The sequence below is a fragment of the Shewanella algae genome, assembly GCF_009183365.2.
Taxonomy (GTDB): Bacteria; Pseudomonadota; Gammaproteobacteria; order Enterobacterales; family Shewanellaceae; genus Shewanella; species Shewanella algae.
This window is the reverse complement of sequence record NZ_CP068230.1, coordinates 290,001-347,671: the sequence shown is the minus strand read 5'-3', so window position 1 is coordinate 347,671 and position 57,671 is coordinate 290,001. Positions and strand designations below refer to the sequence as shown.

48 protein-coding genes, 2 tRNA genes, 2 rRNA genes and 1 other RNA gene (2 of these 53 cut by a window edge) are annotated in these 57,671 nt (G+C 53.5%); 24 read left to right on the top strand and 29 right to left on the bottom strand.

Going from position 1 to position 57,671, the window contains the following annotated elements; genetic code table 11:
• The 4 genes from E1N14_RS01675 to E1N14_RS01660 all read left to right on the top strand — a co-directional run.
• A protein-coding gene (locus E1N14_RS01675) for a 4Fe-4S dicluster domain-containing protein (protein WP_062793521.1) crosses the window boundary here: on the top strand, positions 1–233 show its end. Its footprint begins 316 nt before the window's first position; the window shows 233 of its 549 coding nt (coding positions 317–549); the start codon falls outside the window, past its left edge; its stop codon occupies positions 231–233.
• Positions 230–853 carry a TorD/DmsD family molecular chaperone gene (locus E1N14_RS01670; RefSeq protein WP_025011930.1) on the top strand — a complete coding sequence of 208 codons (624 nt, stop codon included), beginning with the start codon at positions 230–232 and terminating at the stop codon, positions 851–853. The genes E1N14_RS01675 and E1N14_RS01670 overlap by 4 nt, the downstream gene beginning before the upstream one ends.
• An 18-nt stretch (positions 854–871) precedes the next feature.
• On the top strand, positions 872–1,837 hold the full coding sequence (locus E1N14_RS01665) for a formate dehydrogenase subunit gamma (RefSeq protein ID WP_044733495.1): 966 nt from the start codon (positions 872–874) through the stop codon (positions 1,835–1,837).
• 103 nt (positions 1,838–1,940) lie between these two features.
• Positions 1,941–2,999 carry a porin gene (locus E1N14_RS01660; protein WP_025011931.1) on the top strand — a complete coding sequence of 353 codons (1,059 nt, stop codon included), beginning with the start codon at positions 1,941–1,943 and terminating at the stop codon, positions 2,997–2,999.
• A 36-nt stretch (positions 3,000–3,035) separates the two neighbouring features.
• Here the strand turns inward: E1N14_RS01660 and E1N14_RS01655 are convergent, their stop codons facing one another.
• Positions 3,036–3,371, bottom strand: coding sequence for a YkvA family protein (locus tag E1N14_RS01655; RefSeq protein ID WP_025011932.1), 336 nt, complete (start codon positions 3,369–3,371; stop codon positions 3,036–3,038).
• Positions 3,372–3,778: 407 nt separating this feature from the next.
• Here E1N14_RS01655 and speFL point away from each other — a divergent pair, with 407 nt between their 5' ends.
• The 5 genes from speFL (at position 3,779) to E1N14_RS01630 (ending at position 11,917) form a co-directional block, all read left to right on the top strand.
• A complete protein-coding gene (gene speFL / locus E1N14_RS22205; protein ID WP_412495063.1) occupies positions 3,779–3,910 on the top strand; it encodes a leader peptide SpeFL in 132 nt (43 codons plus the stop codon).
• Positions 3,911–4,178: 268 nt separating this feature from the next.
• On the top strand, positions 4,179–6,344 hold the full coding sequence (gene speF / locus E1N14_RS01645; RefSeq protein WP_025011933.1) for an ornithine decarboxylase SpeF: 2,166 nt from the start codon (positions 4,179–4,181) through the stop codon (positions 6,342–6,344).
• Positions 6,345–6,402: 58 nt separating this feature from the next.
• The gene (gene potE / locus E1N14_RS01640; protein WP_028780970.1) at positions 6,403–7,722 is read left to right on the top strand and encodes a putrescine-ornithine antiporter; all 1,320 of its coding nucleotides are present in this window, start codon (positions 6,403–6,405) and stop codon (positions 7,720–7,722) included.
• Between the two features lie 77 nt (positions 7,723–7,799).
• The gene (locus E1N14_RS01635; RefSeq protein ID WP_025011934.1) at positions 7,800–8,954 is read left to right on the top strand and encodes a porin; all 1,155 of its coding nucleotides are present in this window, start codon (positions 7,800–7,802) and stop codon (positions 8,952–8,954) included.
• Between the two features lie 269 nt (positions 8,955–9,223).
• Positions 9,224–11,917: a DEAD/DEAH box helicase gene (locus tag E1N14_RS01630; RefSeq protein WP_025011935.1), complete on the top strand. Its 2,694-nt coding sequence runs from the start codon at positions 9,224–9,226 to the stop codon at positions 11,915–11,917.
• Here E1N14_RS01630 and E1N14_RS01625 read toward each other — a convergent pair.
• Positions 11,914–13,371, bottom strand: coding sequence for an MFS transporter (locus E1N14_RS01625; RefSeq protein WP_062793760.1), 1,458 nt, complete (start codon positions 13,369–13,371; stop codon positions 11,914–11,916). The two genes, E1N14_RS01630 and E1N14_RS01625, sit on opposite strands and share 4 nt — an antisense overlap.
• Before the next feature lie 559 nt (positions 13,372–13,930).
• On the opposite strand from E1N14_RS01625, the gene E1N14_RS01620 reads away from it, so the two are divergent.
• Positions 13,931–14,542, top strand: coding sequence for a TetR/AcrR family transcriptional regulator (locus E1N14_RS01620; protein ID WP_025011612.1), 612 nt, complete (start codon positions 13,931–13,933; stop codon positions 14,540–14,542).
• A gap of 58 nt (positions 14,543–14,600) precedes the next feature.
• Here E1N14_RS01620 and E1N14_RS01615 read toward each other — a convergent pair whose 3' ends face one another.
• Both E1N14_RS01615 and E1N14_RS01610 read right to left on the bottom strand, forming a co-directional pair.
• The gene (locus E1N14_RS01615) at positions 14,601–16,955 is read right to left on the bottom strand and encodes a YgiQ family radical SAM protein (RefSeq protein WP_037437444.1); all 2,355 of its coding nucleotides are present in this window, start codon (positions 16,953–16,955) and stop codon (positions 14,601–14,603) included.
• 175 nt (positions 16,956–17,130) lie between these two features.
• Complete coding sequence (locus tag E1N14_RS01610; RefSeq protein ID WP_025011611.1) at positions 17,131–17,535, bottom strand: MAPEG family protein; 405 nt, start codon at positions 17,533–17,535, stop codon at positions 17,131–17,133.
• Between the two features lie 216 nt (positions 17,536–17,751).
• On the opposite strand from E1N14_RS01610, the gene E1N14_RS01605 reads away from it, so the two are divergent.
• The 3 genes from E1N14_RS01605 to E1N14_RS01595 all read left to right on the top strand — a co-directional run bounded on the left by E1N14_RS01605 (position 17,752) and on the right by E1N14_RS01595 (position 21,641).
• On the top strand, positions 17,752–18,972 hold the full coding sequence (locus tag E1N14_RS01605) for a threonine/serine exporter family protein (protein ID WP_025889321.1): 1,221 nt from the start codon (positions 17,752–17,754) through the stop codon (positions 18,970–18,972).
• A gap of 156 nt (positions 18,973–19,128) precedes the next feature.
• Positions 19,129–20,778 carry a BamA/TamA family outer membrane protein gene (locus E1N14_RS01600; RefSeq protein WP_025011610.1) on the top strand — a complete coding sequence of 550 codons (1,650 nt, stop codon included), beginning with the start codon at positions 19,129–19,131 and terminating at the stop codon, positions 20,776–20,778.
• A 68-nt stretch (positions 20,779–20,846) separates the two neighbouring features.
• Positions 20,847–21,641 (top strand): substrate-binding periplasmic protein, encoded by a 795-nt coding sequence (locus E1N14_RS01595; protein ID WP_062793762.1) that lies wholly within the window; start codon positions 20,847–20,849, stop codon positions 21,639–21,641.
• 45 nt (positions 21,642–21,686) lie between these two features.
• Here E1N14_RS01595 and rnpB read toward each other — a convergent pair.
• An RNA gene (rnpB, locus tag E1N14_RS01590) (RNase P RNA component class A) lies at positions 21,687–22,056 on the bottom strand.
• Between the two features lie 44 nt (positions 22,057–22,100).
• Entirely contained in the window at positions 22,101–22,943 is an 843-nt protein-coding gene (rsmI, locus tag E1N14_RS01585) for a 16S rRNA (cytidine(1402)-2'-O)-methyltransferase (RefSeq protein WP_062793767.1), read from the bottom strand.
• Positions 22,944–23,031: 88 nt separating this feature from the next.
• On the opposite strand from rsmI, the gene E1N14_RS01580 reads away from it, so the two are divergent.
• From E1N14_RS01580 to E1N14_RS01565, 4 genes are all read left to right on the top strand, one after another.
• A complete protein-coding gene (locus E1N14_RS01580) occupies positions 23,032–24,861 on the top strand; it encodes a penicillin-binding protein activator (RefSeq protein WP_025011607.1) in 1,830 nt (609 codons plus the stop codon).
• 8 nt (positions 24,862–24,869) lie between these two features.
• Entirely contained in the window at positions 24,870–25,196 is a 327-nt protein-coding gene (locus E1N14_RS01575) for a YraN family protein (RefSeq protein WP_025011606.1), read from the top strand.
• A gap of 96 nt (positions 25,197–25,292) precedes the next feature.
• Positions 25,293–25,886, top strand: a complete 594-nt coding sequence (locus E1N14_RS01570) for a phosphoheptose isomerase (protein WP_028780981.1) — start codon at positions 25,293–25,295, stop codon at positions 25,884–25,886.
• Complete coding sequence (locus tag E1N14_RS01565; protein WP_025011605.1) at positions 25,883–26,452, top strand: BON domain-containing protein; 570 nt, start codon at positions 25,883–25,885, stop codon at positions 26,450–26,452. Before E1N14_RS01570 ends, E1N14_RS01565 begins: the two co-directional genes overlap by 4 nt.
• 31 nt (positions 26,453–26,483) lie before the next feature.
• Here the strand turns inward: E1N14_RS01565 and E1N14_RS01560 are convergent, their stop codons facing one another.
• Positions 26,484–27,359 carry a DMT family transporter gene (locus tag E1N14_RS01560; protein ID WP_025011604.1) on the bottom strand — a complete coding sequence of 292 codons (876 nt, stop codon included), beginning with the start codon at positions 27,357–27,359 and terminating at the stop codon, positions 26,484–26,486.
• A 122-nt stretch (positions 27,360–27,481) separates the two neighbouring features.
• On the opposite strand from E1N14_RS01560, the gene E1N14_RS01555 reads away from it, so the two are divergent.
• Positions 27,482–28,372, top strand: a complete 891-nt coding sequence (locus tag E1N14_RS01555; protein ID WP_025011603.1) for a LysR substrate-binding domain-containing protein — start codon at positions 27,482–27,484, stop codon at positions 28,370–28,372.
• 57 nt (positions 28,373–28,429) lie between these two features.
• Here the strand turns inward: E1N14_RS01555 and trpS are convergent, their stop codons facing one another.
• From trpS to rpe, 3 genes are read right to left on the bottom strand one after another with little or no spacing between them, the layout of a single operon-like run.
• Positions 28,430–29,434 carry a tryptophan--tRNA ligase gene (gene trpS / locus E1N14_RS01550; protein ID WP_025011602.1) on the bottom strand — a complete coding sequence of 335 codons (1,005 nt, stop codon included), beginning with the start codon at positions 29,432–29,434 and terminating at the stop codon, positions 28,430–28,432.
• Positions 29,435–29,442: 8 nt separating this feature from the next.
• Complete coding sequence (locus E1N14_RS01545; protein WP_025011601.1) at positions 29,443–30,126, bottom strand: phosphoglycolate phosphatase; 684 nt, start codon at positions 30,124–30,126, stop codon at positions 29,443–29,445.
• 6 nt (positions 30,127–30,132) lie between these two features.
• Complete coding sequence (gene rpe, locus E1N14_RS01540; protein ID WP_025011600.1) at positions 30,133–30,801, bottom strand: ribulose-phosphate 3-epimerase; 669 nt, start codon at positions 30,799–30,801, stop codon at positions 30,133–30,135.
• Positions 30,802–30,993: 192 nt separating this feature from the next.
• On the opposite strand from rpe, the gene E1N14_RS01535 reads away from it, so the two are divergent.
• Together E1N14_RS01535 and E1N14_RS01530 are read left to right on the top strand one after the other, a co-directional pair.
• Positions 30,994–31,344, top strand: a complete 351-nt coding sequence (locus tag E1N14_RS01535; RefSeq protein WP_025011599.1) for a hypothetical protein — start codon at positions 30,994–30,996, stop codon at positions 31,342–31,344.
• On the top strand, positions 31,345–31,533 hold the full coding sequence (locus tag E1N14_RS01530; RefSeq protein WP_025011598.1) for a DUF2970 domain-containing protein: 189 nt from the start codon (positions 31,345–31,347) through the stop codon (positions 31,531–31,533).
• 21 nt (positions 31,534–31,554) lie between these two features.
• Here E1N14_RS01530 and E1N14_RS01525 read toward each other — a convergent pair whose 3' ends face one another.
• The 9 genes from E1N14_RS01525 to E1N14_RS01485 form a co-directional block, all read right to left on the bottom strand.
• Complete coding sequence (locus E1N14_RS01525; protein WP_062793763.1) at positions 31,555–32,394, bottom strand: Dam family site-specific DNA-(adenine-N6)-methyltransferase; 840 nt, start codon at positions 32,392–32,394, stop codon at positions 31,555–31,557.
• Between the two features lie 48 nt (positions 32,395–32,442).
• Positions 32,443–33,909 (bottom strand): AAA family ATPase, encoded by a 1,467-nt coding sequence (locus E1N14_RS01520; protein ID WP_062793764.1) that lies wholly within the window; start codon positions 33,907–33,909, stop codon positions 32,443–32,445.
• Between the two features lie 16 nt (positions 33,910–33,925).
• On the bottom strand, positions 33,926–35,002 hold the full coding sequence (gene aroB, locus E1N14_RS01515) for a 3-dehydroquinate synthase (protein ID WP_025011597.1): 1,077 nt from the start codon (positions 35,000–35,002) through the stop codon (positions 33,926–33,928).
• 8 nt (positions 35,003–35,010) lie between these two features.
• Positions 35,011–35,526, bottom strand: coding sequence for a shikimate kinase AroK (gene aroK, locus E1N14_RS01510; RefSeq protein ID WP_025011596.1), 516 nt, complete (start codon positions 35,524–35,526; stop codon positions 35,011–35,013).
• Positions 35,527–35,843: 317 nt separating this feature from the next.
• Complete coding sequence (locus E1N14_RS01505; RefSeq protein ID WP_025011595.1) at positions 35,844–37,898, bottom strand: type IV pilus secretin PilQ; 2,055 nt, start codon at positions 37,896–37,898, stop codon at positions 35,844–35,846.
• 21 nt (positions 37,899–37,919) lie between these two features.
• Positions 37,920–38,438 (bottom strand): pilus assembly protein PilP, encoded by a 519-nt coding sequence (locus E1N14_RS01500; protein WP_025011594.1) that lies wholly within the window; start codon positions 38,436–38,438, stop codon positions 37,920–37,922.
• Positions 38,435–39,055 carry a type IV pilus inner membrane component PilO gene (locus tag E1N14_RS01495; protein WP_025889304.1) on the bottom strand — a complete coding sequence of 207 codons (621 nt, stop codon included), beginning with the start codon at positions 39,053–39,055 and terminating at the stop codon, positions 38,435–38,437. The genes E1N14_RS01500 and E1N14_RS01495 overlap by 4 nt, the downstream gene beginning before the upstream one ends.
• Entirely contained in the window at positions 39,052–39,639 is a 588-nt protein-coding gene (locus E1N14_RS01490) for a PilN domain-containing protein (RefSeq protein ID WP_025011593.1), read from the bottom strand. Before E1N14_RS01490 ends, E1N14_RS01495 begins: the two co-directional genes overlap by 4 nt.
• A complete protein-coding gene (locus E1N14_RS01485) occupies positions 39,627–40,706 on the bottom strand; it encodes a pilus assembly protein PilM (protein ID WP_025011592.1) in 1,080 nt (359 codons plus the stop codon). The genes E1N14_RS01490 and E1N14_RS01485 overlap by 13 nt, the downstream gene beginning before the upstream one ends.
• A gap of 182 nt (positions 40,707–40,888) precedes the next feature.
• Here E1N14_RS01485 and E1N14_RS01480 point away from each other — a divergent pair, with 182 nt between their 5' ends.
• Positions 40,889–43,423 carry a penicillin-binding protein 1A gene (locus tag E1N14_RS01480; protein ID WP_025011591.1) on the top strand — a complete coding sequence of 845 codons (2,535 nt, stop codon included), beginning with the start codon at positions 40,889–40,891 and terminating at the stop codon, positions 43,421–43,423.
• Positions 43,424–43,507: 84 nt separating this feature from the next.
• On the opposite strand, the gene argH is transcribed toward E1N14_RS01480, so the two are convergent.
• From argH to argC, 5 genes are all read right to left on the bottom strand, one after another.
• Positions 43,508–44,875 (bottom strand): argininosuccinate lyase, encoded by a 1,368-nt coding sequence (gene argH, locus E1N14_RS01475; protein ID WP_025011590.1) that lies wholly within the window; start codon positions 44,873–44,875, stop codon positions 43,508–43,510.
• A gap of 65 nt (positions 44,876–44,940) precedes the next feature.
• Positions 44,941–46,164 (bottom strand): argininosuccinate synthase, encoded by a 1,224-nt coding sequence (locus tag E1N14_RS01470; RefSeq protein ID WP_025011589.1) that lies wholly within the window; start codon positions 46,162–46,164, stop codon positions 44,941–44,943.
• 34 nt (positions 46,165–46,198) lie between these two features.
• Positions 46,199–47,104: an ornithine carbamoyltransferase gene (locus tag E1N14_RS01465; protein WP_025011588.1), complete on the bottom strand. Its 906-nt coding sequence runs from the start codon at positions 47,102–47,104 to the stop codon at positions 46,199–46,201.
• 11 nt (positions 47,105–47,115) lie between these two features.
• Positions 47,116–47,898 (bottom strand): acetylglutamate kinase, encoded by a 783-nt coding sequence (gene argB / locus E1N14_RS01460; protein ID WP_025011587.1) that lies wholly within the window; start codon positions 47,896–47,898, stop codon positions 47,116–47,118.
• 33 nt (positions 47,899–47,931) lie between these two features.
• Entirely contained in the window at positions 47,932–48,912 is a 981-nt protein-coding gene (gene argC / locus E1N14_RS01455; protein WP_062793765.1) for an N-acetyl-gamma-glutamyl-phosphate reductase, read from the bottom strand.
• Between the two features lie 264 nt (positions 48,913–49,176).
• Here argC and argE point away from each other — a divergent pair, with 264 nt between their 5' ends.
• The 3 genes from argE (at position 49,177) to E1N14_RS01440 (ending at position 53,645) form a co-directional block, all read left to right on the top strand.
• On the top strand, positions 49,177–50,328 hold the full coding sequence (gene argE, locus E1N14_RS01450; protein WP_025011586.1) for an acetylornithine deacetylase: 1,152 nt from the start codon (positions 49,177–49,179) through the stop codon (positions 50,326–50,328).
• 144 nt (positions 50,329–50,472) lie between these two features.
• Complete coding sequence (ppc, locus tag E1N14_RS01445) at positions 50,473–53,109, top strand: phosphoenolpyruvate carboxylase (RefSeq protein WP_062793766.1); 2,637 nt, start codon at positions 50,473–50,475, stop codon at positions 53,107–53,109.
• Positions 53,106–53,645, top strand: a complete 540-nt coding sequence (locus E1N14_RS01440) for a YceB family lipoprotein (protein WP_025011585.1) — start codon at positions 53,106–53,108, stop codon at positions 53,643–53,645. Before ppc ends, E1N14_RS01440 begins: the two co-directional genes overlap by 4 nt.
• 86 nt (positions 53,646–53,731) lie before the next feature.
• Here the strand turns inward: E1N14_RS01440 and E1N14_RS01435 are convergent, their stop codons facing one another.
• From E1N14_RS01435 to E1N14_RS01415, 5 genes are all read right to left on the bottom strand, one after another.
• Positions 53,732–55,006 carry a CinA family nicotinamide mononucleotide deamidase-related protein gene (locus E1N14_RS01435; RefSeq protein ID WP_025011584.1) on the bottom strand — a complete coding sequence of 425 codons (1,275 nt, stop codon included), beginning with the start codon at positions 55,004–55,006 and terminating at the stop codon, positions 53,732–53,734.
• 263 nt (positions 55,007–55,269) lie between these two features.
• Positions 55,270–55,346: transfer RNA gene (locus E1N14_RS01430), tRNA-Asp, on the bottom strand.
• A 37-nt stretch (positions 55,347–55,383) separates the two neighbouring features.
• A 5S ribosomal RNA gene (gene rrf, locus E1N14_RS01425) occupies positions 55,384–55,499 on the bottom strand.
• A gap of 37 nt (positions 55,500–55,536) precedes the next feature.
• A tRNA-Val gene (locus tag E1N14_RS01420) sits at positions 55,537–55,612 on the bottom strand.
• Between the two features lie 90 nt (positions 55,613–55,702).
• Positions 55,703–57,671, bottom strand: a 23S ribosomal RNA gene (locus E1N14_RS01415); it runs 924 nt beyond the window's last position.

Below are 57,671 nucleotides of genomic sequence, written 5' to 3'. Positions count from 1 at the left end.
ATGCGGTAGTCATGCTGAAAACCGATGGCAAAGCCGCCAAGTGCAACATGTGTATTGAGCTTATCGATCAGGGTCTCAAGCCCGCCTGTGTCGACGGTTGTCCGGTCAAGTGTCTGGATACCGACAGAGTACAGCAGGTGTTGGCCCAGAAACCTTCAGCCAGTAAACAAGGCGTAGGTTACGGCGACTGCATCACCAAGCCCAATATGGTCATCATCAAGGAGCGGCCATGACACATCTCGACCTCGGTCCGGTCGCCAGCGGCTATCAGGCCTTGAAGGGAATGCTGTTTGCCCCCTCAAGCCTTGAATCGCTCAAGCGGCTTATCGATTGGCTGGAACAGGAGCAGCGCTATCCAGAGTTGCTCCAACAAGCCAAACATTGGCAATCAGAGCCTCTGGAACTTGAGTGTGACTTCAACCGTATGTGTATCGGCCCCACCAAGTTGCTGGTGCCTCCCTATGAGTCTGTCTACCGCGATGTCGGCCGGCAGATCCATACGGATCGCACTCTGGAGGTCGCCGACTTCTACCAGCAGCTGGGACTGGTGACAGATACAGGTTTCAACGAACCGGCTGACTATATAGGCAATGAGCTGGAGTTTCTGTTTTGTGCCGAGGCCCTGCGCCATCAGCAGCAAAACGAAGACCCGGCCGCAGCCGATGAGCTGGAGCAGTTGGCGCAAGTCTTCCTCGAGCAACACCTGGGCACCTGGTATCAGGCGTTTGCCCAGGGGATCAGCCAACATGCACGGCTGGATTTCTGGCTCTGTTATGCCCAGGCACTGGAAGACTTCCTCACTTCCAGACTGAAGAATTCCGGGGTCGAGACTCCGACTGCAAAGCATCATTAAGATGTTTAAGGATTTGACATGAAAAGTTTAAATGCCTTTATCTCAGGTGCTGTGGCCTTAGTATTCAGCTTACCGCTGCTGGCTGCCGACACTCTGACACCCGAGCCACAACAGTGGCAACCGATACAGGAAGTGGCAATTCAGGGCGATATCCCCGAACTCAGGGGCATGCCGCAACAGGCACAGTTCCCGGACGCGTTGCCCCCTGTCAATCAAGGGTATCTCGATACTCTGGCGCCGGCCTCCTGGTGGGCCGACCTCCTGAGCTACAGCTTCTTTGGCATGATAGTACTGCTGGCATTGTTCGTGGCCATCAATGGTAAAGCCAAGCTGAGCCAGGGCTTTTCCGGCAAAAAGGTCGACCGCTGGAGTGGCATGGATGTGCTGGTGCACTGGGTGGGCGCCATCGCCTGCCTACTGCTGATCATCACAGGCCTTATTATGGTTGCCGGCCGCTTCTGGCTGGAACCCAACATGGGCGCCTCCCACTGGACCGGCTTTATCGGTACTTCGGTAGCCCTGCATGACCTGATGGCCTTCCCCTTCATCCTGGGATGGGCGGTCATGGTGGTCAAATGGGCCGGTAAGCAGCTGCCGGAAGCCTGTGATATCGGCTGGCTCAAAGTGGTTGGCGGCTATCTGAACTTCGGCCCCTTCAAAGGCAAGCATCCGGATGCCGGTTTTGCCAATGCCGGTGAAAAACTCTGGTTCTGGTGCTTCGCCTTGTTCGGTGCCCTGATGGTCGGCTCGGGTCTGGTGCTTATGTTCCCAAGCCTGGTGGCCACCAAAGACGGTGCCAATCTGGCATTGATCCTCCACCTTGTCAGTGCCTTCGTACTCGGCGCCTTTACAATAGTGCACATCTATATGGCCACAGTGATCTCTGAAGGCGGTATGGAATGTATGCTCAGTGGCAAGTGCGACGAAAACTGGGCGAAACAGCACCACAACCTCTGGTACGACAGCCTCTCCAAAGGCAAATAACCCCTGCGCCCTCCTCCTGCTCCCGGGGGAGGGTTTTCCAAACCTATGGCAACCACGGCCCTGATGGGTCGGGGATCCCTATACCCAAATGAGGGACAAACAGATGCGAACATCTTCCCTGTATTTACTCAGTTGTGCCCTGCCGCTGACAGCAATGGCGGCCGATAATAACAGCAACGGTGACTGGCAGCAGATTGACCAGCGCCTGCAACGCCTGGAACAGCAACAAGTCAGCTCCAGCGCCGAGAACACCAGCTTCAGCCTCTATGGTTCACTGCGCCCGACCCTGGTTTACAGCGACAGTGACATCACAGATGAGTGGGATGTGGGCGATGCCCTGTCCCGTATCGGCGTCAAGGGCCGCACCGAATTTGCCCCCGGCTGGGCCTTGCTGGCTCAGGGTGAATGGAAAATCAACCTCAATGGTGATGGCAGCTTCGGCGATGCCAGGCTGGCATTTGCCGGGGTGGATTCACCCTATGGTCAACTCAGCTTTGGCCGCCAGCGGCCGGTGCAGTACACCCTGGTGGCCGAATACACAGACATATTCAACAACGCCAACAGCCCGTTTGCCTACAACCAGGAAAGCCCCTTCTTCGCCGACAACCTGGCGTTGTACCAGTTTAAGTTACAGCACTTTACCCTGATGGCCTCGGCGCGTTTCGATGGTGAAGGCGATAACAGCGGCGCCGATGCCATCAATGCGGGTCTGGGCTTTGACTGGCAGGGTTTGCATCTGGGGGTGAGCTATCTGGAACAGGACAATTTCGAGGGTGAGCTGAAAACCGGCAAGGATAAGACCAGCGCCGCCGCTGTGGCCTACAGCTTCGACAACGGTATCTACCTGGCGCTCGCCTACCAGTACAAAGACTATCAATTGACAGGCAGCGAAGACCGGGATGGCAGCACCCTGGATGCGGCAGTGGCGATCCCGCTGTGGCAGGATTACAAACTCAAGCTGGGTTACTTCCGCTTCGATGATGGACTGGAGTCAGATATCAGCTTGGATTATCAGGGATTCAACACCACACTGGAGTGGAACCCCGCCGGCAATGTACGCCTGCACCTGGAGTACCTGCAGCAAGACAACGAACAAGGTACCACCGACAAGAGCATTGCCATAGGCATTCGCTACGACTTCGATCTGAACTGGCGCTTCTGAACCTTCTCCATTGGGCCAGGGACGGCCAACCTTGAGTTACTGCTCATCCCCAAACCAGCGCTTCAGCGTCTGATCGGCTTCCTGCTTCACCTCGGCATTCACGTAGAGGCTCACCATGGTCAGTGCCGCTGCCAGCGCACCGAGATCATCACTGAAACCCACCAAGGGCGTCAGATCCGGAATGGCATCCAAGGGAGTAATGAAATACGCCAGGGCGCCAAAGATCACCGTCTTGGCCCATTTGGGGGTATCGGGTCTTTGGGCGGCATAGTATAGCCAGAGTGCCTTTTGCACTACCTCCCTGCCGGCCTGCCTGGCATAACCCTTGAGTTTGGCCCAGAAACCACTGTCGCTGTACTGCTCTTGTTCCATCTCACTCTCCACTGCCGATATAGAGGACAGTATTCAACCCAGGCCCCGACAACGTCAAGCACCATACAAATGTCTGATACTGGAATAATCCGCCGACTCATTTACCTTTATGCAACAGTCTTAATAAAGTGAATATTTAATCAAATAATCGCAATATAATCTCAAATATATCGATATATCATACATATCCATTTATTTTAAATGTTCCTTATTTTATGTATAACCAAAACAATATATAAATATAAAGTGTAAATTTTTGGTACAACTCATTAAAAACAATAAAAATTTAAAATAAGCAGATACACTTTTTCACAAGTGATTGGAACTATGACTTAGCTCATACTTTTATTTTTTGGCCAGATATAAACTCGCAATTAAGTTATCACCAGTGCTTTTCTCTAAACGTAATGGAGTTGTATATGAAGAGAAATTCCAAAATCATGGCGCATATAAGGCGCACCCGACATATCATGATGCCAACCCATCGTGACTATTTTGACTACTCCTACTTTTTCCCCGCCTCAATCATCGCTGACTGAGGAGATAGGCTGCTCCGCGCATCCATCTCCTTAGCATCCCCAATACATACAATTAGTTGCTTTTACTCGGCCGGTAATATCCTGCACGCGTAACGGTAAGGCTTTCTTATACCTTTTCTCTGACGAAGCATTCGTCATGGTATCTCTACGCCTTACATAAATATCGCTGCTTGAATATATCAGCCCAGGGCTGACTTTATCTAAATTTTAATATTGGAATTTATTTTCCGATACGAGCCCTGCTGACTTTTTTAAATAAGGTTATTTTATGAAATCACTAAAAATTGCAGCAAGTTTATCTGTTCGTTCTTGTTTTGATACTGAAAGAGAAGTGGTCAACGTATTAACTACCGACTTTTGCGATATTGGTGCCGTGGTTGTTTCAGTCACAGACGTTAATAACGGTATAGTCGACAAAATCAATAACACAGGCCTGAAACTGCCGATCTTCGTTGCCGTATGTTGTGAAGAAGCCTTTCCCGATGATATCTGCTCTTCCATTACTGGCGTATTTGAGCTGTGCGCCAGCAGCAGTACTGAGTTTTACGGCAAACAGGTAGAAACCGCGCTCAATAAATATGAGCAGGCCCTGCTGCCACCTTTCTTCGGTACACTGAAGAAATATGTGGAAATGGGTAACTCCACCTTTGCCTGCCCAGGACACCAAGGCGGCCAGTTCTTCCGTAAGCACCCTGTTGGCCGTCAGTTTTTTGATTTCTTTGGCGAAACAGTATTCCGCTCCGACATGTGTAACGCCGACGTCAGACTGGGCGACCTGTTGATCCACGAAGGCGCCCCCTGTGATGCCCAGAAGCATGCCGCCAAAGTATTCAATGCCGACAAGACTTACTTTGTCCTCAACGGCACTTCAGCCTCCAACAAGGTGGTGTGTAATGCGCTGCTGACCAAGGGCGATCTGGTACTGTTTGACCGCAATAACCATAAGTCAAACCACCACGGCGCGCTGATCCAGGCCGGTGCTACCCCGGTTTATCTGGAAACTGCCCGTAACCCCTTCGGCTTTATCGGCGGTATCGATGCCCATTGTTTCAGCGAAAACTATCTGCGCGAAGAAGTACGCAAGGTTGACCCCAGCCGTGCCGATGCCAAGCGCCCCTTCCGTCTGGCGGTGATCCAGCTGGGTACCTACGACGGCACCATATATAACGCCCGTCAGGTCGTGGACAAGATAGGTCACCTGTGTGACTACATATTGTTTGACTCCGCCTGGGTGGGCTATGAGCAGTTTATCCCCATGATGAACGACTGCTCACCGCTGTTGCTGGAGCTGACCGCAGAAGATCCGGGGATCCTGGTGACCCAGTCGGTACACAAACAACAGGCCGGTTTCTCACAAACCTCGCAAATCCACAAGAAAGACAGCCATATCAAGGGCCAGGACAGATACTGCAACCATAAACGTTTCAACAACGCCTTTATGTTGCACGCCTCCACCAGCCCCTTCTATCCGCTGTTTGCCGCACTGGATGTCAACGCCAAGATGCACGAAGGCGCCAGTGGCCGCTTCCTGTGGCGTGAGGCGGTGAAAGCCGGTATCGAAGCCCGTAAACTACTGCTGAAAAAGTGCAAATATATCAAGCCATTCATTCCGCCAATGATAGAAGGTACCCCATGGCAGGATCATGAAACCGAACAGATGGCCGATGACCTGCGCTTCTTCGAATTCGAACCCGGTCAGAAATGGCATGCCTTCGAGGGATATGAGAAAGGCCAATACTTCGTCGACCCTTGTAAGTTCCTGCTGACGACTCCGGGTATCGATGCCGAAACCGGCAAGTACACCAACTTCGGTATTCCGGCGACGATTCTGGCCAACTTCCTGCGTGAAAATAACATCATTCCGGAGAAGTGCGACCTCAACTCGATTCTGTTCCTGATCACCCCGGCCGAAAACATGGCCAAGATGCAGCATCTGGTATCTCAGATTGCCCGCTTCGAGAAGCTGGTCGATGAAGATGCGCCGCTGTCTGAAGTGCTGCCCAATGTCTACAACGCCAACAAGGAACGCTATCAGGGTTACACCATACGCCAGCTGTGTCAGGAGATGCACGACCTCTATGTCAGCCATGATGTAAAACAGCTGCAAAAAGAGATGTTCCGCCAGGCCCACTTCCCCAAAGCCGTGATGAACCCACAGGAAGCCAACATAGAGTTTATCCGCGGCAATGTGGAGCTGGTGCCCCTGTCACAGGTGGAAGGACGCATCGCGGCCGAAGGCGCCCTGCCTTACCCACCGGGAGTGCTCTGTGTGGTTCCCGGCGAGATCTGGGGTGGCGCAGTTCAACGTTACTTCCTCGCCCTGGAAGAAGGGATCAATCTGCTGCCGGGTTTCTCACCTGAGCTGCAAGGCGTGTATCTGGAACAAACCCCTGAAGGCCGGCAACAGGCCATGGGCTATGTCCTGAAAGCTTAACCATAAGCGGCGGGGCATGGCGCCCCGCCACCTGGCAACATGACTTAGGTAAATAATTATGAGCAAAGCAAATAATAAAATTGGCGTGGTTCAGCTAACCATACTCACCATAGTGAACATGATGGGCTCAGGTATCATTATGCTGCCAACCCAGCTGGCTCAGGTGGGAACGATTTCAATTCTGTCCTGGTTGGTAACGGCAGCGGGTTCAACGGCATTGGCCTACGCCTTTGCCAAGTGCGGTATGTTCAGCAAAAAATCCGGTGGTATGGGCGGTTATGCCGAGTATGCCTTCGGTCGCAGTGGCAACTTTATGGCCAACTATACCTATGCGGTATCTCTGTTGATCGCCAACGTGGCCATCGCGATTTCCGCCGTGGGCTATGGTGCCGTGCTGTTCGGTGTCGAACTCAGCCCCATCGCTATCTGTCTGGCCACAATAGGTGTGCTCTGGCTGGCCACTGTGGCCAACTTCGGTGGTGCCCGCATCACAGGTCAGGTATCCAGTGTTACCGTGTGGGGGATTATCATTCCGGTTATCGGGGTGTCCCTCATAGGTTGGTTCTGGTTCGACTTTGACCTGTACAAAGCGGCCTGGAACCCCCACGACATGCCATTCTTCAAGGCTCTGGGTGGCTCAATCGCCATGACACTGTGGGCCTTCCTGGGATTGGAATCTGCCTGTGCCAACTCTGAAGCAGTAGAGAACCCAGAGAAAAACGTGCCTATCGCGGTAATGGGCGGCACCATAGGTGCAGCGGTTATCTATATCATCTCTACCAACGTGATCGCCGGTATTGTGCCCAACGGTGAGCTGGCGCTGTCCAACGCACCTTTCGGTCTGGCCTTTGCGCAAATGTTCAACCCCACTATCGGTTCTATCGTCATGGCCTGTGCCATCATCTCTTGTACCGGTTCCCTGCTGGGTTGGCAGTTCACCATCGCCCAGGTGTTCAAGTCATCTGCCGATGAAGGTTTCTTCCCTAAAGCCTTCTCCAAGGTAACCAAGAAAGACGCCCCGGTTGTCGGCATGCTGATCATCGTTTCGGTACAAACCGTACTGTCACTGATGACCATCAGCCCATCGCTGAGCAAACAGTTTGAGGCGCTGGTTAACCTGGCCGTGGTCACCAACATCATCCCATACATCCTTTCCATGGCTGCTCTGGGTGTGATGCAAAAGCAATTGAATATCCCTGTAAAACAGGCCCGAATTGCCAACTTTATGGCCGTAATTGGTGCCCTGTACAGCTTCTATGCCCTCTATAGCTCAGGTGAAACCGCCGTGATGCTGGGTTCTATCGCAACTTTCTTCGGTTGGACCCTGTTCGGCATTATTTCCAACAAAAACGACAAGCAAAAATTGAAACACGCTTAAGGCTTACGGGTGTGCACTCCCCTGCGTGCGCGCCCACCTAAAAGTTAAATCAATAACAATATTGGATGAGGTGGACTATGAACAAGACAATACTGGCGCTGGCAATCCCTGCGCTGCTGCTCTGCGGCTCAGCCCAGGCAATCGATCTGTACAACGATGATACCAATAGCTTTGGCATCAGCGGCTGGCTGGGTTTCGCCGCCTACAATGATGGCCACGAGACCTCAGTAATTGACGACACGTCAAGGATACGTTTGAGCTTCGAGCGTAAAGAGCGCAACGGCTGGACCGCCTATGCTGTCACCGAATGGGGCATCAACATGGTCACCAGTGATGACAATCTGGTGCTACAGGGCGGCAGACTCGCCGCAGAGAAAACCGATGACTTCCTTAACAACCGCCTGGGTTATGTCGGTCTGTCCCACGATACCTGGGGTAGCCTGACTTTCGGGAAGCAGTGGGGTGCCTATTATGACGTGGCCGGTACCACAGACTTACCCAATGTCGTGGCCGGTTATGCCGTCGGCGCTTACACCTTCGGCGATGGTGGCCTAACGGGTACCGGACGCGCCGATGCCGCATTCCAATACCGCAATGACTTTGGCCCACTGCATCTGGCACTGCAATACGCCGCCAAGCAAGATGGTGAGGTCTCGGTACAAGACAGCAACGGCGAACCACTGGCCAACTCTGAACTGGACTTTGATTCCAGCTACGGTGCCAGCCTGACCTACAGCGTCACCGACAAGTTCAAACTACTGGCCGGCTTCAACCGTGGTGATATCGATGGCCACCTGGAAGGCAGCGAACTCAAGGTGACCAACCAGATAGTAGGCATAGGTGCCATGTATGGCGACTATTATCACTATGCACCCAACCGTGAAGCCAGCGGTTTGTATGTGGGTTTCAACGCCCACAAGAGTGACAACAACGAACTGGTTGGCGGTGAACTGTACGACGCCACCGGCGCCGAACTGATGGTGGCCTACCAATACGACAACGGCTTTGTGCCCATTGCCATGCTCAGCTACCTAGATCTGGATACAGATCAGCACAGCGCCATTCAAGGGGACTGGCGTCGCCAGTTTGCCATGGTGGGTCTGCACTATAGATACAGCAGAGACACTGTGATGTTCTTTGAGGCCAAACTGGACTTCAGCGACATGGATGACCCGGCCGAAGATGCCGCCCAGGACAATAACTTCGCAGTGGGGATCAACTACTTCTTTTAACTGAACTTCTATAGCGGCACACTCCCGCTCCATTGCTGGCAGTACCCTTTTTGCCAGGCACGCTCGGCCACCCTGACCCCACTTCCTTCCAGGGTGGTTTTTTTACTTGAATCCGAAAAGTTTGGCGGGAGATATGCCCCCAGGCTCCACTCAAAACAACCGGCATCAAGGCGCATTTCTGGAAAGCTTACGCCTAAACCGTTAGGATACTTGCCATCCCGCGGCTTCAGTGGATGCAGTCGCGCCAACGCAAAAAAGTAGCCAAGGTCATGCCCGCCAAACCATTACTCGCTTACTACCAGGATTGCTATAAGGAAGATTGTGTCGACCTTAATCTGTGGCACCTTGGCAAACTAAACCAGGAAGACAGGTTGTTTATTGAGGGCGAGGATTCGCTGCTTTCAGGCTTCCTGCCAAGACAGCCAATCGCCCATGAAGCAGGGGCGCAGCTCCTACCCAGAATCGCCATGTACCAGCGCGAGCGCCAACTGCTCTATGTTTCCCATTTCGTGGTCGGCCAGCTAAAGGAAGAGGGGCAGACCCGCACTGTACTCAGCCCTCTGGTTTTTAAAGAAGCCCAGTTGGAAGAGGATGACGGCAGCTTCTATGTTTCCCTCAAAGAGGGGGCCCTGCAGATTAACGAGCCCTTGCTGCGGCTGTTATTGCCGGAAGACACTATGGAAGCCGGCTTTGATGCCATCTTCGCTCCCGAGCGCCCCGACAGCTGGACCTCGCTGTTGAGCCAGAGCCACCAGAACATAGATACCCTGGGGCTGCTGGGATTCCCCAAACTGACAGGCTATGACAGCCTCGCCCGCCTGACCCGCAAGCGTAAGTTAACTCTGGTGCCGGCATCGGCACTGGTGTTTCTGAAACGCCCCAGCGCCAGTCGCGGCATACTGCATGAGATCTCTGCCATGATGAATGCGGCCGAACTCTCGGCGCCGCTGCAGAATCTGATGGGAACACAACTGCCACCCAAGACCGAAGCCAAGCGCCGCCTCAAAAGCCAGTACCTGCCCTGCCTCTTGTCCCGGGCACAGCAGCAAGTGCTGGAGATAGGCGCCGGCCACAGTCTTGGCTGCGTTGTCGGGCCGCCGGGAACCGGCAAGAGTTATACCATAGCCGCCGTCGCGACCGAACATATGGCCCGGGGCGAGTCTGTGCTGATCGTTGCCAACAACGAGCATGCGCTCGATGTCATTAACGACAAGCTTGAGAGTCAGTTCGGGCTCAAGGACATCAGCCTGCGGGCGGGACAAAAGGCCTTCCTGAAACAGCTCAAGGATTATCTCAGCAATCTGCTGGACGGCTATCATTCACTTGAGCACACACCCCCGCGACAGTTGGAAAGCCAGCTCAATTTATTGAACCGGCAACTGGACAACTCAGAACGCCGGCTGCTGCGATTTTTACGCCGCGCCATTCGCCGCGGTCAAAGGCTGCACAAACTGGAACGCTCACAGCGGCGCTGGTTATTGCAGCTCTATCTTGCTCTGTTTGGCCACAGCATGGAAAACCTGAGCCAACATTGGGACACCCTGGATGAGTTGAACGATAGTCTGACAACCAAAGAGGCGTTGGCGGCCAAGTTGCTGCAAAATGTCAAAGCCAGCCGGGTCGCCGGCTTGCTGAACAACCACAGGCAACAGCTGCAAACTTTCAATCAAGCGATTCGTTCCCGCACCTCACAGCGACAGTTTGCACTGTTCGATACCTTGGATTACCAGGTGTTGCAGCAGGCGTTTCCCATCTGGCTGGTGAGCCTCAACACCCTTCACAAGGTATTGCCGCTGCAGCGGGAGCTATTCGATCTGGTTATCTTCGATGAAGCCAGCCAGAGCAATATCACCAGCGCCTTACCGGCGCTGTTTCGGGCCAAACGGGCACTGGTCGTCGGCGATGGCAAGCAGCTCAGGCATATCTCTTTCCTGTCCCGCAGCAAAGAGCAGGCGTTGCAACAACTGCATGGCGTATCCACTGCGCAATCCGGCATCTGCAGCTATCGCGATAAATCGATTTTGGATCTGGTGGCCGAGCAGATAGCCTCCCAGCAGCAGGTCGCCTTTCTCGATGAGCACTTTCGCAGCGCTCCCGAGCTTATCAGCTTCAGCAACTCGCAGTTTTATCAGCAGCGGTTGCGGATAATGCAGCACAGACCCTGTACCAGCAGCGGCCATCTGCATCTGCACTCAGTGATGGGCGAGCGCAGTGAACAGGGAGTCAACCAGGCTGAAATCAGTGCACTGTGCAACCTGATAAGGCAGCAGATAGACAGCTGCGAACAAGCGGGAATGACCAAGTCGCTGGGAGTGTTATCGCCTTTTAGAGCTCAGGCCGATGCGCTGGCCGATGCTTTGTTCAAACAGTTTTCCGCCACCGAGCTGGAAAAGTATCGCTTGCGGGCCGACACCCCCTTTGGTTTTCAGGGAGAGGAGCGCGACATTATGTATCTCTCCTTCGCCGTTGACCCACATAGCAAGAGAGCCGCGGTATATCTCAACCGCGAAGATGTGTTCAATGTAGCCATTACCCGCGCCAGGGAACAACAGCACCTGTTTGTTTCGGTGGCGGCCCAAGAGCTGCCGAGCAACTCACTGCTGCGCCTCTATCTGGAATCCAGCCGTCAATTCAATGCTCGGCACAGGCAAAATGACCAGTTGGATCAATTTCAGCGCCAGCTTTGTGACGCCTTGGCCGGGCACAATATCGAAACCTGGCCGGGCTATGAGATAGCCGGCACAGAGGTGGATATCCTCTGCCGCTGGCAGGGCGAGTATCTGGCGCTGGATCTCATAGGCTTTCCCGGCCCCTGGATGGACTTTTTTGAACTGGACACATACAAGATACTGCAGCGGGCCAAGGTGCCCATGTTGCCCATCAGCTATGGACTCTGGTTGAAAAATCCCGGTGCCTGTATCGAACGCATTCGCAGTAAGCTGACTCGGGAACCCCAGAGTTAACAATCATCAGAAGCGGTTTTGGCTGCCGCAAGCGAGCCCAAACGGGGATGACGCAGCAGCAGTAACCATAAGGTCATCCCCAAACAAAGCACGCCGGCCCAAAACATGGCGACCCCAAAGCCGGCGGCAACCGCTTGATGATTTATCGCTGCTATCCCACTCGGATCAAACTGTCCCCCACTTTCAGTCTCTTTGGCCGTGTAGATGACCCGATTCATTAGAGTACCCAAGAGGGCGATCCCCAAGGTCATACCCGTCTGCCTCACGGCATTCATGGTGGCCGAAGCCATGCCCGAGCGCTGAGCCCCGACACTGGCCATCACCAGCTCACTGGTTGCCGGTACCGCTAGCCCCATTCCCAAACCAAGCAGGGCAAGATAGCCCGCCGTCAGAAAATAAGCCGTTTCCGCTTGCAGGTTTGACAGCAACATGAGCGCCAAAGCCATCAATCCATACCCCAGACTCATCAGTCGCCTGACTCCAAAGTTCGCCGCCAGGCGGCCAAACCCCATGGCCGCCACAGCCATGGCGATAAACTCGGGCGCCATCCGCCAACCGGCCTCGGCGGCATCCCAACGCTGCGCTTCCTGAAAAAACAGCGACATAAAAAACACGCTGCTGTAGGCAGAAAAGCCCAACACAAAGGAAGCCGAGTTATAGCAACCAAAGTCCCGCTGCCGAAACAACTTCAGCGGCAGCAGTGGCCGCGGCACCTTAAGTTCAACCCGGATAAAGACCGCAAACAAAATGGCGGCCAACAGCAGCGGCACCAAGGTGTGATAACTCAACCAATCATGCTCACCCAAGCCGATAAGGCCATAGGTCAGTCCCCCAAGGAAAAGTATGCTGAGCAACTGCCCGGCAAAATCCAGTGCCGCCTGTTCCGGGTCGGCACTCTCGTCCAGCCCCCAAGCCCCCAGCAGTAATGCGATTATGCCTATGGGGACATTGATCCAGAAAATGCTCTGCCAACCCACATGCTGCACCAGCAAACCGCCGACTATCGGCCCCAGTATCAGTGACAGGGCACTGACCGATGACCAGATGCCTATCGCGCGGGTGCGGGCGCCAACATCAGAAAAGGCGTGGGTCAACAGGGACAGGGCTCCCGGGATAACGGCGGCACCGGCAATCCCTTGAATCACCCTTCCCAGAAGTAACAGCCACAGAGAGTCTGCCATGGCGCAGGCGATTGAACCCAGAGTGAACAGCACGACCCCGCAGAGCCACAACAACTTGCGGCCAAAACGGTCCCCCAGCGGCCCGGAAGAAAGAATTAAAGCCGATAAACACAGGGCATAGGCGTTCACCACCCATTGGGAATCCGCCATGCTGATTGCCAACTCCTGTTTCATTGTCGGCAAGGCGACATTGACTATGCTGATATCCAGAGTCGCCATAAAAGTGCCCAGACAGATGGCCGCAAGCAGAGCGGCCTGACGCAGAGAAGACATGCTGTTCCTCCTTGAAGCTCAGTTATTTTTGAGAATAATTCTCAATATAGATTTCGACCGACCGTCGGTCAATGGCATTTACAATCACTGGATGGTCGGCATCTGGCCTTGGATCAGCACTTTAGGTAGGATGAATGCCGATTCCGACCTAAGGAAGGTGCGAACAAATCCCATGTGTGCTCTGCGTCGGCTTACTGGCTTGGATGCAAGGCGTGGTTCGCCGCAAATGGCCCTAGTCCTTTGCAAGAAGCACAACACAGCAGGCAGGCCTGTAAGCCACGCCCTTCGGGGCTTTCACAGCAACCGGCTCTCTGCGTTATCCGACTTCGACAGGCCCCGGCATGCCTTCAGTCAGATGCCTTGAACGCCAATTGCTGTGTAAGCCACTCTCTACAAAAGAGAAGGCCACGAGGACTTATTCGCACCTTCCTTATGCACAGGGGCTTGATTCACTCGGCGAGTATGAAAGAATTTGGCGGCCAATCGGCCAAGAAAAACATTATCCTGGCCGACGCAGTTTCCTGGCAGATCAAACTTCTTATATTGAGTGGTATGGCTAATGACAAATAACAGCACCCCGGGGGCTCCACGCACTAAACCGGCAGAGGTTCGTCTCGATGAACTCATGGATGCGGCACAGAAGTTATTTATTGAGAAGGGGTTTGAAGCCACTACAGTCAGCGACATAGTGCGCGAGGCCAAGGTCGCCAAGGGGACTTTTTACCACTACTTCAATGCCAAGCCGGAGATACTCTCGGCTCTGCGGCAACGCTTTAGCCGGCATTTTGTCGAGCAGGTGCAACTGGCAATGGATGCCTGCGATAGCGATGACTGGCCGACACGACTGGATGTTTGGTGCCGGGCCAGTGTCAACGCCTATCTGGCCGGTATAGAGCTGCACGACCTGCTCTTCCATGACAACTATTACCACGGTCACGGCAACAGCGAGCGGGATCGGGTGTTGGCGCAGATTATTGAGCTTTTGCTAAGCGGCAAGCGCCATGGCGCCTGGCAGTTGGAAAGGCCAGAGCTGAGCGCCATCATCCTCTATCACGGCATGCATGGCGCGGTAGACAACGCCATGCATAACGGCATCACGGACCGCCAAGCGACGGCGCAACAACTCGGCGAAGATCTGTCACTGGAATTCCGGCGTCTGCTGGGCTGTTAGCCTACGCAGCCCTTGTTTAGAACAAAGGCTTGCTAGCGCCCTCTATCGTCTTGGGTTTTTACTTTGATTTCTTACTCTGGCCCTGGCTTTTACCCTGACTGTGACTCTGGGTATGGCCAAAGACGGGCCTGGCTCCGGGTCTGGCTTTGCCACTGCCGGGCTTGGAGCCTTTAGCTGTTGCCACTTTGCCTGTTGTTGTGTGGTCGCCACCCTTGCCTTTTCCGGCCTTGTTACCGCCTTTGGCCCCTTCGGTTGGCTTACCCTTGGCGGCTTTGCCGCTGCGCTCTGCAAACTGATTGTCGCTGAAACGGGTGAGTCCCTGGCGACCCTTGTCGGCCCCCTTGCGGTTATGCTTACCGGCCCAGGCTTCGGCGCGGCCTTCCGGGGGCACCAGATGCTGTGGCCCAGTGCCGATAAGATGCTGTTTCCCCATGGCGATAAGCGCCTCGCGGATCAGCGGCCAACCTGCGCTGTCGTGATAGCGCAGCAAGGCCTTATGCAGTCGCCGCTGGCGCCCCTTCTTGGCCACCGGCACCTCTTCGCTGCTGTGTTTGACGTTTTTCAACGAGTTCAGCTCTGTGTGGTAGATGGTTGTGGCATTGGCCATAGGCGATGGGTAGAAGTTCTGCACCTGATCCAGCTTGAACTTACGCTCCTTGAGCCACAGCGCCAGGTTGAGCATGTCCTCGTCCGTGGTGCCCGGGTGAGCCGAAATAAAATAGGGGATCAGATACTGCTGCTTACCCGCTTCGGCCGAGTATTGGTCGAACAGCTCCTTGAACTTGTCGTAGGTGCCCATACCTGGCTTCATCATCTTGGATAAAGGCCCCTCTTCGGTATGTTCCGGCGCTATCTTGAGATAGCCGCCCACATGGTGCTTGGCCAGCTCTTTAACGTAACGCGGATCTTCAATCGCCAGGTCATAACGCACGCCGGAGGCGATCAGCACCTTCTTGATCCCGGGAACATCCCGGGCGGCGCGGTAAAGATCTATGGTGTGCTGATGATCTGTGTCCAAATGGCCACAGATGCCGGGAAAGACACAGGATAAGCGCCGACAGGTTTTTTCGGCCTTTTCGCTCTTGCAGCCGAGACGATACATGTTGGCCGTTGGGCCGCCGAGATCGGAAATCACCCCGGTAAATCCAGGCACTTTCTGCTGTATATCTTTAATTTCTTTGATAATTGATTCTTTCGAGCGGCTCTGGATAATCCGCCCTTCATGCTCGGTTATCGAACAAAATGAGCAGCCACCGAAACAGCCTCGCATGATATTGATCGAGGTCTTGATCATGTCGTAGGCCGGGATCTTGGCCTTGCCGTAAACCGGGTGTGGCACCCTGGCGTAAGGCAAGTCGAATACCGCATCCATCTCATCTGTGTTGAGCGGCCAGGCCGGTGGGTTGACCCAAACACCACGATCGCCGTGGGGCTGGAACAGGGCTCTGGCACAACCTGGGTTTTGCTCCTGATGCAAAATCCTCGATGCATGGGCGTACAGGTATCTGTCTTCACTCACCCGCTCGAAGGCCGGCAGCAACACATAGGTCTGCTCCCAGGGCCTTGGCTTGGGTGGCTGCACACTGATGGGCTTGGGAGCGTCGTTGTCGAAGATCTTCTTGTCGGATGGCCCGGACAAGTTCTGGCAGCCGACATCATCGGCGCCATAGGGATTGGGGATAGGGTCAATTTTGTGCAACTGATCTATCTTGCGCGAGTCCATGCCGCGCCATTCTGGCAGTGGCTCTTTTCGGATAACCGCTGTGCCGCGGATATTCTGCATCTGCGCCATGGTTTCACCCTTGGCGAGACGGTGCGCCACTTCCACCAGCGGCCGCTCGGCATTACCGTAGATCAGGATGTCGGCCTTGGCATCAAAAATCACACTGCGGCGCACTTTGTCGGACCAATAGTCATAGTGGGCAATCCGCCGCAGGCTGGCCTCGATACCGCCTATGACCACGGGCACCTCTTTAAAGGCTTCCTTACAGCGCTGGGTATAAACCGTCACGGCGCGATCCGGGCGCTTGCCGCCTTCATTGCCCGGGGTATAGGCATCGTCGTGGCGCAGTTTACGATCGGCCGTATAACGGTTGATCATCGAATCCATATTGCCTGCAGTGACCCCGAAAAACAGATTCGGTTTACCCAGGCTCATAAAGGCCTCTTTGCTGGACCAATCCGGCTGCGAGATGATCCCCACTCTGAATCCCTGCGCTTCCAGCAAACGGCCTATCACCGCCATGCCGAAACTGGGGTGATCCACATAGGCATCACCTGTCACCAGGATCACATCACAGCTGTCCCATCCCAGTTGTTCCATCTCCTTGCGGGACATGGGCAGAAAGGGAGCCGTGCCGTAACACTCGGCCCAATACTTGGGATACTGAAATAAGCTGGATTCGACTTGCATTTGAGACTGACCATCAGAGGATTCGACACACGGCAGCCACGCTGCCTCAGGGCCGCGGAGTATAACAGGCTAACCTGGTTAAGTGTGACTAATTTTTCACCAATTGCCGACTATTTGTACCCCTTGTGTGTGCCTGCAAGCCAAGGCCCTACTAGGATTGTGGCTTATTTCGGGCTCAGAGCAATAAGCGCCCCACATACTGCCAGAGGTTAAACAGCGCCAGCACGAGTATGCTTATCCAGGTGAACAAGGTGCCTAGGAAACGGCCCGGGTGGTAACCGCCCTTGCCTTGGGTCAGACCTATGGCATGCAGCAATCTGGCCACCAGCCAAATCGTCCCCAGTAGATGTAACCAAACGCCGGCCATGCCGTTGGCCTCGGCCAGCACCAAAAGCAGCAAGGCTATCGGGGCATTTTCCAGCAGGTTGCCGTGTACCCGGTTGGCCAAATGCAGTGCATCGTTACCGCCATCGCCCAGGCCTATCTTGTAAGCACGGCGCAAACGCACCACCCGGTAGGCCAAAGCCAAGACCAAAAGCCCCGTCAATGCGGCATAAAAACCCGATATAAACAATGACATAAGTTCTTCTATCTCCTTTTGAAATTCTCTGTTCAGCCTTGGCTGATGCGACGCTGTCCAAGCGCAGCCAATCAACCTTAACGCAACAAGCTTGCACTTAAGCTCACATAAAGGAAATAATTTTTAAAATGTCATTAACCGGATTCAGCCCCCTTGCTGTAGAATCCGCGCGGGCAAAAAACCGTCCATCCAACCAAGGGCACAGTGGGAAACCGAGTGGATAATCAAGAATTCATTGAAAAGCGCCGTTTTATCATTAAGTTGGGTAAGGCTCTGCATAAGTTCGGCACCCCGGCTTATCGGCTCGAAACCCACTTGCAGACAGTGGCCAAGACGCTCGGCATCGAAGGCTATTTTCTGATCTCGCCCACTTCGATGACCTTTGTGCTGCAGCACGACACAGATCAGGAATACAACCATGTTGCCAGAGTCAAACCCGGCGAGCTGGATCTGGGGTCACTTGCCCGTACCGACGCCTTAGTGCAGGAGCTGAGCCTGGGGCAACGCAGCCTGAGTGAAGCGCTGGAACGGCTGGATGAGATAGCCAACAAGCCCAATCCCTATGGCCCTATGTTAACCCTGGGCGCCTTTGGTACCTCGGCCGCCGCCTTTGCCATGCTGATGGGCAGCAGCTGGAATGATGTGTTCTGGTCGGCCTTGATAGGCATGCTGGTCTATGGCTTGGTATTCAGCGCCGAACGCTCGCGGCGGATGGCCGAACTGCTGGAGCCTCTGGCCGCCATGCTGGCCGGTTTCGCCGCCTGTGGCCTGGCGCAACTGGATGCCGGGCTGAATATCCCCGTGGTGGTACTGTCGGGGATCATCGTCTTTATTCCCGGCCTGGCGCTGACCCTGGGCCTGGCCGAACTGGCGGCAAGGGATCTCATGTCAGGCACCATGAGGATCATGGATGCGGTAATGCTGCTGTTCAAACTCTATTTCGGCGCCGTACTCGGCGTGGCAATAGGCAATGCCCTGTTCGGCGAATCCCTCTATATCGAACCAATGCCGCTGCCTCGCTGGGCCATCTGGTCGGCGGTGCCCATACTCTCCATGGCGCTGGTGTTTATCTTCAAGGCCAGGCTCAAAGATGCTCCCTGGGGCGTACTGGCCGGTATTGTGGCCTTCTTCTCCGCCATGTTCGGCGGCCTCTATCTGGGGGATTCTCTGGGGATCTTCTTCGGCGCCCTGGCCGTGGGTATTTACGCCAACCTGTTTGCCCGCTGGATGAAGGCACCGGCCTCCATCGCTCTGCTGCAGGGGATAGTCATCCTGGTACCTGGCTCCAAGACCTATATCGGCCTCAATGTGCTGATCTCGGGTGAAACTATGTTGAACCAGTCGCATCTGGGGTCGCAGATCTTTCTGATATTTATGTCACTGATCGCCGGGCTTATCTTCTCCAACGTGGTGGTACCGCCGAGAAACACCCTCTAAACGCTGCTGCCGTGGGCATTAGCGCCGGGAAAAGATAGTTTATTACAAGCTAAATCATTACTTTATTTCGACTGTCGCCTTGACTAACCGCCTATTCGGTTGTGTTATTGAAGTGTGAATATCAGCCCGATATTCACTACCGAGAGGAGGCAGTCTATGGCAACAAGCCGCAGTGTCTTGCTTCTGGCAACCCTGTTTGCCAGTCTCTCCGTTTTGGCCGACACCGGCATCGCAGGCGATAGCACAACCTCGTCTTCCCAAGGCCAAAACCCACTCCCTGAGCGGTTCAAGGTTGGCAAAATTGTGGTGGTCAGCAACCCAATTTTCGACGAGTCTGCCGACAACGCCATCTTCCTGCACAATTGGGCCAACGCCTTGCATATCAATACCCGGGAGTCGGTGATCCTCAATCGCCTCAGTATCCAGGAGGGGCAGGAAGTGACCCCAAGGCAGTTGGAAGAAGCGCAGCGGATCCTTAGGCGTGAGCCCTATCTCAGAGACGCCAGGATCTCTGTGGTCAAGGCCGACCCGAGTGCCGATCAACAGCCTGATGGTGAAACCTTGCTGGTGGAAACCTGGGATCAATGGTCGCTGCTGCCCACCATCAGCCTGGGACGCAGCGGCGGCAACAACAGCTTCTCCGTAGGGCTGAAAGACGACAATATTCTTGGCCTGGGGATTCGCACCCGTTTGAAGTACCAATCCGACGAGGACAGAACCGGCTACAAGGTGGCATTCGAAATGCCGCTGAACATCATCAAAAATGCCACTGTGGCGGCCAACTTCTATGACAACAGCGATGGTCAGGCCAAACAACTGTATTTCGACAAGCCTTTCTATACCCTGGACGACCCCCGGGCCTACGGCGCCGAGTATCTGGATGAAGACAGAATCGACACCATTCGCCAAAACGGCCTGGACATCAACGAGTTCGATGAAGAAATCCGCTATCGCAACCTCTACTGGGGCTTTATGTTCGCCAAAGAGAACCAGAGCCGGCAAAGATTACGCCTTGGAGTTACTCAGGATAAGCACAGCTTTCATGCCCTGCCTCAATACCCGCAGCAGCCCTTGCCTCAGGACAGAGACTTTCTCTACCCTTGGGTAGAATGGGAGTACTTGCAGGATGATTTTCGGGTACTGACCAATATTCACCTGGTCAACTATAACGAAGACTTCAACCTCGGCTGGCATCACAGCGTTAAATTGGGGCTGGAAACCAAAGACAGTGACAATCTTGGCTATCACCTCAACTGGCGCAGCAGTCGCGGTTACTTTGAGGGCAAGGAGCTGCTATTGCTGGCATTTGGCGGCGAAGCCACCCTGGCCACCCGGCAACGGGACTTTTATCAAGTGAATGTTGCCGCCGAGTATTTCTATAAGTTCACCCCCAAGTGGACCGCCTATTCCAAGGTGCGGCTGTCCAACTCCAACAACAACTATATCGACCGTCCCTTTGCGCTGGGGGATGAAACCGGCATTCGCGGTTATCCCAACGACTACCAGCACGGTGACAATCAATGGCTGCTGACCGGCGAAATCCGCTATTACCCCAATATCAACCTCTACCAACTGGCAGAATTGGGCTGGGCCGCCTTTATCGATGTCGGTCAGGCCTTTGGTGGTGCCATGGCCAATGACAACGAAGTCTCAGGCCCCATAGGCTCTATCGGCATAGGTGCCAGAATCTACTCTTCCCGCTCCAGTTATGGTCATGTCGCCCATATCGATTTCAGCGTGCCCTTTACCCGGGGCGAGGAAGTGGACGGCTGGGAATGGCGCTTTCAAGTGAAGCAGAGTTTCTAGGCTGACTTTGCCACCCCAGCGGCAAACTCTGCACTAAACTTGAAGGGTCACAGCAACCTGGACCTGACATGAAAAAACTCCTTTCCTCTGTGCTGCTCGGCCTGTCGTGCCTGATATCGGCACAGGCAAACACGTTGAAAATAGCCTTTTTTGATTTTGCGCCATACAGCTTTCAGGAAGAAGGAGAACTCAAGGGCATCATGGTAGAGATGACTCGTCTGGCCTGCCAGCGCTGGGAGGAAGGCTGCCAACTCAAGCTGTGGCCTAATCGCCGCGCCAGGCAGCAGATGAACTCGGGAGAAACCGGTGCCATGGGGCTGGCCTGGGCAGATTATCGCACCTCACAATACTATTTCTCGGTCCCCTTGTTGCAGTCTGAATATGGTTTCTTCAGCCTCAAGGCACTGAGTTTGAAGCAGATGCAGCAGCTATCGGATCAGCGTGTGGCAGTGTTCTCACCATCCAATACCCACAATGCCCTGCAAAAATTGAATCAGGAACTGCTCCGGCAACAAGTTCCCCCCATGCAGGTGGTTACCTTTCCACAAAGCGATGAATTGCCACTGAAAATGCTCGCCAGAAAGCGTTTTGATGCCTATTTTGTCAACCGGGATGTCGGTCGCTGGTACGCAGGGAAACAGGGGATTGAAGGCTTGGACTATCTACCCAGCCAACCCAAGACTTACTACTGTCTGGCATTCGATATCCGTCATAATGACCGACAAACCATAGCCCGCTTCAATCGGCTGTTGTTGGAATTGCAGCAGGGAGAAGCCTGGCACCAGCTACTGCAGCGCTGGCAGGTTGAACCGGCCCAATGGCAGCCTGAGCAAGCCCAAGCCATGAACATTCCACTCGAGTAGAAAAGCAAAAGGCCGCCCGTGATAACACGGGCGGCCTAGTTCTATTTGGTGAGTTGGCCTATAAGCCGGGTCCTGTTCTCCCGAAGGAGCGGCAGTCATTCCTCTAGGCCTGCAATCGCTCACAGGCTCAAGCAATCTACCCGGTTCCAACGCGAGCCACGCATTAATTCCGAAGAATAGTGGAACCCTATTTGATCTTGCTCCGGGTGGAGTTTACCGTGCCGCGAACTGTTACCAGCCGCGCGGTGCGCTCTTACCGCACCCTTTCACCCTTACCGGCCCGAAGGCAGGCGGTCTACTCTCTGTTGCACTGGTCGTCGGCTCACGCCGCCCAGACGTTATCTGGCACCCTGCTCTATGGAGCCCGGACTTTCCTCCCCGTTCTTGCGAACGCAGCGACTGCCCGGCCAACTCGGCGCGGATTATAGCCCATAGCGGGCTTCACACCAAGGCATTTCCTTACCAGCCCAGCTCCAGCCCTTTTTTATAAAGAGCATTTTTCTTCAACCCATGGATCTGTGCCGCAATGGCGGCCGCCTTCTTCAGCGGTAATTCATCACAGAGTAGTTTGAGGGTATCCAACGCCGCGGCGGGCGTTTCGTCTGCTTCTTCACTGACAAAACCGTGCAGCATAAGCACGATTTCACCGCGCTGCTGGTTGGCATCGGCTTCTACCTGCGCCAGCACTTCGGCCGTGGTGCCGCAGAGGAAGGTTTCAAAGGTCTTGGTCAGTTCCCGCGCCATCACCATCTGCCTATCCGGCCCTAGGACCTCCACCAGCGACTTGAGGCTGGGCAGAATTCTGTGGGGAGACTCATAGAAAATCAGGGTGCGCGGGTCTTCCCTAAGCGCCAGCAGTTTATCCTGGCGCCCTTTGTCTTTGGCCGGCAAAAAGCCTTCAAACGAGAAACGATCCGAGGGCAAGCCAGATGCCGACAGCGCGGCAATGGCGGCGCAGGGGCCGGGCAGCGGGATCACCGGATAACCGGCGGCGCGCACATGGGATACCAGGTGATAGCCGGGATCGGAAATCAGCGGCGTACCGGCATCGCTGATCAGCGCTATGGCTTCACCTTCGCCAAGGCGTTCGACAATCCACTGCGCACGGGCACGTTCATTGTGGTCATGCAGCGCTGTGGTGCGGGTGTCTATGCCGAAGTGACTCAGCAATTTACTGCTGTGGCGTGTGTCCTCACAGGCGATCAAAGCCACCCGATTCAGTACTTCCAGAGCCCTGGGGCTCAAGTCCCCCAGGTTGCCTATGGGAGTGGGAACTATATACAGCGCGACCGACAGGTCCATAACTACCTCGGAGATGAAAGTGCCCAGACTTTCGTCAGGCACAATAGAAGGTTAAACTAGAGCCAGCATCTTACCAGAGTGAAGCCCTGTGTTAAAAAGCCTGAATAGAGTTAAATACATTTCTGCTGCGATTTTGCTTGCCAGCCTGTGGGGCTGTGGCAGCACGCCATCGACAGACAAAGATCAGCTGGCCGTCGTTTCTCTGGTCAGTGCCCCGCAAGCCCCGGCCGAGTATTTGGCATTTGCCGCCAAGGCGCCCAGCAAGGAAAACCGCGAGCGTTACCTGCTGTTGGCCGCCAATGCTTACCTCAAGCAAGGTGATACAGATGCCGCTGCAGATATTCTGCGTTCAATGCAGGCCGGGCTGAGCCCGGTGGATGAAATCCAGGCCGAGCACCGTTTTCTCAGCGCCCGCCTGCAAGAACTGACCGGCAAAAACGCCGAGGCCCTGAGCACCCTGAATTACCCCGGTAATTGGCAACTGGCTGATTGGCAATGGGCCAGTTATCACCAGGCCCGTGCCCGACTATTTGCTGCCAACCAGCAACCCGTGGAGCAAGTGCGTGAGTTGAGTAAGCTCAGTCAATATCTGCCGGTGAAGGCGACCGGCGAGGTTAACGATGAAATTTGGCAATTGCTCAAGCCACTGCAGGAAGAAACCCTGCAGAGCTTTGCGGCTCAAGAGAGCGATGCCGTATTTACCGGCTGGCTGCAGCTGGCTTACCTGGCCAAACACTACGCGGTGGATCCCTCCAGTCTGATCCGCCAGTTGAGTGATTGGCAGAAACGTAATCCTTATCATCCTGCGGCGGTACAGTTGCCTTCGGATCTGCAGCTGGCGCTCAGTGCCAAGCCATACAGACCCAGCAATATCGCCGTGCTGCTGCCACTTTCGGGCCCAAGGGCCGGAGTCGCCAACACTGTGCGTCAGGGCATACTGGCCAGTTATCTGAGCGACCCGGACAGCAATGTCAGCCTCAACTTCTTCGACACGGCCCAAGGTGCTGACAAGGCCTATCAGCAAGCGCTGCAGAGCGGCGCCGAATTTGTGATCGGCCCGCTGCTGCAAAACGAAGTGGAACAGGTGATGGCGGCCCAGCAAGCGGCAAAGACTGATACCCCGCCGCAACTGTTTCTCAATCAAATAGATAAGCTGCAACCGCAACAGAATAAGTACTACTTCGCCCTGTCTCCCACTCAGGAAGCCAGCGATGCCGCCAGACGCATGTATCAGGATGGCATACAGGTGCCACTGCTGCTGGCCAGCAATGATGCCGTAGGCCAACGTATGGCCCAGAGCTTTAAGCAGACCTGGATGGAGCTGACCGACAGTGATGCCGAGGTTCACTTCTATGATAACGGTGACAAGATGCGCGAAACCGTGGAAGAAGCCCTTGGCGTGACTGACAGCAAGGCGAGGATCCAAGCCATTAAGGCACTGCTGGGCAGTAAGGTGAAGGCCGACTTCCGCTCCCGTACCGATATCGATGCCATCTATATGATCTCGGGGATTCAGGACTTACCGCTGCTGAAACCCTTTATCGATGTCAACTTTAGTGTCTTTGCCGAGCAAGTGCCGCTGTATACCAGTAGCCGCGCCCGTCAGGAAGACAACGCCAAGCAAACCGCGATTGAACTGAACAATATCACCATCAGTGATATCCCCTGGTTGCTGCAGGCCAGTGAAGAAACCGAAGCGGTCAACAAGTTGTGGCCCACCTGGGGCAATGCCCAAAAACGCCTGTATGTAATGGGCTATGATGCCCTGCAGCTGGTCAATCGTCTGGCTCAGATGCATGCCTTCCCCGGATACCAGTACAGTGGCCGCAGCGGCCAGCTGACGGTGAGCCCGGATGGCGTGATCGATCGTCAGCTCAGCTGGGCCAAATACCAGCGCGGCGTTTTGCGGCCACTGTAAGCCGGCTTATGGATCTGGGACAGGAAGGCGAGCGTCTGGCTCGCCGCTATCTGGAACAACAGGGCCTGACCTTTGTCGAACAGAATGTGCGCTACAGTTTCGGCGAACTGGACTTGGTAATGAAACAGGGCAGCCAATGGGTGTTTATTGAGGTAAAATACCGCTCACCAAGCCGATTCGGAGGCGCTTTGCAGTCATTGAGCCAGGCCCAGATAACCCGGCTTCGCAAGGCCGCCAGCCAGTATCTGCAGCAACACAGGATCAATGCCCCCTGTCGCTTCGATCTACTGGCCATTGATGCCGGCAAGGTGCAATGGCTACAGGATGCTTTTTAGTAAGCGCTTAACCCGAAACAAATTTACACTTTAATGCCTGAAAAAAGCCCCCGGCCTATGGCATGATAGCAACACTTGATAGTGAAGGACTTACCCATGTTAGAACGTATCAAAGACAGCTTCACCGAGTCGATTCAGACCAAGATTGACGCCGCAGAGGCGCTGCCAGAGTCTATCGCCAAGGCCGCAGAAATGATGGTGCAATGTCTGTTGGGTGGCAATAAGATCCTTGCCTGTGGTAACGGCGGCAGCGCCGGTGATGCCCAGCACTTTTCAGCCGAGCTGTTGAACCGCTATGAAGTGGAACGCCCACCTCTGCCGGCCATAGCTCTGACCACAGACACTTCTACCCTGACGGCCATCGCCAACGACTACAGCTACGACGAAGTGTTTTCCAAGCAGATACTGGCACTGGGTCAACCCGGTGACATACTGCTGGCCATTTCCACCAGCGGTAATTCAGGCAACGTCATTAAAGCGATGGAAGCCGCGCTGAGCCGGGATATGACCATAGTAGCGCTCACGGGTAAAGACGGCGGCGCCATGGCCGGATTGCTGAGCACCAATGATGTGGAGATCCGCGTCCCCTCCAATGTCACGGCCCGCATTCAGGAAGTGCACCTGCTGGTTATCCATTGCCTGTGCGACAACATTGACCGCACCCTGTTCCCGCAGGACGAACATCAATGAGACGTCTGCTGCCCCTGTGTCTACTGCTTACCAGTTTGACCGGCTGTGCCGGAGCCGTAATGGTGGGTGCAGTTGGCGGCGCCATGGTGGTTAACGATGAGCGTTCGCTCAAGACCCAGTTGGATGACACCAATGCCGATTTTCGTATCTCCAGTGTACTGGGAGCGGAAGATGATCTGAAGAATCAGACCAATATCACCGGGGTCAGCATGAACGGCAATGTGTTGATGATAGGTCAGGCGCCCAACTCCATGCTCAGGGACAAGGCGATTCGGCTGGTCAAAGAGCTGCAACTGGGTGGCAAGATCCACAATCAGATCCGTATCGGCAACCCAACGTCCTTCACTACCCGCAGCAACGACACCTGGATCACCACCAAGGTCAAGGGTCGGATGCTCAACGACAAGAATCTGGATGTCACCAAGATCAAGGTGATCACAGAGAATGGTGAAGTCTTTCTGCTGGGCCTGGTCGAGCGTGAACAAGCCGACCTGGCAGTAGAAATTGCCCGGAATACCGCTGGAGTACGTAAGGTTATTAAGGTGTTCGACTACGTCACCCCTTAACGCCCTTTATATCGAGTCGAACGAGAGCCGGTCACACCGGCTCTTGTGCTTTCAGCTCGCGGGCTTTCATCAACTTGGCGATGGCGGGCAGGCACAAAGTCGGCAGCACCACCAGGGCAGCCCCTACCCAGCTCAAAGTATCCAGCCACTCGTCGAACAGCAGCCAACCGAGGAAGACAATAAAGATAAGCCCGCTGTATTCGGCTACGGCAATTTCACTGGCCTTGGCCCTGCGATAGGCCAGGACACAGAACCAGTTATATGCCAGCAGGAAGGCATTGGATAACAGCGCCACTCCGAGCAGTTGCCAGCTCAGCCCGGCCAGTTGTTGCGACAGCGCCACCAGCAGGATCAGCGGCAAACTCAGCAGGTTGTAACAGAGCAAAGTCAGACTGGCGGCCTCGGTACTGGGCAGCTTGCGCAGGCTCATCTGGTTCAAGGAGAAGGTAAAGGCCGAAACCAGCACGGCAATGCCGGCCAACTCCAACTCGCTGGGCCTGAGGATCAACAAGATACCGGCAAATCCCAGCGCCGCAATCCCCCACTGCAACGGCGTGATCTGTTCTTTCAGGAATACGGCACCCAGCACCATGATCATCAAGGGCGCCGAATAGAACAGTGAACTGACAGTCGCCAAGGGCAGCGCCATCAAACCAATAATCAAAAAGAGCGCACCAACAGCTCCTGTGTTGGCACGCCAAAGGTGGATCTTAAAGTGAGAAGTCCCCGGGCGACCGGCCTTGAGCCACAGGGGAAGCAACATAAGTACCGCTGTCACCTGGCGCACTAGCAGGAAAGTCGCCGCATTGGCATCATCCGGTAACCACTTGACCGATACGTCATAAAAAGCGCTGAAGAGATTTCCTACGGTCAATAAAATCAAACCGATAGCAACGGTTCTCTGCATCTTGGTTATCCTGAACGACTCTCAATCGGCGGCATCATATCCGGGTTAAAAACCAAACTGAAATGATGTTTTTTGCGTATAAATGAATTAAATTCATACTAAATTTCCGGAAAGAATAGCCGATGCGAAAACTTCCCCCCTTGAGAGCGCTGCAGGTATTCGAGGCAGCTGCGCGCCAGAGCCACTTTTCCCGCGCCGCCGAAGAGCTGTGCATCACCCAGAGTGCCGTGTCCCACCAGGTCAGATTACTGGAGGAACACTTTGGTGAGCCCCTGTTCCAACGTCAGGGGCGCAGTCTCAAACTGTCACCCAAGGGAGAGATCCTCTACGGGGAACTGGAGCGAATATTCAACGAGCTGGCTGACCTTGGCCGTTTGTTCGGTGAACCCAATCGCGAGCTGAAACTGGCGGTTTACAGCTCTTTTGCAGTTAAATGGTTGATCCCCAGACTCAGCGACTTTCGCCGCCGTCACCCCGAGGTGCAGATCAGGTTGGAGATGGTGACTCAAGATCCCGAGCTCAGCGACAGCGTGGCCGATCTCTTTATCAGTGGTGGCCTCAAACGACGGGGATACTGGCAGGCGGTGCTGCATAAGGAGCGGCTTATTCCGGTTTGCAGCCCGCAATTGCCCCCCAGAGCCGGACAGATAACGATTCAGAGTCTGCAGCAGTATCCGCTGTTGACTGTGGATGAAGGCCCTTTGGGGCTGGACTGGAACCGTTGGGCCGAGGCCAACGGTGTGACTCTGACAGCCAATCACAGGCAGCATATTTTCAGCCATGTGTTGATGGCCATAGAGGCCGCTATTGCCGGTCAAGGCATAGCACTGGCATCAGACTTTATGGTAGAGGATGATATTGCCAGTGGCCGTTTGATTGAGGCCGAACTGCCGGATGTGCATACAGGGTTTGAGTTCACTTTTTGCTGTAAGGAGCGGCGCCTCAAAGAACCGGCGATAGCGGCCTTTGCCGATTGGCTGATGTTGATGGCAAGCCAGCCACAACCGCAGTAACTCGAACGCAGCCACAAAAAAGCCGACCTTGTAGGTCGGCTCTCAAGATTGGCTGATTTACACCAGCAAGCCTATCTTCTCATAAACTTTCTTCACTGTGACTTCGGCGCGGGCCTGGGCCTTTTCCGCGCCCTGCTTCATCACAGACTCCAGGAAGGCTCTGTCTTCGCGGAACTCACGGAAGCGTTGTTGCAACGGCTCCAGCATTCCGACCACGGCTTCACCGGCGGCCACTTTCAAATGGCCATACATCTTGCCTTCAAACTCGGCTTCCAGTTCGGCTATGCTCTGGCCTGTCACCCCGGACATCAGGCTCAGCAGATTGGACACCCCAGGCTTGTTGTCTATGTCGAAACGCACCACAGGCGGCTCATCGCTGTCAGTCATCGCCTTTTTCAGCTTCTTCATCACCGCCTTGGGATCTTCCAGCAGGCCGATGACATTGTTGCGGTTGTCATCGGACTTGGACATCTTCTTGGTGGGATCCTGCAGCGACATCACCTTGGCACCCAGCTCAGGGATAAAAGGCTCGGGCACTGTGAAGGTGTCACCATAGGCGTTGTTGAAGCGGGTGGCGATATCCCGGGTCAATTCCAGATGCTGCTTCTGATCCTGACCGACAGGGATCTCATTGGCCTGGTACAGCAGGATATCGGCCGCCATCAGTACAGGATAACCGAACAGACCCACGTTGATATTGTTGGCGTGTTTTTGCGACTTGTCCTTGAACTGAGTCATGCGGCTCAGCTCGCCCATCTGGGTATAACAGTTCAAAACCCACCCCAGTTGAGTGTGCTGCGGCACCTGGGACTGAATGAACACCGTGCTCTTCTTGGGATCGACACCACAGGCAAGGTATAGCGCCAGAGTATCCAGGCAAGCTTCACGCAAGGCATTGGGATCCTGGCGCACTGTGATGGCATGCAGATCCACCACGCAATAGAGGCAATCATGGCTGTCCTGCATGGCTACCCACTGACGCAGGGCACCCATGTAGTTACCTATGGTCAACTCGCCTGAGGGCTGGGCACCGCTCAATACTATGGGTTTGGGACTGCTCATGAATTTCATTACTCCGATTGCTGTGGCGACAAATGCGCCAAAATTTGCTCAAAATGATCGCATACGGCATCTGGGCCGCAAAGCCCAATATCTTCACCGTAGTTGTAGCCATAGGTCAAGCCGATTGAGGCAATACCTGCGGCTTTCGCCGCCAGAACGTCGTTGCGGGAATCGCCCACCATCAACATCTGCTGAGGCTGCAACTGCCATTTATCCAGCAGGTGGGTCAGCGGCAAGGGATCCGGCTTCATCTTGGTGAGTGAATCGCCGCCGAGAATTTCACTGAAAAACGACTCAATACCAAAGGCCTGCAATAGAGGCACAGTAAAGCGATAAGGCTTATTGGTGACCACTGCCAGCTTGAAACCTCGTCGCTGCAGGGTGCCAAGCACGGACTCAACCCCGGGATAGAGCTTGCTGTAACGCTCGAGGCAGGCCTCATAATGCCTCATAAATACCGGCATAGCATCGGCCATGACAGAGGCATCCGGCTCATCGCCCAGGCTCGAGGTCAGCGCCCGGCGCATCAACATCTCTGTGCCGTTGCCTACCCAGCTGCGAACCTGGTCTTCGCTGCAACCACGCAGTCCCATATCGGCCAAGGTTGCCTGGGTCGCAGCGGCCAAGTCCGGCACACTGTCCACCAGAGTGCCATCCAAATCAAAGGCGATCGCACTGATACTGCTTGCGATCATAACTTACACTCCTGCCAGTTCACTGCGCATCTGGTCGATAACCGCTTTATAGTCCGGTTGGCTAAAGATGGCAGAACCGGCTACAAACATATCGGCACCGGCGGCGGCTATTTCGGCAATATTGTCCACCTTAACCCCACCGTCGACTTCCAAGCGGATATCGCGGCCACTCTCATCGATGCGGCGACGCACTTCGGCCAGTTTGTCCAGTGTCGATGGAATAAATGACTGACCACCAAACCCTGGGTTGACCGACATCAGCAAAATCACATCCAGCTTATCCATCACATAGTCCAGGTAGTGCAGTGGCGTGGCAGGGTTGAAAACCAAACCCGCCTTACAGCCATTGTCGCGGATGAGTTGCACTGTACGATCCACATGCTCGCTGGCCTCTGGATGGAAAGTGATGATAGAAGCCCCCGCCTTGGCAAAGTCAGGCACTATGCGATCGACCGGCTTCACCATCAGGTGCACATCGATATCGGCGGTAATACCATAGTCACGCAACGCCTTGCAGACCATGGGGCCTATGGTCAGGTTAGGTACATAATGGTTGTCCATCACATCGAAGTGAACCACGTCGGCCCCCGCATCCAATACGGCTTTAACATCATCACCCAGGCGGGCAAAATCGGCAGACAGAATGGAAGGAGCAATAAGATATGGGCGCATAGCATTCTCACAGGATGTTTAAGAAGTCGCCTATTTTACCCGCCAAGGCGCTCGGGCTCTATAGCCTGGCGCCCATTTCTGCCGTTGAAAAGCGTCATAAGTTGGAATAAAGTTGTTACTTGGTAAAAAGCTGTTCAATTTATCAACGGCTTTGTTATAATTGACCGATGTCACATTTGGGATTGGAACAGGATGAACCAGAAACCGCAGGTTTTCACACACAGCATCAAGTCAGCAGTCATACTCGCTGTCGCCGCTGGCGTGGTGGGAGCAACTGCCGTTGGTTTCCAAAGCCTGGGTTCTTCCAGCAATAATCTAGCCTGTAGCTGCAGCCAGGAAAATGATTACAATCCCAACCTGCCTTCCAGCCATCCCAATAATCGCTGTGCGACTCAGGAAGATGATCTGAGCTGGAAGAGTTGGCTCAGCGGCAAGAGTCGTTCGGGTCAATTCCATTTTGTTGACTTGTTGGAGTTGCTGCACGGCCATCAACGTAAACCGGTTGATGATATGGCTCCGGCGAATTCCAATAACGGTTTCTAGATGCTTGGCCGCTACTGGCGTTACCTTTACAGTACGCTGGCAGCCTTCTTCGGCGTGCAGAGTGAGTCCAATCGCGTCAGGGACTTCAGCGCCAATTCCTCACCTCTCCCTTATATCATCACGGGCGTGTTGCTAGCCGCACTACTGGTACTAGGTCTGTTGCTGCTGGTAAATAGAGTACTCGCCTGATTACTTTGGCAAAGATGACTTTCAGTCGTTCTCGTTGTGATAGGTTTCGTCGTACAGAGCCATCAACTCATTCACCTTGGTTCTGGTGCTGCCTTTCTGGCTGATGTTACGTTGAACCTGTATCGCTTCCATTCTCGAGCCGTGATAGAGCTCGCGGGTCAACGGAATATCATGGTTACTGATAAGCACAGGAATGCCACGCTCAATGGCGGTATGACGGGAATGCCTGGCCAGCAGTGCCTGGTCATCCAAAGAGAAGCCGGCACCGACATAAGTGGTAAAACTGGCGGTGGTCGATAAAGGTGCGTATGGCGGATCGCAATAAATCACGTCACCGCTTTTAGCCAGGGCAAACGCCTGCTCGTAGCCAATGCAGCGAAACTCGGCATTTTGTGCCTTGGCAGCAAAACCGCGGATCTCTTTCTCAGGGAAATACGGCTTCTTGTAGGAACCAAAGGGCACATTGAATAAGCCTTTACGGTTATAACGACACAGACCATTAAAGCCGTGGCGGTTGAGATAAAGAAAATAGACTGCCCGCTCGAAGGGGTCACGACTGCGATTGAATTTTTCTCTGACCAGATAGTATTGCTCTTTGTCGTTCATCCGCGGTACAAACAGTTCCGCAGCCGCCCCTATGTATGCTTCCGGACGAGTCTGAATGATGGAGTAAAGATCGATCAGATCGCGATTGATATCGCACAACAGATAGCTCGGATAATCTGTGTTGAGAAACACAGAACCGGCACCGACAAAGGGCTCAACCAAGCGCTCACCCTTGGGCAAGTGCTGAGTCAGGGCATCAACCAGTTTAAATTTACCACCGGCCCACTTAAGAAAGGCTCTTTGTTTTTTCTTCATTAAAATTGATCGGTGCCCGGAAAAACGAAAGTGAGGATTGTACTCCGTTTAAGATGAAATTTCACTGTTACTTAGGCCAGCTTGTAAGCGATAGTGCTGCAGTGATTGCCATGACTTGACCAAGGGTTGAGACAGGCCCAAAGTCTGCTGCAACACTTTACCGGCTTCTATGGCCTCTTGCTTACTGGCATATTCCCCTACCAATACCACCCACCAATCCTTGTGCTTGGCTACCCTGACATTTTCCACTTTTTTCAGCTTGGCCATAAACGCCGTCAGTGACGATTCACGTTTCAGACTCACCAACTGCAAAGTATAACCCTGTGTCGGTAGCACTCCGGCACTGGGCTCTTGTTCTAGCTCAGATTTATCCTGAGCTTCTTGCGACTTGGTATCTTGAGAAGCCTTAGCGGCCTCTTTGACCTGCGGCTTTTGGGTAACCGGCGTAGTAACAGGAGCGGTTTGCACATCCAGTATTGCCTTGGCGTCACTCAGTAGCTCAGATTCTGACTCTGGGGATCGCGCTGTAACCACTTGAGTCTCTACATGATGATCGTTTATTTGCTCCAAGACCACCTGCGGCTCTGTTGCCTGGCTTTGTACTTGTTCCAGGCGAACGTAAACGGGCGTAGTTGAGAGCGCCTCCTGATCCCGGTCAATATCGAGCCAACGCTCGGCAAATTGGCTTAAGGGACTTGTACTATGCTCCAGCACCAGCGCTGACTTGGGCAATTCAGGCAGAGGCTCGGTCGAGCGCAGCAGATACCAAGAGAGCAGCGCCAGAGAGATAAGCACGGCAAGGCTCGATATCAGTATGGTCTTCCAAGGGAATACCCTTGGCCTCGGAGGCTCACCATTCAATGCCAGCTCCAGCAATGACAATACCTCGGCCGGTGTGCCTTGTTGCCTCTCCAACTGCTTGACCACTATGGCCCGTGGCGTGAAAGTGTGCACTGCGCTGCGGGTCAACAGTGTCTGATACAGGCCCTCACGCTCGACGAGAGAAAGCGGCTCAAGCTTAACCGGCAACACCTGTTGTTTCTGTGCTTTGGGCAGTTGAAGCTGTAGCTGCTCGGCAAACTCCGGAGAGACAGAACAGGTCAACGTGATAGGCTCACCTCTGGCCTGCAGCTGAGTCAGCAATAAACACTCGGCCCAAAGCGCCAAGGGCATATTGTCGGCATCGTCGATCAGAATGTGGATAGGCTTGCGCATCTCACCCAGATAGCGCAGCAGGGTATCGGCCAGAGGCTGCTCGTCGTCAAACAGGGGATCGGGCAGCAACTGGATCAGCAACTTGCGCCTTATTTCAGCAGCATCGGCATGTTGAGGGCAACTGACCAACGCCAGATTATGCTCATCGAGCACATTGGCCAAGGCGGTCAACAGTCGTGTCTTACCTGCTCCAGCCTGCCCCTGCAACAAAACCAGCTGCTGACCATAACAGGCCAGATGCTGCAGTCTTTGTAACAGTGCCTCTTGCGAGGGCAGGAGAAGTTCTTCGGTTGCCACCATTGTTACCCATCAAGGATCAAGTGCGGCAGATCACCTGTTCGAGTAGGGATTCCGGCACTTGAGCAAAAATACCGGCCTGACCCATGTCTGTGGGCAAAACCAGGCGAATTTGCCCAGCCAAAACTTTTTTGTCACGCCGCATGTGTTTGATAAAGCTTTCAAAATCCATGGACTCTGGTGCAGTTACCGGTAAGTCGAATACCTGTAGCAGCTCAGTGATGCGACGGAGAATTGACTCGTCAATCAGTTCCATGGCTTTTGCAGTTTGTGCAGCAAGGACCGTGCCAGCGGCAACCGCTTCACCGTGAAGCCAATTGCCATAGCCCATTTCGGCTTCGATAGCATGTCCGAAGGTATGCCCCAGATTCAACAGAGCGCGAACCCCCTGCTCTGTCTCATCTTCGGCAACCACTTCGGCTTTTATCTCACAGCAGCGACGTATGGCATAAGCCAGTGCCTCTGGCTGCTGCGATTTGAGTGACTCAACATTGTTTTCGAGCCACAGGAAAAAGTCAGCATCCCAAATGATGCCGTATTTGATCACCTCAGCCATGCCGGCGGCAAATTCACGCGCCGGCAGAGTCTTCAGGCACAGGGTATCTATCAGCACAAGTTGTGGCTGATAAAAAGCGCCTATCATGTTCTTGCCCAGCGGATGATTGACCGCTGTTTTGCCGCCCACAGAGGAATCGACCTGAGACAGGAGCGTAGTGGGGATCTGGATAAAGTCCACGCCCCGCTGATAACAGGCCGCAGCGAAGCCGACCATGTCACCAATGACACCGCCACCGAGAGCCACCAGCACCACGTCACGACCGCAGTTGTGCTCAAGCAGAGCCGTAAATACGCTTTCGAGTTGTGCCAGTGTCTTGTACTGCTCACCATCGGGCAGAATATGAGCAAAAACCTGAGCCGCAGGCAGCAGAAGGCGCTGCAAAGACTGCAGATACAGGGGAGCTACTGTGTCATTGGAGACAATGAGGACTTTTTTACCCGAGACACTCGCCGTCAGGCAATCGCTCTGGGCCAACAGACCCTGGCCAATGAAGATAGGATAACTGCGTTCACCTAAATCAACCCGGATCTGTTGCATCTTGCGTCCTAGAAGCCTAATTGTTCAATGATTTGATTGGCCACAACTTTGGCGCTTTGCTCGTCTGTCTTGACGATAACATCGGCGATTTCCTCATAGAGAGGATTACGCACGTCTGCCAGTGCTTCCAACACTTCACGAGGATTATCTACCTGCAGCAAGGGGCGACGCTTGTCGCGCTGGGTACGGGCCACTTGCTTGTCGATAGTGGTTTCCAGATACACCACGATACCGCGGGCAGAGAGGAAGTTGCGGATATCTTTGCTTTGAACTGAGCCACCACCTGTGGCCAGAACTATGCCTTGTTTCTCGGTCAGATCGGAAATCACCTGAGCCTCGCGGCGACGGAAACCTTCTTCGCCTTCAACGTCAAATACCCAGGCAATGTCAGCGCCAGTGCGATTTTCAATCTCTTGATCTGAATCGTGGAATTCCAAATGCAGCATTTGTGCCAGATGACGACCTATGGTGCTTTTGCCTGCGCCCATAGGGCCTACCAGAAAAATATTACGTTTTTCAGCCATTTCTTGTACGTCTGAATCTTATGAAAAGTTTGCCGAATGTCGACTTACTATCAAATCGACGGGATTTGTTACCTTGCTCTAATGAGACTTGACCGGGGATTATCTCAGCTTAAGGACATTCAAGGCAAGTAATGCCGACTATTAAAGCCAAATTTCCCCGGGCCCAAACATCAAAGCCAGCGACTGGCACTGGCTTTGATTGAGGTTTTACAGGTTTGGAAAAAACTTAGGCTGACCCCGGCATGCCTTCAATGCCAATTGCTGTGCAAGCCACGCTCTACAAAAGAGAACGCCACGATGACCCATTCACACCTTCCCTAGATTTCTTCGGTCACTATCTTGGGCGTTACGAAGATCAGTAACTCCTGGCGCTCATTCTTGTCCGAAGTATTGCGGAACAGGAAGCCGACCAAGGGGATATCCCCCAATACAGGAACCTTGCTGACCCGGCTGATCAGGTTCTGTTGATAGATACCACCCAAGACTATGGTTTCACCATTATCCACCAGCACTTGAGTACCTATGCGCTGGGTATCGATGGAGACAGCCTCTCCCAACGGAGTTTGTACTACCTTACCCTGCGAGTCCTGAGTAATTTCCAGATCCAGTATCACGCGGTTGTCCGGGGTGATCTGAGGTGTTACCCGCAGCGACAGTACCGCTTTCTTGAACTGTACAGTTGCCGCCCCACTGGAAGCCGATTCCACGTAAGGGATCTCGACACCCTGCTCAATATAAGCGGCTTTCTGATTCGAAGTGGTAATCCTCGGACTTGCAATGATTTCACCCTTGTTTTCCTGCTCCAGCGCACTCAATTCCAGGTCCAAGACGGTACCGTCAGCCAATTTGGCCACATGGAAAGCTATGCTGGTAGCATTGCTTGGTGCTGCCGGCAGATTCACATTGAGACGATCGCCAATTGATGGAATGGTGCCGTTGGCTATGTCCTGAGCACCTTCCAGGCTACCCGATGTGCCCTTATTGCCCTGCTGATCTGTAATTCCCCAACGGATACCCAGGTCTTCCGAAACATCATCTTTGACCGTGACCATTCGGCTTTCAATCAGCACCTGACGAATAGGTACGTCCAATACTTCAATCAGCTTATGCACATTTTCCAGGATATCGGCCGTGTCTTTAACCAACAGAGTATTGGTTCTTTCATCCACGGCAACAGTGCCACGCTTGGATAACAGGCTGGAGCCTTCTCCCTTCAGCAGGTTGGCAATATCATTGGCCTTGGCGTAATTCACCTGCAGATACTCTGAGTAAAGCGGTGCCAACTCTTCTGAAACCTTTTTCTTGTTCTTGAGCTGATTTTCCTCACGTATGGCCAGCTCTTCCGCCGGCGCCACCATCAGGATATTACCCTCGATTCGCTTATCCAGCCCCTTGGTTTGCAGGATAAGATCCAGTGCCTGATCCCAAGGGACATCGTCCAGTCTCAGGGTGATGCTGCCGTCGACAGTATCACTGGTCACCAGATTGAAATCATTGTAATCGGCGATAATCTGCAGCACGGTCCTGACGGAAATATTCTGGAAGTTAAGTGACAGAGTCTTACCTGAGTATTTCTTCTCTTCTTCCAGTTGAACTTCACGCTCGACCTTGTTCATCGCCAAGGTGAACATATTGCCATCTTGCTTGTAGTTATATTCGTAGTCACCTTTGATATCGATTAGTACCCGGGTAGTCAGATCTTCTTTGAAGGTCTCAAAGCTCTTCACCGGAGTGGCAAAGTCCTGCACATCCATGACATATAGCATGTCAGATGGAATATCTGTGTTATACAACTTCAGCTCCAGCCTGGAGCCAACTTGCTCCACATTGGCGGCAACCGATGAATTACGCAGCTCAACCAGCAATTCTCCGCCATTGTCACCCAAGCGGCGGAAATCAATATTCTTTATGCTATTGACGAAAGGACTGCTGGCCTTGCTCTGGGGATCCATGACCTCATCATTGACAGTCAAACGATAAACGTTGTCTACCGCTTTACCCTGATAAGGTTTCACTTTTTTCAGTGCCAGAACCAGTCGTAAATTATCGCCGTCCTGCATGCTGGACAGCTGCTCGACACCGGCAGTATTAATAGGGATCTGTGCTTTCTCCAGCGCCGAAATACTGTCGCTGAAGTCCAATTGGATACTGGCTGGATCGGCACTCAAATTGATTTCCGGCTCAGATATCGGCTTGTCAAACACCAACTCCAGCTCCAGTTGATGATCCACAATGGCGTGGTACTTTACATCCACCAGCTTGTTGGCAGCACCAGCGTAGGGACTGAGCCCCAGGACGAGCAGGCTGCCCAGGATAAACTGCATCCATTTGGCTGCATTCTTCGGGGTGATATTCGCGGCAGAAGATTCCATTATTCCCTCATCCTTCGCTTGTTATTCTCCGGTCAATTCCAGGCTGCTGTTGCGCTCTGTCCAACAGCCGGAACCGTCCGGTACTAATTCAATGATGTCGATATTCTGTGCTGATACTTTGGCGATGCGGCCGTGATAGAGTCCCAAATACTCGCCCACTCCCATCCGATAGACATTGCCATCGGTTGTTTCCACCAAGGCCCAAACCACGTTGTCTTCGCTCAGGGTGCCGCGCATCTTGAGGTTGTCCAGCGCATAGGTTTCTAGACGGCTCTTGCGACGCTTGAGATCCGGCTGCAGGCAATCCTTGGTGGTATCTATCACCTCTTCCGTCAGTTCCCGGGAAGGCGGCACAAAGGGACTACGCAACATATCTGCCTGATAATCAAAATGCTCAAACTGAGGCGGCTCTTTCAACGGCGGGATCCTGGCAACATGCTGAGCCTTGGTGCTGGTGACAAAGGCTTCAAGATCTGTTCTGTCACCGATACAGCCGCCAAGCATTAACGCCGCCGCGATCAGGGGGATGAGTTGTTTCATTTACCTTTCCCCTTAGCCTTCTCCGGCGGTAATTCCGTTCCCTCTTTAAATCTGTAGGTCTTGGCCAGAATTTCCATTGCCAAGGTGCCGGATGGATCGCGCTTAACCACAAAGTCATGCAGGCTGACGATCCGTGGCAGCTTGGCAACTCCGCCGACCATGTGCCCCAATTGGTGATAGTCACCGGTCACAGCCATGCGTATCGGAAACTCAATATAGAAATCCCGTTGGATCTCGGCATCCCAATCCAGACTCTGGATCTTCAGACCCGCATCTGTGGCGACATAGGTCAAGTCATCAAGCAAACCCGGCATTTCATTCTCTGATGGCAGCATCTTCAACAGTTCGGCAAATTGTGCCTCCATCTGTACCAATTGCTCCCTATACAATTTCAGGTTAGCGGCCAACAGATACTTTTGCTTGAAATCATCACGCAGTTGTTGCTCTTTCACCTGTTCAGACTGGTAAATATCTATGGCGTCTGAAACAAACAGATAATAGCCACCGACGAACACCAGAATCGCCAGCAAGCCTGCAAATACGGCCTTGACCTGAGTCGGCCAGCCGCCGATATTCTCCATGTCCAGATCATTGAACTGGCTCAAATCGAAACTCATTTGCCCGCTCCTTTCGCCATCTGTGCCGTCCCTTCAAGCCGGTTTGCTCCCTTGATACTGACTTTGAGACTGAAGCGTTGCAGCTCTCTGAGTTCTTCCTGTTGAGAGACTATCGACTGCATACTCGGATCCTGAAGCCATTCTGATGCTTTAATTTTTCGCATCATGTTGGCGACATTGTTATTGGACTCACTGCGTCCTTCGATCCAGATAAGGCTGCCTTTCTTTTCTATGCTGGAAAGATAGATACCTGGCGGAATAACCCGTACCAGCTCATCCAATACGTGAGTTGGCAAATTACGCGACTGCTGTAAGTTAAGAATAATCTCGGTGCGACGCTCAATATCCTTTTTGCGCTGTTTTATCTTGGTGATTTCAGCTATCTGCTTGTCAAGCAAACTAATTTCTGACTGGAGATAAGTATTTCGCTGACGCTGATCCTCTGTCATCAAGTCGATAAAGTTCAGTGCCAAATAAACCAATAACGCGGCGCCAATAAAAACAGCAGCCAGAATACCTATATAATCGCGCTTCTGTTTTTCCCTGGCTTCTTCACGCCATGGCAATAAGTTTATGTTCGCCATTGAGCATAACTCCTCAGTGCCAGGCCGCAAGCCACCATGTATTTACTGATATGGGGTTGCAGGGCATTTTTTACTGAATCGTCCGCATGTAAACTTCCCTGAAAGGGGTCGGCAATTATAGTGTGAACACCTAATTCATTGGTTAGAAGATTAGCCATGCCTTCTAATTTGGAAGTGCCGCCACAAAGCACCAAATGATCGACTTTATCCTTACCACTGGAAGTGCAATATATTTGCAGCGTACGTTTTATCTGTTGCAATAATTGCGTTTGAAATGGCGATAACACCTCAAACATATAATTGCGAGGTAGATCACCTTCTATCTTGGCCTTTTCCGCCTGCTCATAGGACATACCGTAAAAAGACAATATAGATTGAGTGAAGAGTTCACCACCAAATGCTTGCTCGCGGATAAAGGCTGTTTCCCCTTTTTCCACCACGGCGAAGGTGGTCATGTTGGCACCGATATCAACCAAAGCGACAACCTGATCTGCTGCGCCATCCGGAAGCTGCCCCAGGATCAATTCATGGGCACGTCCCAGAGCATAGCCTTCTACATCAACAACTTTAGGTTCAAGGTCGACACTGTCCAGCGCATCGATTCTGGCATCAATATTTTCGGTACGGCAAGCACTAAGCAAGACATCAACCTTGCTGGGGTCTGTCTTGTTGACGCTCAGCGTTTCAAAATCAATGCTGACTTCATCAAGTGAATAGGGAATGAGGTTATCCGCTTCAATCTCAATCTGCGCCTCCATTTCAACCTCACTCAAGGAGGCGTCCATGTAGATGACTTTAGTCATTACGGCTGATCCGGATACAGCGACAGAAGCAAATTTAGTTGATTTGGGCAATTGCCTCTTCAGCTGTCTCATTGCTTCAATAACGGCTTCAGGATCGCGAATATCATGATCATTGATGGCTCCTTTTTTTACAGGAGCAGCGGCATAAGCCTGGATTTTATAACCATCGCCTGTCTTGCCCAGCAGGATCGCTTTGACCTCGTGAGAACCGATGTCAATACCCACCATTTGCGGAGCCTGACGCTTCCATAGATTCGAAAGCATAGTCCTTTGTCACTTTGTTATTGTTAGGTTTTAGATTAGCACATTTTCAAATTGTTACGCCCCTTTGTATAAAATGTTTGAGCACATTACAACGGCTAATTTTTTGACGCTGCCTTTTTGCTTCACCCTGCACAAAACGCCTTATATACTATTGTGCCCGCAGCAAGTTTTGGAATAATCTCGTGAAGTGGTTAAAACGTATACTCATAGCTCTATTCAGTCTGGCCCTTCTTGGGGTTGCAGCTATCGTTGGAGCCTACTTCTACGTCCTGCCCGAACTCCCGGATGTCGCTACACTCAAGACAGTTCAACTGCAAACGCCACTGAGGGTGTACTCCAGTGACGGCAAGCTGATCTCGCAATTCGGTGAAAAACGCAGGATCCCGCTGGAGTTGGCCGATGTGCCCAAACCACTATTGCAGGCCTTCCTGGCAACCGAAGATTCACGCTTTTATGAGCATAAAGGTATCGACCCCATAGGAGTGGTGCGCGCCGCATTGGTTATGCTGGCCACCGGCGAGAAAAAGCAGGGTGCCAGTACCATTACCATGCAAGTGGCCAGGAACTTCTTCCTGACTCGAGACAAGACAATTATTCGTAAAGTCAAAGAGATATTTATCTCTATCCACATAGAGCAGCTGCTAACCAAAGATGAAATTCTGGAGCTCTATGTCAACCGTATCTATCTTGGACAGCGTGCTTACGGGGTTGGCGCCGCGGCTCAAGTTTATTACGGCAAGGAAGTCAAAGACTTGACGCTTGCTGAAATGGCAGTTATCGCAGGTTTGCCAAAAGCCCCTTCAACACTCAACCCTATCACCTCCCCCAGCCGAGCTTTGACCCGTCGTAACCTGGTGCTCAACCGTATGCTGGAGGTCGGCTATATCACCCAGAGTGAATATAACGAAGCCAGTGCTCAACCTATTACCGCCAAATACCATGGCGCCGAAATCGATCTCTACGCCCCTTACATTTCAGAGATGGCCAGAGATTATATGGTGCAGAAATATGGTGAAGAGGAAGCCTATACCGGTGGTTACGATGTTTACACCAGCATAGACTCATCACTGCAGTTAAAAGCCCAGAAGGCACTGCGCAACAATGTCTACGCCTATGATGAACGCCATGGCTATCGAGGCCCTGAAGCGGTTCTATGGACAGACAAGCAGCCTGATGAGAGCGAGTTGATTGCCACCCTGAAGAAAACTATGCCCATTCAGGAGCTCAGGCCAGCCGCCGTATTGCAAGTAGAGGAACAGCAGGCACAGGTGCTGCTCGCCTCGGGAGAAAAACTCACTCTGCCTTGGGATGGCCTCAAATGGGCCCGCAAGTTTATCAATGACAAACGCCAGAGTGCACCACCGAAGAAAGCCGAACAATTCCTGAAAGTGGGCGAGCAGATTTGGGTGCGTAACAACGGCGATATCTGGCAATTGGCTCAGGTGCCTCAGGTTGCCAGCGCCATAGTCTCGATAGATCCCAAAGATGGTGCAATTCAGGCTCTGGTCGGTGGTTACAGCTTCAGTCAGAGCCAGTACAACCGGGTAACTCAGGCCAAACGTCAGCTGGGCTCCAACATAAAGCCTTTCCTATATGCTACGGCGCTGGAGAAAGGCTATACCCTGGCGACACTGATCAACAATGCGCCGATCAACAAGCCCGACCTCAGCCAAGGTACGGCATGGCGCCCCAAAAACTCACCCGACGTATACGGCGGCCCCACCAGGCTACGTCTGGGACTGGCCCAGTCTATCAACGTGATGTCGGTGAGAACCCTGCGTTATGTTGGGCTGGATGCCGCCATCGACAAGCTGGTGCAATTTGGTTTCGATGCCAAAGAGCTCAACCGCAACGAGTCTCTGGCGCTGGGATCACCATCTGCCACACCTTTGCAGGTGGTCACAGCCTTCTCGACCTTCGCCAACGGGGGTTATCTGGTTGAGCCTTACTTCATCAAACGGATCCAGAATGCCCAGGGCGAAATCCTTGAACAAGCTCATCCGGCTCTGGCTTGTGATGCGCCGCTTAAGCCTGAAGAGGATATGGCGGATAACGCGATAACCGATTTGACTATGCAAGAGCCGCTGCAGCCCCAGGTTCAGGAAGATCCTTTCAGCTGTGACAGCCCAAGTGCCCGTCACGCCAAGCAAGTGATCAGCGAACAGACCGCATTCCTGATCACCGATGCCCTCAAGAGTGTTATCTGGGGTGGCGGTAACTGGAGCAAGGGCACTGGCTGGAACGGTACAGCCTGGCGCGCCGCCAGAGTGGTCAAACGCCATGACATAGCCGGTAAAACGGGAACAACCAACGAATCGCGGGACACCTGGTTCAGTGGCTACAATCCCAAGCTTGCCACCACCGTCTGGGTCGGCTTCGATGACCATGGCCGTGAGCTGGGACGTACCGCCTGGAATGCCAGCGGCGCCAAAGATCAGATTTCAGGGGCCGAATCCGGTGCCAAGACCGCGGGCCCAGGCTGGAACGAGTTTATGCGCGATGCTCTGGAAGGAACGCCGGAAGAACCCAGCATTCCACCGGCTGGAATCGTTTCGGTGCGTATTGATTTGGATAGCGGCAAGCTGTCGCGTAAGACAGACTACACCAGCGACTTCGAGTACTTTATTCAGGGTACAGAACCCAAGGAATACGCCACCGGCGCCGAAGATGACAGCGACATCTTTATCGAAACACCGCCGGAAGAGCTGTTCCAGTAACTGTCTGTGTAACACCGTCTGTTAAACATTAAAAAACGCGCCGATTGGCGCGTTTTTGTTTGGCTCGAATCCGAGGGATAGCTTCTATTTGGCCTGTTTGGCAGCCAGCGCTGCCTTGACCTGCTCTACCGCGGTACCGCCGAGAATATTGCGTTTCGCCAGGCAAGAATCGATACCCAAATGCGGATAAACATCCTCCGCTATGATATCGGCATAGCTTTGTAAGATTTCAAGTGGCAAGGCTTCCAGTGGCTTACCCTCAGCAATAGCTTGCAGCACCACTTCACCCACAACGTGATGCGCCTGCCTGAAGGGCATGCCTTTACCCACCAGATAGTCCGCCAGTTCAGTGGCATTGGCGTATCCCTGTTGAGCTGCGGCCAACGCATTGGTTCGGTTAACCTTGACACCTTCAAGCACCAGAGCCGCCATTTTCAAGCACAGGCTCCAGCTGTCCATCACATCGAACAAGCCTTCCTTGTCTTCCTGCATATCCTTGTTGTAGGCGAGTGGCAGCGCCTTCATGGTGGTGAGGATCCCCATCAAGCTGCCGTATACCCTGCCCGCTTTACCGCGGATAAGCTCAAGCGCATCGGGGTTCTTCTTCTGCGGCATCAAGGAAGAACCTGAGGTGACATTGTCGGCCAGCTCGATAAAGTTGGCTTCGCCGGAATTGAAGAAGATCATATCTTCAGCCATACGACTTAAGTGCATCATGCTGATAGAGGCATCGCTGCAGAGCTCTATGACATGGTCACGATCAGACACGCTGTCCAGGCTGTTGAGGGTAGCAGAGGCAAAGCCCAGGCTGGCCGCCAGCGCCTGACGGTCGATGACATAAGCTGTACCCGCCAAGGCGCCACAACCCAGAGGGCAGGTGTTGAGGCGATTCAGTGCATCCTGCAAGCGGCTGATATCCCGCTCAAACATTTCCACATAAGCCAAAGCCCAATGGCCAAAGGTCACGGGTTGCGCCCGCTGCAGATGGGTATATCCCGGCATCACGGCATCCAACTCACGCTCGGCCAAGGCCAGCAGCCCCTGTTTGACTTCAATCAACAGACTCAGCAGGTGTGCGCCTTCCTGTTTGCACCACAGCTTGAGATCGGTCGCCACCTGGTCATTGCGCGAACGGCCGGTGTGCAGCTTCTTACCCAAGTCACCCACCTTGGCGATCAGCTGTGATTCCACAAAACTGTGAATATCTTCGGCGCCGGAAGCGATGATCTGCTCCGGCGTATCTTTAACTTCTGCGAGCAACTCAGCCAGCGCCTGAGTCAGGGTCTGGCATTCCTCCTGGGTTAACACGCCGGCCTGGGTTATCGCCTCGGCCCAGGCGACTGAGCCCTGGATATCCTGCTCCAGTAAACGGAAATCCACCGGCAGGGAATCGTTGAAGAGTTTGAAAAGTTCGCTGCTTTGGCCGCTGAATCTGCCACCCCATAAAGCCATGATAAGGTCCTCTTTCTCGGGCATAAAAACTAAGGGGCGCCGATGCGCCCCTGATATACTGACGCTTACTTGCTGTTGAGCGCGCGGATACGGCTCGCCAATGAGTAGAGGCGGATAAAGCCTTCGGCGTGTTTCTGATCGTAAACCGTGTCTTCACCGAAGGTGGCAAACGCCTCGGAATACAGGCTATTGGGAGAACGTTTCTTCACGGCAACCGCCTGGCCCTTGAAGAGCTTGATCACCACTTCGCCGTTAATGTCCTGGGCCAGTGCCTCGGATGCCGCTAACAGCGAGTTACACAGAGGTGTAAACCAACGACCATCATAGACCAGATGTGCCATCTGAGCGGCGACCTGTTCACGCCAGTTACGGCTGGTCTTGTCGAGCACCAACTCCTCTACCGCTCTCAGAGCAGCAAACATGACAGTGCCGCCCGGTGTTTCATAACAGCCACGGGACTTCATCCCCACCAGCCGGTTTTCAGTGATATCGATACGGCCAACACCGTGAGCGGCAGCAATCTGGTTCAGCTTCATCAGCGCCGCATAGGGGCTCAGGGCTTCACCGTTGACTTCAGTCACCCGGCAGTTTTCCACTTTCAGGCTGACATACTCAGGCTCATCTGGCGCATCCAGCGGATCGACTGTCATGGTCCAAACCTCTTTGCTGGGCTCATTCCAGGGATCTTCCAGCTCCCCACCTTCGTGGGAGATATGCCAGGCGTTGGCGTCGCGGCTATAGATCTTGGTGGCCGAAGCCGAGGTCTTGATGTTGCGCTCGGCCAGGTAAGCCAGCAGATCTTCACGGCTCTCCATGGTCCACTCACGCCAAGGGGCAATCACTTTCAGATCCGGCGCCAGTGCGGCAAAACAGCCTTCGAAACGCACCTGATCGTTACCCTTGCCGGTACAACCATGACACAGGGCGTCGGCGCCGACCTTACGGGCCACTTCCACCTGAGCCTTGGCGATGATGGGTCTGGCCATGGAGGTGCCCAGCAGATAGGTTCCCTCGTAGACGGCACCGGTTGCTATGGTGGGATAGATGTAGTCTTTAACAAACTCTTCTTTCAAATCAACAACATGACATTCACTGGCGCCGGAAGCCAACGCCTTTTCTGTCAAACCTTCGAGTTCGGCTTCCCCTTGTCCAACATCGGCACAAAAGGCAACGATCTCACAGTTGTTATAGTTCTTTTTCAGCCAGGGAATAATGGCCGAGGTATCCAGGCCGCCGGAGTAGGCCAGGACAACTTTTTTTACATCTGTGTTTTTCTGTGCAATAGACATCTTAATTTTCCTAGATTCAACTGGCCCTTGGCCATCAACTCAAAAGTGTTACCAGAACGGCATTCTGCGCGTGCATGCGGTTTTCTGCCTGTTGCAGGATCAGAGAACCTTTGCCATCCATCACCTCATCAGTCACTTCTACCCCTCTGTGAGCGGGTAAACAATGCATAAAATACTTCACCTTATACTGTTCCATCAGCGGCTGATTGATTTGATAAGGATTAAATTTTGCTTCAATATCAGAAAGTTCTGTTTGATCGCCCATGGAAATCCAAGTATCAGTGTAGACGGCATCCTGACCTTCCAGGGCGGCGATGTCTGAAGTCAGTACCAGGCTGCCACCATTCTCCGCCGCCAGTTGCTGTACTTCATTGACAATCAGACCATCGGGGAAATGCCCTTCGGGGCAGATAACCGTCATGCTGGCACCCAGAATGGCAGCGCCTATCATCAACGAGTGGGTCACGTTGTTGCCATCGCCCACATAGGCCAATTTCACCTTGCTCAAGTCACCGAGCTGTTCTGACAGGGTCAGAAAATCCGCCAGTGCCTGACAAGGGTGGTACAAGTCCGACAGCGCATTGATCACAGGTACAGTGCCGAACTCGGCCAGGCCTTCTATGGTCTTGTGGCTGAAAGTCCGTGCCACTATGGCGTCGGCCCAGCAGGAAAGGTTACCGGCGAAATCGGCAACAGATTCGCGCTTGCCCAAAGCACCATTTTGTTGATCCAGATAAAGACAGTGGCCACCCAGCTTATGGATACCGATATCGAAACTGACCCTGGTACGCAGGGAAGGTTTTTCAAACAGCATCACTACGCTCTTGCCCGCAAGCGCGTGTCGGTAGTCTGCCGGATTGGCCTTGATCTTCTTGGCCAAGTCCAACAACGCCAGCAACTGGGATTGGGTGAGTTCTTTAATGGTCAACAGGTGCTTCATACTGCCTTCTCCTATGGTTTTATTTGTGTACCCACGGCTTCGCCCTGAGCCAATGCAGCCAGTTGTGCCGCATCTCTCCAGGAAGCAACCTGTACCGGCTGCCCCATGAGTTCTGCGACTTCCAACGCCGCCTCTACTTTGACTTTCATACCTTTCTCTATCACGCCCAATTTCACCAGGTCGTCGATTTCGCTGCGATTAAGACTGGCGATCAACTGCCCCTTACCGTCCAATACTCCGGAAACATCGGAGAGCAGCACCAGCTTGCCCTGCACCAGTTTGGCCAGCACTGTGGCGGCCTGATCGGCATTGACGTTAAGCAGTTGCCCTTCGCTGGATACTGCAATGGAGCTGACAATGGGCATCCAACCCTGAGACAGGACGAAATTGATATAGCTGCCGTCTTTGGGGGAAACTTCACCCACCAGCCCCAAGCGTTCATCTTTAATTACCGCATCGACCAAGTTGGCATCCGCCAGACTCATGCCAACGCTGGCGACACCGGCCTTGATGGCCGCCGCCTGCAGTATCTTGTTGGACATACCGGCCAGAGCGCCGGCGATGATCGGCATCTGCTCCGGCGGCGTGACCCGCAAGCCATCGAGCTTCACCGTATCCATGCCATTGGCCTTGAGCTGTTCATCCACCAGATAACCGCCACCATGAACCAGAACCACTTTCTGTCCCTGGGCCAGCATTTTCGCCGCCGTATCCATCAGCCTGGCCATTCCCATCTCACACTGCATCAGTGCGCCGCCAACTTTCAGAACCAACACCTTGTCTTTCGTGCTCATAGTGACAACTCTCTCTAACCGTTCCGCGAATAATTAGTATTTAAAGTGAATCTTTATGCATTGTAGCGCCTGACTGGCAGCGCCCTTCATCAGGTTGTCTATGGCACTGGCCACTACCAGATAATGGTTCTGTTCATCAAACTTCCACCCGAGATGACAATTGCCCGTGTGTACCACGTCATCCACCTTGGGGAATTGGTTCTGCTTTACGCTGACTATGCTCGAGCCATGGTAGATACGGTAAGCCTCGGCAACGTCATCTGCCCTGGTACCCGGCTTGAGCTGCAGCGTAATGGTGGCGAGAATGCCACGTTTGAAGTTGCCAAGGTGCGGAGTAAAAATCACTTCTTGCCCCAGTTGGCTGGCGATTTCGGGCTGATGCCTGTGACCAAGCACACCGTAGGGCATTAAACTCACTTCACAGAAACTGGTGTGCAACTGCGCCTTGCGTCCGGCTCCGGTCACACCGCTAACGGCATTGATAACGGGGAAGGCATCTGTCATCAGTGACTTGAGCGGCTTAAGCGCCAACAGAGATGCCGTGGGATAACAACCGGGAACCGCAATCATCTTGCTGTTGGCAATCGCCTCGGCATTCCACTCGGCCAGGCCATAAACCGCCTGTGCCAATACTTCGGCTTGGTTATGCTCAAAGCCATACCACTTGGGGTAGTTTGCAGCATCGCTGAAACGATAGGCACCGCTCAAATCAAATACCGCCAGACCCTGGGCATAAAACCAGGCCGCCAATTCCAGGCTTACCGAATGTTCGGTCGCCAGTGCCACGGCGTCGGCCTGTGCCACTATCTGCTGTTTGGCCTCTGGCGTTAACGGCTGCAACACTGCAGAGATATGTTGATATACAGGATAAAGCTCGGCCAGGCTTTTGCCCTTATCCAGACTATTTTCAGAGACATACAAGCCTTGAATGCTTAACTCTGGCTCAGCTTGGATCAGGGCGGTTAACTGGGCACCTGTATATCCACTGGCCCCTATGATGGCGATATTTTTCATGGTTTCTAATTCTTCAAGCTAATCAAAAAAGGAAGGGCACAACGAAAGCCCGTGGCTCAGCGCCTAATGACAAGTTTATCGTCGCAGGGAGTTATTGCAGTTTTTGGTCTGAATCAAGCTCAAGGTCGAACTCAACATACTTAGTCTCACTGAATTTAGTCACCATGAAAGATGACACTGGCTTTAGCTGTTTGCTAGACTAACACAGCAATTTATTTATGCAATATATATGAATAGTTATTTTTAATGTTTTGCGGAATAGTCATGAAAAAACTGCCGGAACTCACAGAAAGCTTCAGTGCGCTTATCGCCTCGCCCTCCATCAGTGCCCTGGAGCCCGAGCAAGATCAATCCAATGCTGCCGTTATCGACTTGCTGGCCAACTGGTTTGCCGATTTGGGGTTGGAGTGCCGCCGCCAGCCGGTGCCCGGCAGTCGCAACAAACATAACCTGCTGGCCAACCTGGGCACTGGCCAAGGTGGCCTATTGCTGGCCGGGCACACAGACACAGTACCGTTCGATGAAGGCCGTTGGCAGCATGATCCCTTTCGGCTAACCGAAAAAGATAACCTTTGGTATGGCTTGGGAACTTGTGACATGAAGGGTTTCTTTGCCTTGATATTGGAGACCTTGAAACAACTGCCGCTGACACAAATGAAGCGACCTCTTTATATTCTCGCCAGTGCCGATGAAGAAACCACAATGAATGGGGCCAAGGCCTTTGCCGCCAACGCTGCAATCAAGCCTGAATTTGCCATCATAGGCGAACCCACCAGCCTACGGCCGGTTTATATGCATAAAGGGCACATGGCTCAAGGCATTCGAGTAACGGGCCGCAGCGGCCACTCGTCAGATCCGGCCAAGGGACTCAATGCCATAGAAGTGATGCATCTGATCATAGGCCGACTACTTAAACTCAAGCAGCATTTGAGCGAACACTATCGCGAAGATGCCTTCAGTGTACCTTACCCAACCATGAACTTTGGCCATGTCCACGGCGGCGATGCAGCCAACCGTATCTGTGGTTGCTGTGATCTGCATCTGGATATTCGCCCGCTTCCCGGTTTGGCTTTGACCGATCTGCAACTCATGCTGCAGCAGTATTTACAGCCGGTCTGCGAACAATTCCCAGGATCAGTTTCCATCAGCGAACTCTATCCCGGCTCAGAGCCGTTTGCCGATGATAGAGACTCTCCCTGGAGCCAACTGGTCGCCAGCCTGGCGGGACAGCCACCTCAAGTGGTGAACTATGCCACCGAGGCGCCTTATATTCGGCAACTGGGGTGCCACACTCTGGTATTGGGACCCGGCAGCATAGAGCAGGCTCATCAACCGGATGAATATTTGGATACGGCGCAGATCAAACCTACGATAAACTTGCTGAAACAGCTTATTTATCATGCCTGTATAAAATAATGATCCAGCCCACAGCTGCTGGAAACAACGTAAGGCAAATACCTCAGCGTATTGACCATAGGGCACAGTGCTGGTTATTGTGCTCTACTCAAGTCCGCCCGAAACGACGACTCTTTCTCACTATTCTTTGGAGCAATCAACACGATGGCAGATATGTATGCATCCTTAAGATCCAACGTCAGTATGCTTGGGCAGATCCTCGGCGACACCATGCGATCCGATCTGGGGGAGCCATTTCTCGATAAGGTGGAGCAGATCCGTCAACTGGCCAAGAGTTCCCGTCAGGGTGATGAAAGCGCCCGTCAGCAGATGTTGGAACTGCTGACGGCCTTGCCCGATGACGAACTGGTGCCGGTCACCAAAGCCTTTAACCAATTTCTCAACCTGGCGAATATCGCCGAGCAGTTTCATACCATCAGCCGCAACTGTGATGAACTGGTGTGTGTACCGGATCCCGTGGAGCAACTGCTCGGACGTATGCTGAACGGACCGATAGATCAGAAGCAGATGCTGTCCTGTCTGAGGGAGATGAACATAGATCTGGTACTGACGGCACACCCGACCGAGATATCCCGCCGCACCCTGATCCAGAAGTACTCATCTGTGGTCGATTGTCTGACGGCACTGGAAAACGATCAGCTCAGCGAGCGCGAGTTTAAACAGATCAATCTGCGACTGCGGCAACTAATTGCCCAGATTTGGCATACCAATGAGATCCGCCGCGAACGCCCGACACCGGTAGATGAAGCCCGCTGGGGTTTGGCGACTATCGAAACCTCACTGTGGCAGGCGATTCCCGACTTTTTACGCCAGCTCAACGACCAGGTAGAAGAGCGCACCGGCAGCCAGCTACCGATTGATATCGCTCCGGTGCGATTCTCCAGCTGGATGGGTGGCGACCGTGATGGCAACCCCTTTGTTACCGCCAAGGTCACTCAGGAAGTATTGGATCGTAATCGCCATGCCGCCGCCAGACTCTATCTCAAAGATATCGTCTCTCTGGTTGGCGAATTGTCTATGGAAGAAGCCAACGAGGAGATGAGCCAGTATACCAACGGCAGCTGTGAACCTTATCGTGACGTGCTCAGAGATCTGCGCCAAAAGCTGCGCAACACCATAGACTATCTCAATGCCCGCCTCGAAGGTCATCAGCCTGAGGTCGACAGCCATAGCATCATCTGGCATCAGGACGACCTGAAAAAGCCGCTGCTGATGCTGTATCAAAGCCTGTGCGATTGCGGCATGAGTCTGATAGCCAATGGCTTGCTGCTGGATATGTTGCGCCGCTTGGCCTGCTTCGGCATTCATATGCTGAGGTTGGATATCCGCCAGGATGCAGAGCGCCACGCCAATGCCATTGCCGAGCTTACCCGCTATCTGGGCATGGGTGACTTCAACCATTGGGATGAGACAGAAAAGCAGGCCTTCCTGCTCAGGGAACTGGCCAACCGCAGACCCTTGATCCCGGTAAACTGGCAGCCATCAGACGAGGTGGCCGAGGTACTGGCAACCTGCCGCTTGATAGCCACTCAGCCTCAACAAGCGCTGGGTTCCTATGTGATATCCATGGCCAGCCAACCATCCGACGTGTTGGCGGTACTCTTGCTGCTCAAGGAAACCGGCTGTCACTATCCCATGCGGGTAGTGCCGCTGTTTGAGACCCTGGATGACCTCAACAATGCCGCCGATTGCATCTCTGCCCTGCTCGATATCGATTGGTATCTGGGTTACACCAAAGGCATGCAGGAAGTGATGATTGGCTATTCGGATTCGGCCAAGGATGCCGGAGTCATGGCCGCGGCCTGGGCACAATATCGGGCGCAAGAACAACTAGTTGCGGTATGCAAGAAGGCTGGCGTCAAACTGACCCTATTCCACGGCCGTGGCGGTACTATCGGTCGTGGCGGCGGCCCGGCTCACCAGGCGATTCTGTCACAGCCTCCGGGCTCAGTTGACGGACGGATCCGGGTGACAGAGCAGGGAGAGATGATCCGCTTCAAGTTCGGTCTCCCTAAGTTGGCAGTGCAGTCACTGGCGCTTTACACCTCAGCGGTGATGGAAGCCACTTTGCTTCCGCCTCCCGAGCCTAAACAGGAATGGCGGCAATGCATGCAGCGACTGGCCGATGAATCTGTACTGGCCTACCGCAGCATAGTCAGGGAAGAAGCTGACTTTGTTGCCTATTTCAGAGCCGCAACGCCTGAAGTGGAGCTGGGTAAGCTGCCACTCGGCAGTCGACCGGCCAAACGCCGGGTGGATGGAGGTATCGAAAGCCTGCGCGCCATTCCCTGGATATTTGCCTGGTCACAGAACCGTTTGATGCTGCCGGCCTGGCTCGGTGCCGGTGAGGCGCTAGAAGCCGCGGCCAAACGAGGAGAGCTTTCTCTGCTACAGGAGATGGAACGTCAGTGGCCCTTCTTCAACACCCGTATCTCCATGCTGGAAATGGTGTATGCCAAGGCAGAACCCAACCTCGCCCGCTATTACGACACCTGCCTGGTGCCTGAAGACCTGCGTCATTTGGGTGAAGCTCTCAGGGAGAGGCTGCAACAGGGGATCCAGGCGGTACTCGAACTGACCCGCTCTGACAGCCTGATGTCGCATACTCCCTGGAACAGGGAATCGGTGCGGCTTCGAAACCCCTATATCGACCCGCTCAACTTCCTGCAGGCCGAGTTGTTGGCCCGAAGTCGCAAGGAACAGGAAACTTCGGAACAATTGCAACTGGCGCTGATGCTGACCATAGCCGGTGTCGCGGCGGGCATGAGGAATACAGGATGAGGCTGCCCCTACTGCTGTCTCTGTGGTTGATGCTGATGTTGGGCGGCTGTGTCAGCCAATACAGCATCAGCGAAGGACAGCTGGAATCCTATCTGAATAAAGAGCTGCAACTGGATATGCAAGACACCCAGGGGCCACTGGCAACAGAGATCCAGTTGAATCGGGTAACAGTCAAATTGGGGCACAAGCCGGATACCATGGCGGTGAAAGCCACCTCGGAACTGATACTCAGAACGCCGCTGTTTCCCCTGCGTGCCAGCCTGACAACAGAGTTTGAGGCCAAGCCTTGGTATGACAACCAAACCCATGGCGTCTATCTCCGTGGTCTGGAGTTGACCTCTGTCGAGTCCAATCCCAAGGATATTCAGCGGGCTTTGCAAGGTATTGCCCCACAGTTGATGGGCTTCATCCGCAACTTCCTCGAAAGTCAGCCGGTTTATGTTCTGGACCCCCAGGACAGCAACCAAGCGAGGCTGGCCGATATGACCAAGAGCCTTCAGGTTAAACCAGGCAAGCTGGTGCTGGAGTTTAAATAATCGATATTCAGAGCACAAAAAAGACGCAGCCTTGGCTGCGTCTTTTTATTTAACCTATTACTGGTTTAACCTATTACTGCCTTTGACTATTTGGCAAATCGACCAATAGAGGAGTAGTCAACAATAACCGCCTCGCCCAGCAACTCGCGGCGCAGCATGTCATAGGCTACTGCGCTGCTAAGACTGCGAACCAGCTCTCGAGAACGTCTTGGCAGCTGAATCATCTGGCTGTAACAACCTCCCTTGGTTGCCAAGGCTATGGCGACAGTACCGACAGGCTTCTCCTCTGTGCCACCATCAGGACCGGCAATACCACTGGTGGCCAGAGCATAGTCGCTATCCAGTATCGCCCTAGCCCCCATCGCCATCTCCTCAACGGTGGCAATCGACACAGCGCCATGGTCATCCAGTGTTGAAGGTTGAACCCCAAGAATACGCACCTTGCTCTCATTGCTGTAGGTCACCAACCCCTGATGCAAATAGGAAGAACTGCCAGGAAAAGCCACCAATTGGCTGGTCAACATACCTCCGGTACAGGACTCGGCCAGACTAAGACTAAGGCCTGAATTCAACAACCTGTGATGGATCTCTTCCGCCAGTGTCGCGCGATTTTCGGCAACAACCGCAGTACCCAAAACCTGTCGTACATGATTGGTGACTCGGGGTAACAGAGCAATGGCCTTATCACCGCGGGCAAACAACTTGATCTCTATATGTGGCATAGAGGAGCGATAACCTATGGTGATCCCTGCTGGCAACTCCAATGCTTCCAGCTTATCGGCCAGCGTCGATTCGCCATGGCCCAGGGTCAACAGCTTGTTCAATGCGACTTTTGCATCCAGGCCGAACTCCTGTTTGATAAAGGGTAGAAACTGCTCCTGAACCATATGTTTCAGCTCAAATGGCACCCCTGGAGTGAAGTAGAGCCAAGCACGATTGAGTTTGACTCTAAAGCCACAGGCCGTGCCAACCGGATTATCCACCATGACGGCAGACTCAGGCAGTAAAGCCTGTTTCAGATTACTGGCCGGCATCTCTCTGTTGTTACGGCTGAACCAGGCCTCCATCTTGGCACGCCATTCGGCGTTCTCAACCAGAGGCTCACCCTTGGCCTTGGCCATAGCTTCGGCCGAGAGATCGTCGCTGGTTGGCCCCAAACCACCATTAACCAGAATGATATCGGCATGGAGACTACGCTCCTGAAATACGGCTATCAGATCTTCGAGTCTATCCCCCACTGTGACCCTGCGCTGCACCTCAATCCCATGCTCCATCATCACATTGGCAAACCAGGCGGCATTGGTATCTACTATCTGACCGGACAACACCTCCTCTCCGGTACAAATCATCTCTAACTTCATTCAAAGATCCCTTTGGCAAAAACTGCATATACGTTAAGTAACCACTGGATGAATAGCAAGCACGGCTTGGAAGACACAAGAAAGGGAGAAACAGGGAGAGTGGAAAACCAGCATGACACGCAGTTTCGAGAGTTGTACGCACGTTAGTTTGCAGGGGCAGAAGTCGATTTGTCGCGGGGTAAAGTTCAACGCAGTTCTGGATAAAAAGTCTGTGGATAAAAACGAAAAAAGCCTCATCTTTCGATGAGGCTTTCTCTTTAAGTTGGCGGAGCGGACGGGACTCGAACCCGCGACCCCCGGCGTGACAGGCCGGTATTCTAACCAACTGAACTACCGCTCCTTTAGTATCACGCCTTGGCGCACTACTAAAATTGGGCGTCTGGCGATGACCTACTCTCACATGGGGAGACCCCACACTACCATCGGCGCGATTGCGTTTCACTTCTGAGTTCGGGATGGGATCAGGTGGGACCACAATGCTATTGTCACCAGACATATTTGAGAATTTGGAAAGCTGTTGCTTTGAAATATGGTGGTCGCTACTGGGATCGAACCAGTGACCCCCTCCTTGTAAGGGAGGTGCTCTCCCGGCTGAGCTAAGCGACCGGTATTCTTGGCTGTGCTCTTTTCAGAGCCTGAGTTCAAACTTCAATCAAGTATCAACTTCTTCAAGTCCGTAAAACCCATCTGGGTTGTATGGTTAAGCCTCTCGAGTCATTAGTACAGGTTAGCTCAACGCCTCGCAACGCTTACACACCCTGCCTATCAACGTCCTGGTCTCGAACGGCTCTTCAGAGGGCTCCAGGCCCTAGGGATGACTCATCTTGGGGCTCGCTTCCCGCTTAGATGCTTTCAGCGGTTATCGATTCCGAACGTAGCTACCGGGCAATGCCATTGGCATGACAACCCGAACACCAGCGGTTCGTCCACTCCGGTCCTCTCGTACTAGGAGCAGCTCCCCTCAATCATCCAACGCCCACGGCAGATAGGGACCGAACTGTCTCACGACGTTCTGAACCCAGCTCGCGTACCACTTTAAATGGCGAACAGCCATACCCTTGGGACCGACTTCAGCCCCAGGATGTGATGAGCCGACATCGAGGTGCCAAACACCGCCGTCGATATGAACTCTTGGGCGGTATCAGCCTGTTATCCCCGGAGTACCTTTTATCCGTTGAGCGATGGCCCTTCCATTCAGAACCACCGGATCACTATGACCTGCTTTCGCACCTGCTCGACGTGTCTGTCTCGCAGTTAAGCTGGCTTATGCCATTACACTAACCGTACGATGTCCGACCGTACTTAGCCAACCTTCGTGCTCCTCCGTTACTCTTTGGGAGGAGACCGCCCCAGTCAAACTACCCACCAGGCACTGTCCCTAACCCCGATTAGGGGCCCAGGTTAGAACATCAACACTACAAGGGTGGTATTTCAAGGTTGACTCCAACAAGACTGGCGTCTCATCTTCATAGTCTCCCACCTATCCTACACATGTAGGGTCAATGTTCAGTGCCAAGCTATAGTAAAGGTTCACGGGGTCTTTCCGTCTAGCCGCGGGTATACGGCATCTTCACCGCAATTTCAACTTCACTGAGTCTCGGCTGGAGACAGCGTGGCCATCATTACGCCATTCGTGCAGGTCGGAACTTACCCGACAAGGAATTTCGCTACCTTAGGACCGTTATAGTTACGGCCGCCGTTTACCGGGGCTTCGATCATGAGCTTCTCCGAAGATAACCCAATCAATTAACCTTCCGGCACCGGGCAGGCGTCACACCGTATACGTCATCTTGCGATTTTGCACAGTGCTGTGTTTTTGATAAACAGTTGCAGCCACCTGGTATCTGCGACTCCCGTCAGCTCAGAGAGCAAGTCTCATCACCAACAGGAGCGTACCTTCTCCCGAAGTTACGGTACCATTTTGCCTAGTTCCTTCAGCCGAGTTCTCTCAAGCGCCTTGGTATTCTCTACCCGACCACCTGTGTCGGTTTGGGGTACGATTCCTGCTAACCTGAAGCTTAGAAGATTTTCCTGGAAGCATGGCATCAACCACTTCATCCCCTTAGGGACTCGTCGTCAGCTCTCAGTGTATGTGTGCCCGGATTTGCCTAAGCACACCACCTACTACCTTAAACGCGGACTACCAACGCCGCGCCGGCCTAGCCTTCTCCGTCTCTCCATCGCAGTTAGCAGAAGTACGGGAATATTAACCCGTTTCCCATCGACTACGCCTTTCAGCCTCGCCTTAGGGGTCGACTCACCCTGCCCCGATTAACGTTGGACAGGAACCCTTGGTCTTTCGGCGAGGGGGTTTTTCACCCCCTTTATCGTTACTCATGTCAGCATTCGCACTTCTGATACCTCCAGCGTGGGTTACCCCTTCGCCTTCAACGGCTTACAGAACGCTCCTCTACCGCACTGATGCAAGCATCAGTACCCGTAGCTTCGGTGAATTGCTTAGCCCCGTTACATCTTCCGCGCAGGCCGACTCGACTAGTGAGCTATTACGCTTTCTTTAAATGATGGCTGCTTCTAAGCCAACATCCTAGCTGTCTAAGCCTTCCCACATCGTTTCCCACTTAGCAATTACTTTGGGACCTTAGCTGACGGTCTGGGTTGTTTCCCTTTTGACGACGGACGTTAGCACCCGCCGTCTGTCTCCCGG

Excerpts from the sequence above, each read along its gene's own strand:
- E1N14_RS01505 (WP_025011595.1), bottom strand. The coding sequence starts at position 37,898 with ATGGAATCTTCTGCCGCGAATATCACCCCGAAGAATGCAGCCAAATGG.
- E1N14_RS01660 (WP_025011931.1), top strand. The coding sequence starts at position 1,941 with ATGCGAACATCTTCCCTGTATTTACTCAGTTGTGCCCTGCCGCTGACA.
- E1N14_RS01525 (WP_062793763.1), bottom strand. The coding sequence starts at position 32,394 with ATGAAGAAAAAACAAAGAGCCTTTCTTAAGTGGGCCGGTGGTAAATTT.
- E1N14_RS01595 (WP_062793762.1), top strand. The coding sequence starts at position 20,847 with ATGAAAAAACTCCTTTCCTCTGTGCTGCTCGGCCTGTCGTGCCTGATA.
- E1N14_RS01535 (WP_025011599.1), top strand. The coding sequence starts at position 30,994 with ATGAACCAGAAACCGCAGGTTTTCACACACAGCATCAAGTCAGCAGTC.
- speFL (WP_412495063.1), top strand. The coding sequence starts at position 3,779 with ATGGAGTTGTATATGAAGAGAAATTCCAAAATCATGGCGCATATAAGG.
- E1N14_RS01620 (WP_025011612.1), top strand. The coding sequence starts at position 13,931 with ATGACAAATAACAGCACCCCGGGGGCTCCACGCACTAAACCGGCAGAG.
- E1N14_RS01570 (WP_028780981.1), top strand. The coding sequence starts at position 25,293 with ATGTTAGAACGTATCAAAGACAGCTTCACCGAGTCGATTCAGACCAAG.
- aroB (WP_025011597.1), bottom strand. The coding sequence starts at position 35,002 with ATGCAACAGATCCGGGTTGATTTAGGTGAACGCAGTTATCCTATCTTC.
- E1N14_RS01575 (WP_025011606.1), top strand. The coding sequence starts at position 24,870 with ATGGATCTGGGACAGGAAGGCGAGCGTCTGGCTCGCCGCTATCTGGAA.
- rsmI (WP_062793767.1), bottom strand. The coding sequence starts at position 22,943 with ATGGACCTGTCGGTCGCGCTGTATATAGTTCCCACTCCCATAGGCAAC.
- E1N14_RS01670 (WP_025011930.1), top strand. The coding sequence starts at position 230 with ATGACACATCTCGACCTCGGTCCGGTCGCCAGCGGCTATCAGGCCTTG.
- E1N14_RS01555 (WP_025011603.1), top strand. The coding sequence starts at position 27,482 with ATGCGAAAACTTCCCCCCTTGAGAGCGCTGCAGGTATTCGAGGCAGCT.
- E1N14_RS01490 (WP_025011593.1), bottom strand. The coding sequence starts at position 39,639 with ATGGCGAACATAAACTTATTGCCATGGCGTGAAGAAGCCAGGGAAAAA.
- E1N14_RS01625 (WP_062793760.1), bottom strand. The coding sequence starts at position 13,371 with ATGTCTTCTCTGCGTCAGGCCGCTCTGCTTGCGGCCATCTGTCTGGGC.
- E1N14_RS01465 (WP_025011588.1), bottom strand. The coding sequence starts at position 47,104 with ATGAAGCACCTGTTGACCATTAAAGAACTCACCCAATCCCAGTTGCTG.
- E1N14_RS01630 (WP_025011935.1), top strand. The coding sequence starts at position 9,224 with ATGCCCGCCAAACCATTACTCGCTTACTACCAGGATTGCTATAAGGAA.
- argH (WP_025011590.1), bottom strand. The coding sequence starts at position 44,875 with ATGGCTTTATGGGGTGGCAGATTCAGCGGCCAAAGCAGCGAACTTTTC.
- E1N14_RS01435 (WP_025011584.1), bottom strand. The coding sequence starts at position 55,006 with ATGAAGTTAGAGATGATTTGTACCGGAGAGGAGGTGTTGTCCGGTCAG.
- E1N14_RS01440 (WP_025011585.1), top strand. The coding sequence starts at position 53,106 with ATGAGGCTGCCCCTACTGCTGTCTCTGTGGTTGATGCTGATGTTGGGC.
- E1N14_RS01495 (WP_025889304.1), bottom strand. The coding sequence starts at position 39,055 with ATGAGTTTCGATTTGAGCCAGTTCAATGATCTGGACATGGAGAATATC.
- E1N14_RS01500 (WP_025011594.1), bottom strand. The coding sequence starts at position 38,438 with ATGAAACAACTCATCCCCCTGATCGCGGCGGCGTTAATGCTTGGCGGC.
- argC (WP_062793765.1), bottom strand. The coding sequence starts at position 48,912 with ATGAAAAATATCGCCATCATAGGGGCCAGTGGATATACAGGTGCCCAG.
- E1N14_RS01655 (WP_025011932.1), bottom strand. The coding sequence starts at position 3,371 with ATGGAACAAGAGCAGTACAGCGACAGTGGTTTCTGGGCCAAACTCAAG.
- argB (WP_025011587.1), bottom strand. The coding sequence starts at position 47,898 with ATGAGCACGAAAGACAAGGTGTTGGTTCTGAAAGTTGGCGGCGCACTG.
- E1N14_RS01665 (WP_044733495.1), top strand. The coding sequence starts at position 872 with ATGAAAAGTTTAAATGCCTTTATCTCAGGTGCTGTGGCCTTAGTATTC.
- E1N14_RS01565 (WP_025011605.1), top strand. The coding sequence starts at position 25,883 with ATGAGACGTCTGCTGCCCCTGTGTCTACTGCTTACCAGTTTGACCGGC.
- speF (WP_025011933.1), top strand. The coding sequence starts at position 4,179 with ATGAAATCACTAAAAATTGCAGCAAGTTTATCTGTTCGTTCTTGTTTT.
- E1N14_RS01520 (WP_062793764.1), bottom strand. The coding sequence starts at position 33,909 with ATGGTGGCAACCGAAGAACTTCTCCTGCCCTCGCAAGAGGCACTGTTA.
- argE (WP_025011586.1), top strand. The coding sequence starts at position 49,177 with ATGAAAAAACTGCCGGAACTCACAGAAAGCTTCAGTGCGCTTATCGCC.
- E1N14_RS01610 (WP_025011611.1), bottom strand. The coding sequence starts at position 17,535 with ATGTCATTGTTTATATCGGGTTTTTATGCCGCATTGACGGGGCTTTTG.
- rpe (WP_025011600.1), bottom strand. The coding sequence starts at position 30,801 with ATGCGCCCATATCTTATTGCTCCTTCCATTCTGTCTGCCGATTTTGCC.
- E1N14_RS01530 (WP_025011598.1), top strand. The coding sequence starts at position 31,345 with ATGCTTGGCCGCTACTGGCGTTACCTTTACAGTACGCTGGCAGCCTTC.
- trpS (WP_025011602.1), bottom strand. The coding sequence starts at position 29,434 with ATGAGCAGTCCCAAACCCATAGTATTGAGCGGTGCCCAGCCCTCAGGC.
- aroK (WP_025011596.1), bottom strand. The coding sequence starts at position 35,526 with ATGGCTGAAAAACGTAATATTTTTCTGGTAGGCCCTATGGGCGCAGGC.
- E1N14_RS01470 (WP_025011589.1), bottom strand. The coding sequence starts at position 46,164 with ATGTCTATTGCACAGAAAAACACAGATGTAAAAAAAGTTGTCCTGGCC.
- E1N14_RS01600 (WP_025011610.1), top strand. The coding sequence starts at position 19,129 with ATGGCAACAAGCCGCAGTGTCTTGCTTCTGGCAACCCTGTTTGCCAGT.
- E1N14_RS01485 (WP_025011592.1), bottom strand. The coding sequence starts at position 40,706 with ATGCTTTCGAATCTATGGAAGCGTCAGGCTCCGCAAATGGTGGGTATT.
- E1N14_RS01635 (WP_025011934.1), top strand. The coding sequence starts at position 7,800 with ATGAACAAGACAATACTGGCGCTGGCAATCCCTGCGCTGCTGCTCTGC.
- potE (WP_028780970.1), top strand. The coding sequence starts at position 6,403 with ATGAGCAAAGCAAATAATAAAATTGGCGTGGTTCAGCTAACCATACTC.
- ppc (WP_062793766.1), top strand. The coding sequence starts at position 50,473 with ATGGCAGATATGTATGCATCCTTAAGATCCAACGTCAGTATGCTTGGG.
- E1N14_RS01615 (WP_037437444.1), bottom strand. The coding sequence starts at position 16,955 with ATGCAAGTCGAATCCAGCTTATTTCAGTATCCCAAGTATTGGGCCGAG.
- E1N14_RS01560 (WP_025011604.1), bottom strand. The coding sequence starts at position 27,359 with ATGCAGAGAACCGTTGCTATCGGTTTGATTTTATTGACCGTAGGAAAT.